We start from the raw sequence: 54778 nt of genomic DNA, 5'->3' as shown, positions 1-54778 counted from the left end.
TTATCTAGCACAAGAAGTAGCAAAAGAAAAGCTGATGAGAAAACAGCTTGAACATCAATGTGATCTTCTATCAAACGAACTAAAAGCGCTAAAAAATGAGATCCTTTTCATTAAAGGAGAGAGTACAACATGAATTATTGGGTAATGGCATTATATTTTCAATGGGTGACACCTGAGTTGGTCAAACAAGCAGTTGAACTAGGTGATTGTTCGATGGAAGATCTAAATGCAGGATACGAGCAAAGGATACTCACTTTAGAGCAGCTGCAAGAGATTGAATCAAATTTCAAGGCAAGGGAGTGAAAGTCGAATGGAAATAAAAGAACCAAAAGCTTTTGAAGTGAATGATAAAGCGCATGCAGATCTGTTTAATGACATGGTCAAAGTACTACTTGAAAATGATACTGGACTATTAGAGCAGCTCTTAAAACATACAAATGATGGGAGAGTACATGCGTCTGAAGAAGAAAAGAAAAAATGGAATGACTCACAAATCTATAAAATAACTGCAGATAACGGTATGCAGCTTATCAATGTTTCACCAGATTCAAAAATATTTGATGCAATTAAGGATAAAGGAACATGTACATTTTACGCAGCTTCTGGAGTCCAAGATTCTCCATCATCGTCAAATACTTCACTGAGAGGTATGCAAATAGTAGGTCAAAATAATATTGGGGCAGGCTTTGCGGTAGACATAGCAGGGAATGCTTACAGTTTTTACTACAATTCTGGTCATACAACTATTACTTGGACACCACTTCCGAGTAAAGAAGATTTAAATAAATGGAATGGCAGTCAGCTAATCAAAATTACAAATGATACGGGTGGAGTTCGTGTATCTGTAGGAGCTACAGAGAGTTTGTTCGATAAAATTACTCAAACTGGGAAAACATTTGGCACATTTTATTCTCCATCTGGGGTACAGGACAATCCTTCAGCTTTATCGGCACGTGGTTTTTATCACTTTACATCTGCCGATAGTAATAACAAAGGGACTTTTGGATGGGTGATTGCTGTAGATTATCGTAATAACGTCTTTACAAATTATCTAGATTTAAATTTAGGCTGGCAGGGCTGGCGAAGATTAATATCTGATGCTGATTTTGAAAATGTTCAGTGGCTAAATGTCACATTAGACAATGGTTCTTCTATTGGTGACAGACCGGTTCAATATGTTAAATGGGGAAACTTATTATTGTTGAGAGGTCATCTAGTAGCAAATAGAGAAGTTATCTGCGGGAAAATTCCAATTACTGGATTACCTGATAAAGGCATAGTAGTATCAGTACCAGTATCAGGTACAACGGGTCATAGTAAATTATATATATATAAGACAGGAGAGCTAAAATTAACCGGTTTACATGCAGTGAATAACAGTGCAGTAACTGGCTACTATTTAGACACAGTCGTCCCATTAAATTAAGGAAGTGATAGTATGATACAAGTTTATGAGTACAATCATCAAAATGAATTGGTCAGACCTATAGTAGTGTTTGAGAGGGATGATGAAGGAAATTATATCATTCCAGATCAATGCACAACAATTGCTCCACCCAATAATCCTTCTTTTTATAAAGCAGCTTTTGATGTGGAAAAACAACAATGGTATGAATCTGCGACACAGGAGTATATAGATAGCCTAAAACCAGCCCCTCGCCCGCCAAATGATATAGAACTATTAAAGAAACAAAATGCTTTATTATCAAAACAATTAACGCAGCTATTTGCTATCTTTAAAGGAGCTGAATCAAAATGATGTTTCCAACTGTAGCAGATATCAAACAATTTTGGGACTGGCAATGTTACGGCCCAGAGGACATTGCATTTTATGTAAGCATCGGCTGGATCTCGGCAGATGACTATCAAGACATAACAGGAGACAAATACGAAGCCTAATGGCTTTATTTTTTTGCCGGAAAGAAGGTGATTCCAATGGAAGTAGATGTTGTTCAAAACTTAATGACCCAAGGCCCATTTGCCGTTCTCTTTTGCTGGATTCTGTTCTATGTTCTCAACACAACAAAGGAAAGAGAAAACAAGCTCAATGAGCAAATCGAGGCGCAAAATGATGTGTTAGCAAAGTTTAGTGAGAAGTATGATGTCGTGATCGACAAGCTTGACAAAATTGAACGGAATTTAAAATAGGAGGTAAATATCATGAAAACATTCGACAAAGGCACTGTGATTCGCACAGTGCTTCTTTTTATTGCTCTGATCAATCAAACGCTTGTCATGTTTGGACAGACGGTGCTGCCGATTAGTGAGGAGCAAGTACAAACCGCAGGTGAGGCACTATATGTGGCAGGTTCTACAATTTTCACTATGGTCACAGCGGTAATAGCTTGGTTTAAAAACAATTATGTGACCTACAAAGGCAAATTACAAAAAGATGCTCTGAAACAAAGAGGGCTAACAAAATGATACTTGAAGGAGAAACGACATGGTAAAAATCATTCAAGCATTGATTCCAAAACAACATCGCAACAGACCCGGAAACACGATGAAGCCGCTCTATATTACAGTGCATAATACATCTAACAGTGCAAAAGGTGCTAATGCGGCCAGTCATGCAGCGTTTGTTGCACGTTCAAGTACCGGTGTCAGCTGGCATTACACCGTTGATGATCAGGTGATTTATCAGCATTTACCGTTAAACGAAAACGGCTGGCACGCAGGGGATGGCAGAGGCACCGGCAATATGAAATCAATTGGAATTGAAATTTGTGAAAATGCAGACGGCAATTTTGAACAAGCAGTTGAAAATGCCCAAAGGCTCATTCGAAAGCTGATGGGAGATTTCGGAATTCCTTTATCAAATGTAGTGCCTCATAAACATTGGAGCGGGAAAGAATGTCCAAGGAAACTTCTCGGACGGTGGGATCAGTTTAAAGCTGGAATAGCCACAACGCATACCGGCAGCAAAAGTACAAGAAAACCAGTTCAAGCAGAAAGTTTGAGCCACAAAACACCCGTTTCCAAACAGAAATCGTCAAATCTGCCATCAGGCATTTTAAAAGTCACCAAGCCCTTAACAAAAGGCCCTCAAGTCACTGCCGTGCAAAAAGCCTTATCATCCCTCTATTATTACCCAGACAAAGGGGCAAAAAACAACGGGATTGACGGCTATTATGGACCGAAAACGGCGAATGCGGTCAAGCGGTTCCAGCTCATGAACGGCTTAGCTGCAGACGGAATTTACGGACCGAAGACGAAGAACAAAATCGAACAACTACAGAAGAAGTGATGATCTATAAAAAAAGCTATCAGCAAGTGAGGAAATGCTTCCTTGCTGATAGCTAACTAAAATTGACTTCATTTGTGATATAATCGGCCAAATCCCTATCATGAGAGGAGAGAAAATGAAAAAAGAACTGTTCCAGATCATCATGCTGTCAATGCTGCTCATCTATTTCATTTATCACGGAATGACGAGCGGTTTCCCTGTGTCCTACATAATCATTCTCATCCTAACTTATCTTTCTGTGATCACATACCGCATCATAAAGTTATGAAGAAAAAACAAAAAACAAACAGAACTGTAACAGATATGTACATAAAAAAACCATCCTTGATTTTACAAGAATGGTTTTTCGTATGGAGCATAGCGGGATCGAACCGCTGACCTCTACGCTGCCAGCGTAGCGCTCTCCCAGCTGAGCTAATGCCCCAAGGTATGACGACATAATTTATTATAATCAATCCTCCTATGAAATTCAAGCTGTAAAACGTAAACACATCGTCTATTTTTCTTTCTGTTCAATCGGAATATAGTCAAAAATTTCACCAGAATGAACAGAGTGGGCTAATCGTCTCAGCCAGTCATAATAGGCTTTTGAGCTTTCAAGCTGCTCAATGAGCTGCTGCGCTTCTTCTTTTACATGTTCCTCCAGCTGATCATCACGCGACACCTCTTGAAGCCGCTCTTGCGCTTCTTCAATTGCCGCTAAATTGACCTCGACCTCACGTTCCCATTTTTGCGGAAAGAAGTTCGTGAAAAACTTAAAAAAGTCTTTTTCCGCAACAAAGCTGTGTTTTCTTCGGCCCCGGTGAAACGTCTTTTTGACAATATTCATGTCTTGCAGCTTTTTCACACCCGTGCTCATACTCGGCTTACTCATTTGCAGCTCTTCACGCATTTCATCCAGTGTCATTTCCTCATTTAAATACATCGTTCCATATAGAATACCTGCACTTCTTGTAATGCCGTAGAGATCCATCGTTTCAGCTATGGAATCAATGACTAGATCTTTAGCAGCTAAAATACGATCTTCTGCTTGCGTTTTTTCCTGCTTTTTCATTTTGTCCCTGCTTTCTATTAAGAAAATTCAATCCGTTCAAAAAAATCTTTATGGACTATATGTTAACGAAAGAATACAAAATGTCAAAATAAATGAAGCATATCTCCCTTTGACAGAAAAATTTGAACATGATAAGTTAATTATGTTCAAAACGTTAAATTTTTATTTAACAAACTTACCAAAGAGAATCAGAGGAGGTTCCTTCTATGAGTCAAACGCTATTTATAGACGGACAATGGGTTGGCGCTAAAAGTAGCGACACACGGGACATCATCAATCCGTTCAATCAAGAAGTGATCGCGACAGTCAGCGAAGGATCTAGAAATGACGCGCAGCTAGCCATTAAAGCAGCGAGAAAAGCCTTCGATCAAGGGGACTGGGCAAACCTGCCTGGACTTGAAAGAGGAAATATTGTGTTTAAGATAGCTGAATTGATTAGACGTGATCTTGATGAACTAGCCAAATTGGAATCGCTTGATACAGGCAAAACATTAGAGGAAAGCAAGGCAGATATGGACGATATTGCGAACGTGTTCCAATATTACGCAGGTCTGGCTGATAAAGATGGCGGGGAAATCATTGCATCGCCAATTCCAAACTCGAAAAGTGAATTAGTCAGAGAGCCTGTCGGTGTATGCGGACAAATCACTCCTTGGAACTATCCATTGCTTCAAGCAAGCTGGAAAATCGCTCCTGCACTTGCGGCGGGAAATACAATCGTTTTAAAGCCAAGTGAAATCACACCACTCACCACAATAAAAGTATTTAAACTCATGGAAGAAGCGGGCGTTCCAGCAGGCGTTGCAAACCTAGTGCTTGGACCTGGAGCAACCGTTGGAAATGAGCTTGCTGTAAATGATCAAGTAGATTTGATTTCATTTACAGGCGGTATTGAAACAGGGAAGAAAATTATGCAGGGAGCCAGCGGGAATGTGAAAAAAATAGCCCTTGAGCTTGGCGGAAAGAATCCGAATATTGTGTTTCAAGATGCTGATTTAGAGTTAGCGGTTGACCAGGCAATGAATGCTGTATTTTTCCATGCAGGGCAAGTGTGTTCAGCAGGTTCACGTTTGCTGGTGGAAGAATCTATTCATGATGAATTTTTAGAAGAACTGGTGAAGCGTACGAAAAAAATCAAGCTAGGCAACGGCTTTGATGAAGACACCCAGAGCGGGCCGCTCATCTCAGCTGAGCATCGAGAAAAAGTAGAAAAATACGTCAGCATCGGTTTAGAAGAAGGCGCTAAGTTAGAGACAGGCGGAAAAAGACCTGACGCAGAGGAGCTGCAAAATGGGTTCTTCTACTTGCCGACCATATTCTCAGGCTGCACGTCAGATATGCGGATTGTGCAGGAAGAAGTCTTTGGACCTGTCCTGACAGTCGAAACCTTCCGTACAGAGGAAGAAGTCATCAAGCTGGCAAATGATACGATTTATGGATTAGCAGGAGCTGTGTGGTCTTCTGATATCAGCAAGGCCGAAAGAGTGGCTCGACAATTAAGATTGGGCACGGTTTGGATCAATGACTTCCATCCTTATTTTGCTCAAGCACCTTGGGGTGGCTACAAGCAATCAGGCATTGGGCGCGAATTAGGACGCACGGGACTTGAAGAATATACCGAGCTGAAGCATTTATATCGAAATACAAAACCTGAAGCAGTTCATTGGTTTAAATAAAAATTACGCATTTGGAGGAGATTCTATATGACACTAAATATGAAAATTGAAAGCATGCAGAAATTCCATACATTTGAAATTCCGACTGTTATCAAACACGGCATTGGTGCAGTGAAACATGTTGGGGAAGAAGTAAAAGCATACGGCGTTTCAAAAGTATTGCTTGTAACAGACCCTGGTATTTATCAAGCCGGCGTGGTGGACCCAGTAATTGCTTCATTAAAAGAAGCACAAATCGATGTCGTTCTATTTGATAAAGTAGAGCCAAATCCGCCAGTCCGTCTAGTGAACGAAGGATCTGCTTTATATGAAAAAGAAAGCTGTAATGGATTAGTCGCAGTAGGCGGCGGCAGTTCAATGGATACAGCAAAGGCAATCGGAGTAGAGGCGACTCATGAAGGCTCAGTCCTTGATTACGAAGCGGCAGAGGGAAAAAAACCGCTAGAAAACAGAATCCCTCCTTTAACCACTATTCCGACAACAGCTGGTACGGGTTCAGAGGTAACGCAGTGGGCGGTCATTACTGATGAAGAAAGAGAATTCAAATTCAATACTGGTGGACCTCTCATTGCAGCTCATCTAACAGTAATTGATCCAGAGCTTCATGTGTCCATGCCGCCTCATGTGACAGCAATGACTGGAATTGACGCGCTTGCTCACGCGATTGAATGCTATACGATGAAATTTGCTCAGCCGATTACAGATGCGGTAGCGCTCATGGCAATTGAATATGCTGCTCATTATATTCGCCGTGCCTTTGCTGATGGCGAGGACTTAGAAGCCAGATATGGAATGGCACAAGCTGCGATGCTTGCCGGGCTTTCTTATGGAAGTGAATCAGCTGGAGCTGCACATGCGATGAGTCAAACACTCGGAGGCATTATTCCTGTAGCGCACGGTCAGTGTGTTGCAGCGATGATGGGACCAGTGATGGAGTATAACTGGAAAGGGTATCCGGAAAAATTCGCTCGAATTGCGCAAGCGTTTGGGATTGATACAAGCAGAATGACAACAGAGGAAGCAGCCAAAGCAGCTGTGAACTGGATGTATGATTTAGTGGAGGATTTAGAAGTTCCTTCATTAGAAGAACAAGGTGTATCAAAAGATATGATTGATCGTTTATCTAAAGAAGCGATGAAAGATCCGCAAACAGTTGGAAACCCAAGAGATTTAAACGAAAAAGCGTACAAATGGATTTATGCTCGCTGCTTTGAGTTAACACCTAAAACGGTGTAACAATGAAAAAAAAGGCTCCCAAAAGGGAGTCTTTTTTATGTCTATAGTTGTTCTTTAATTTCTTTGATTTGATGAATATGGCGTTTTTCGTGTGCGCCGATAAAATCAAGATATTGCTTAAGGGATAGCTCTTTAAACACAGGGTGTGCAATGACGCGTTTGAAATCTTCCTCAGTAAATGTTGATAAAATTTGATTGAGCTGCTCACGAGCTGTATCCAGCTCATCCTTTAAATGTGTAGGTGTCACATGCTTGCGGTCAGGCGCAACAATACTAGGCGCAGTGGCTTTTTTTGAACGGTCCTCTGCCATTTCCACCGGCTTTGGTTCATATTCTTTGATCGGTGCTTTTTTCCCCTCAGCAGCTAGATGTTTTGCTGCAACTAGGTCCATTTTCTTTAAATGATCTGCTACCTCTTGAATACTCCAAGTATCATCAGATAATTTTTGGTTCAATTGTTCTTCGTTCAAACCTTGCAGCTCGTGCCACAATTCTTGTCTTGCTTCATGTAATAAACTCATTTTCTTCATCACCTCAAGATCAAATTTTAACATAAGGGTACATGACAATCATTCTTGAGCTATCCGAAAATCCCTTTGAAGAATTGTGATGAAATATGAAACCTTTACAAAAGTGGTTCGTATTACCTGTTAGAAGGAATACATTGGAGGTGAGTGTGGTCTAAATGAAACAAAAGATGTTCATTTCATGAAGAAAGGATGAGGAAGATGGATGTGTTCGGGCTGCCTCTTCAGACGCTGTATTTATACATATTAATGATATCAGGAATCCTGACACTTGTTTTCGTCTTTTTCGGCGATGTATTTGATGGATTATTTGAAGCGATCCCTGTTCCATTCCTTCAACCAACATTGATCCTCGCATTTCTTACCTTTTTCTCGGCTGGAGGGTTTATCTCTGAAAAAACAGCAATTGTAGGAAGTGGACTTGGCGCAGTATTATCTGCCATCCTCGCAGTGATCCTTGTGACCTGTTTGAATGTATTTGTATTAGTCCCGCTTTCCTCTGCTGAAGAATCTCTCTCTTATACGGAGGCCGATTTAAAAGGAAGAACTGGGGAGATCATTGTATCTGTTCCAAAAGACGGATTTGGAGAAGTGCTGTTAATCAGTAATAGCGGGAAAATCTCAAAGCCAGCTGTCAGTTTCGACCAAGAGGAGATTCCATATGGAACCCGTGTGCTAGTTGTCGAAGTGAACAAAGGCGTCTTATCTGTTATACCAAATGAAGAAATCTAGGAGGGAATGCTATGCCAGGAACAACGATTTTAGTGATCATTGGAATTGTGCTTGTGATTCTTATTGCACTTATTGGTGTATTTGTTTCTAAATACCGGACAGCAGGTCCAGATGAAGCATTAATCGTCACAGGAAGTTACCTAGGAAGTAAAAATGTCCACGTGGATGAAGGTGGAAACAAGATTAAGATTGTGAGAGGCGGCGGTACCTTTGTACTTCCAGTCTTTCAACAAGCAGAGCCGCTCAGCTTACTATCTAGCAAGCTAGACGTTTCAACACCTGAAGTCTATACCGAACAAGGTGTACCGGTCATGGCGGATGGAACAGCCATCATTAAAATTGGCGGATCGATTGAAGAAATCGCGACTGCTGCAGAGCAATTTTTAGGGAAAACAAAAGAAGACCGCGAAAACGAAGCGAGAGAAGTATTAGAAGGCCACCTTCGTTCAATCTTAGGATCAATGACAGTTGAAGAGATTTATAAAAACAGAGAGAAATTTTCTCAAGAAGTACAACGTGTCGCTTCTCAAGATTTAGCGAAAATGGGTCTTGTCATTGTATCGTTTACGATTAAAGATGTTCGTGATAAAAATGGCTACTTAGAATCTCTAGGTAAACCAAGAATTGCCCAAGTAAAACGTGATGCAGATATTGCAACAGCTGAAGCAGATAAAGAAACACGTATCAAACGTGCCGAAGCTGATAAAGATGCGAAGAAATCTGAGCTTGAGCGTGCTACTGAAATCGCTGAAGCAGAAAAGATTAATGAGCTGAAAAGAGCAGAATTCAGACGTGAACAGGATACAGCGAAAGCAAGTGCTGACCAAGCGTACGATCTAGAAACAGCTCGTAACCGTCAGCACGTAACTGAACAAGAAATGCAAGTCAAAATCATTGAGCGTCAGAAACAAATTGAATTAGAAGAAAAAGAGATTCAGCGTCGTGAACGTCAATACGATTCTGAAGTGAAAAAGAAAGCAGATGCGGACCGTTATGCTGTTGAGCAGTCAGCTGCGGCGGAAAAAGCGAAACGCCTCGCTGAAGCAGATGCCAAGAAATACAGCATTGAAGCAATGGCCAAAGCAGAAGCTGAGAAAGTCCGTATTGACGGGCTTGCCAAAGCGGAAGCGGATCGTGCAAAAGGGGAAACAGAAGCGGAAGTCATTAGACTAAAAGGACTTGCAGAAGCCGAAGCGAAAGAGAAAATCGCTGAAGCATTCGAACAGTATGGTCAGGCAGCCATTCTTGATATGATTGTGAAAATGCTACCTGAATATGCGAAGCAAGTATCTGCACCACTTTCTAACATTGATAAAATTACTGTTGTGGATACGGGCGGTAACGGGGAAGGCAGCGGTGCTAATAAAGTCACTGGCTATGCCACAAACCTCATGTCCAGTCTGCAAGAAAGCCTGAAAGCATCCTCTGGAATAGATGTGAAAGAAATTATTGAGAACTTTTCTGGCAAAGGCAATGTGAAGCAAAGCATTCAAGAACTAACCAATGAAATCAAACAACCAAGAAAAAAAGAGATCGCTGATACTCAAATAGAAGAATAAAATCAATAGACACCTTCCAGCAGAAGGTGTCTATTTGGCATGCGCCCGATATGGATTCTTTTTTACATATGAAGAAAGATTCACGAGAATACCAGCCGATATCATCATAAACATTAAGGAGGAGCCGCCATAGCTAATAAAGGGAAGAGGTATGCCTGTAATGGGGAGAAGCCCGTAGACAGCTCCTAGATTAAAGGCTGCTTGGAGCATGATTTGAAACGTGAGCCCGATCGTTAACAGTTTTCCAAATGGGTCGTGTAAAGCTTGCACAATTCGCATGGCTCGATACATGATGAGGAGATATGCACCAATCACAAGCAAAATCCCCATGATTCCCAGTTCTTCACTGATGATGGCCATGATAAAATCCGTATGGGCTTCAGGAAGAAAGCCCAGTTTTTGAATGCTTCCGCCTAAGCCATTTCCCGTCAGCCCGCCTGAATTCATCGCGAAATACGAATGAATCAGCTGATATCCATCCCCATTTTCATACTGAAAAGGATTACGAAAAGAAGTCAGCCGTTTTAAACGGTAAGGAGCTGTCACAGCAAAAAAAGTGATTCCCGCTGCGGCAGTCCATCCCAGCAAAATAAGATGGCGCGTTTTCAATCCAGCGCATAATAAAATAATGCCGCAGCTTAATAAAATAGACACAGCTGTGCCTAAATCCGGCTGCTTTAAGATCAATAAAAAAACAATCCCTAAAAGAATGAGTGGCGGCATTACACCTTTTTTAAAAGATGTAATGTACGCTTGTTTTTTCGCATACACATAGGCAAAATAGATCACCATCACTAGTTTCACAGCTTCAGAAGGCTGGAGCATGAGAGAACCTAGATGAATCCACCGCTGTGAATTATTTTTGACAACACCAATTCCAGGAAGCAGGACAAGGATGAGACATAGCAATGACAGTAAGACAAGCCACTTCATCCATTTGCGATAAATCTGATAAGGGAGAAGAGCGGCAATGAAGAAAAAGAATCCCCCCATCACGAGCCATTGCCATTGTTTGATAAAGAAATAGCTGCCCTGTTCATACTTCACTTCTCCTAAAGGATAACTTGCACTGTAGACCATCAGTAAACCAAATAAGCAGAGAAACACAATCGTACCAACAAGAATGTGGTCGATTCTTTTGAGATGGGATAAAAGGAATGTCATCATCTTCAACCCCAATTGCGACCAAACATATAGGATGATGATCTAAGATTGACACTAAACACGAGACCAATGGCGATCATGTTGGTCAAAAGCGCACTGCCTCCATAGCTGATAAAGGGAAGTGCAAGCCCCGTCACAGGCATTAAACCGATTGTCATCCCTACGTTTTGGAAAACTTGAAACATGATCAGCCCAACGACACCTGCACATATGTATAATCCATAGAGTGTATTAGCGTGCATAGCCACGTGAATGATTCGGTAAATCATCATTAAGTACAGACACATCAAAAGAGAGGCGCCAATAAAACCAAACTCCTCACCAATGACGGCAAATATAAAATCCGTATGGGCTTCAGGGATATTGCCACCTTGTACTTGTTGCCCCTTTGTAAAACCGCTTCCTGATAATTGACCTGATCCAATGCCGAGTATCGATTGTTTCAGCTGATACCCGTATGTTGAATCAAATTCATCAGGAGAGAGCCACCCATAAATGCGATCAAGCTGATGAGGCTTAATGATTTTCGTAAAATGCTCAAAATGATGATTGTGCAGATAGATCAAAAAGGCAAGAAGTGCAAGAAAAGCAGCCATTAATGCAGCCGTCATCTTGCTCGAAATCCCTGATACAAGCATCAGTGTAAAGGCAATGGATAAGATCACGAGCGCTGTTCCTAAATCTGGCTGAATTAAGATGAGGAAAAAAGGGACGATAGTCCAGCAAATGACTTTAGTTGTAGGAATGATGCTTTCTTGAAAAGAAAATCGCTGATGCTTGTATTGGTTCAAGACAGCCGCAAGCAGCAGGATCACAAAAATTTTCATGAACTCTGATGGCTGAATTTTGATTGAACCGAAGCTGATCCACCTTTGGGAACCATTTTGACTCGTTCCGAAAAAATGCACAAGAATAATGAGAAAAATACCACCTGCAAATAACCGAAAAGATAAACGCTCAAGCAGCTCATAATCAAAGTAGGCAACTGCTGCCATGAGAGCGAAACCGACGATATACCAGAAAATTTGCCTTTTGACGAAATAAAGCATATCTTGCGTTTCATACTGTCCCGATCCGCTATAAACAGCTAGTAGGCTGATGACAAATAAACAAATAACAGTGAGTAAAAGTGCGAAGTCAATGCTGTACTGTTTTTTCATGGCTTCTTTTCCTGCTATGCCCTATTTGTCAGTTGGTTTAATATGACTTGCACCGCAGCAGCGTCATCAATATAGCCGATCGGAAAAATATAATCTGGTATTAAATCAACAGGCATAATGAAATAAAGGAGTGCGCCTCCCATCAGCATCAATTCTCGAGGAGTTCCTCGTCCATTTATGAATAAACTGTACATGTTTTTCAACTGCTCAAGAAATGGTCCGACGCCGCTTAGCGTCTTCATCTTTTTTTCAAACTTTGCCGTAATCGTTTCTTTTCCTTCAGCTGTTTGGCTGTAGACTTCGTATTCGTTTAACTTTTGTTCCAATTTGGTCTGACTAAACGTACCGTCGTAGACCTCTTGATCTTTTAGGGTTTTTTCAATTTCTTCTACCGCTTGAATGAACGTATCACCGTGCGCCTTTTCGTTTTTAATTGGATACCCTGAAGCAGTCAATAGTTGATCTAATGATATGTTCAGAGATTCTGAAAGCCGCTGCAGATGATTCAAAGTGGGTTTTCTTTTTCCATTCATGATTCTGGACAGTGTCGCTTTATCGATTCCTGTGTATGTGCTGAGCTCTCTTAAAGATAAAGAGCGTTGCTGCAATTTTCCCTTTAAAATTTGCCCAAGCTCTGTTGTCTTAATATCCATTTTCTACGCCATCCTTTTCATTATGTATCAACTCTTCTATAGAAGAAGTCGTACCCAATATAAAGGTGTGTTGACAAAATGTCAACGGATATCCTTTATTGATTGAATTTTAAAAAATAAGAATTTATCATAATATAAATAGGATAAAAACAGTGAGTAGGAGTGGCGCGGATGAAGGTGAGACATGCGGTACATCAAGATATTCCAAAAATCGCTGAGATTCATGTGAAAAGCTGGCAGACGACTTATCAGGGGATTATTTCGCATGAGTATTTAGATGGTTTAAACATTGAAGATCGGAAAGAGAGCTGGAGAAGAAGGTCACTTGAAGGGACGTTTGTCGCAGAAGATGCGGATGGCGTATTTGGTTTTGCTTCTTTCGGAAAACAACGTGACGAACGTTATTCTACATATGATGGAGAGCTATATGCCATCTATTTATTACAACAGAAACAGAAATCAGGTGCGGGTATTGCCTTAATTGCTAAAGGTGTCGATTATTTAATAGAAAAAGGGTATCAGAAGTTGATGCTATGGGTGTTTGAACAAAATTCGGCAAAACAATTTTATCAAAAACTTCAACCTAGTTTTGTCGTTACCAGCCAGTTCGAGCTGGCTGGCGAGAACCATAATGAAATAGGGTATGGATGGGAGCTGTCTATATTGAATAACCATGTACAGCGAATTAAATCGTCAGCTTCCAGTAATAATGAGAGAAAAAAGTGAAGAGCACAGCAAGCAACATGTAAGAAATAAACGGTGAAGCTTCTACTTTTCCTTTCACGCCTGCTATTTTTAAAGCTTCATAGAAGCCTGCCAAAAAATAAGCAAGACTGAGAATATAACAGCACAGCATAATGGAGTAAGGGCTCATTGTCGTACCTCCAGCATGAAATCTTCTACTATTAATAGATTCCATAGAGCAGCAAATTATGCATAAAAAAATAACCAGCTGAAATCAGCCGGTTATTTTTGACGAGGAAAAACCAAACGGGATGCACTTGGGATAAGTATACAAAGAACGATACTGCAAATAATAAATGAAGGAACCATATATGTGCTGTTATAAATTAAAGAGTAGACCCATCCTGGTGTTCCTTTCGGTGCATATTGAGAAAAGAAAACGACGCCAGAAATAAAGAACGTCAGCAGCCTGAAGAAACTAGCAATAAAAACAGCTAGGGTAATATAGAAGAATTGCTGTTTTCGCTTTTGATCCTGAATGGCTTTTTTGATCAGTCCAGAAAACAGGCCGCTTAAAGAAATGACAACAGATGCAACGAAGTAATCGAGGAATCCTTGAACAGGTGTAGCGATAATCGGGCTATTCATCAGCTGAAGACCTGCGATTAACACACCGATGATAAATCCGGTAGATATTCCCCATCTAATAGACATGAGAATGACGGGAATCATAATCAGCGCAAGAGAACCGCCATTGGGCATTCTTAAAAAGAGACCTGATAAGTAATCTAATACAAGTGCAAGTGAAGTCATAATTGCGATTTCCATCAGTCGTACCAATTGATTTGATTGCTGCATAAAAAAATCTCCTTTTTCATGAATTGAGCAAGGAGAGACCGTGTAAGGATGAGTATGTTATTCATAGAAAAACATATCGATTTGAATACACCGTATGTATTCAAGTGATTCCACATTCCTACTTCAGTATTAACTGACAGGTTCAAAGGGTCAGAACAACGAATGTTCACTCTCAGCACAAAGCTCCCCCTGCGGTTATTTAGTTTCAATCTATTATAAATATACTAAAGACCTGCAGGATCAACAATAGACAATTCCCGAGATAAGCAGCATTTGTATCAATATATAGGGAGAGATAAGGAAAAATAAATTATTTAGAAAAAATACTTGTTTCTTCTTTCAAAAGGTGTTATATTTGTATTCGCCGCTGAAACAGCGCGGTTGATAAATAACATTAAGAAAAAAGTTGTTGACTTTATCTTGATAGAATGTTATATTAATAAAGTCGCCTCTGAGAGACGGCGAAGATGATCTTTGAAAACTAAACAAGACAAAACGTACCTGTTAATTCGAGTTTTTATAAAAAATCCTATGATACTTCATAGGTAGTCAGTCAAACTGGCGAGGCAGGAAATGATCACTTGCTAAGTTCGCTACATCGTGTAGCAACGCATGTGTGATATACATCCTGCATACCTCGGAGAGTTTGATCCTGGCTCAGGACGAACGCTGGCGGCGTGCCTAATACATGCAAGTCGAGCGGACAGAAGGGAGCTTGCTCCCGGATGTTAGCGGCGGACGGGTGAGTAACACGTGGGTAACCTGCCTGTAAGACTGGGATAACTCCGGGAAACCGGAGCTAATACCGGATAGTTCCTTGAACCGCATGGTTCAAGGATGAAAGACGGTTTCGGCTGTCACTTACAGATGGACCCGCGGCGCATTAGCTAGTTGGTGGGGTAATGGCTCACCAAGGCGACGATGCGTAGCCGACCTGAGAGGGTGATCGGCCACACTGGGACTGAGACACGGCCCAGACTCCTACGGGAGGCAGCAGTAGGGAATCTTCCGCAATGGACGAAAGTCTGACGGAGCAACGCCGCGTGAGTGATGAAGGTTTTCGGATCGTAAAGCTCTGTTGTTAGGGAAGAACAAGTGCGAGAGTAACTGCTCGCACCTTGACGGTACCTAACCAGAAAGCCACGGCTAACTACGTGCCAGCAGCCGCGGTAATACGTAGGTGGCAAGCGTTGTCCGGAATTATTGGGCGTAAAGGGCTCGCAGGCGGTTTCTTAAGTCTGATGTGAAAGCCCCCGGCTCAACCGGGGAGGGTCATTGGAAACTGGGAAACTTGAGTGCAGAAGAGGAGAGTGGAATTCCACGTGTAGCGGTGAAATGCGTAGAGATGTGGAGGAACACCAGTGGCGAAGGCGACTCTCTGGTCTGTAACTGACGCTGAGGAGCGAAAGCGTGGGGAGCGAACAGGATTAGATACCCTGGTAGTCCACGCCGTAAACGATGAGTGCTAAGTGTTAGGGGGTTTCCGCCCCTTAGTGCTGCAGCTAACGCATTAAGCACTCCGCCTGGGGAGTACGGTCGCAAGACTGAAACTCAAAGGAATTGACGGGGGCCCGCACAAGCGGTGGAGCATGTGGTTTAATTCGAAGCAACGCGAAGAACCTTACCAGGTCTTGACATCCTCTGACAACCCTAGAGATAGGGCTTTCCCTTCGGGGACAGAGTGACAGGTGGTGCATGGTTGTCGTCAGCTCGTGTCGTGAGATGTTGGGTTAAGTCCCGCAACGAGCGCAACCCTTGATCTTAGTTGCCAGCATTCAGTTGGGCACTCTAAGGTGACTGCCGGTGACAAACCGGAGGAAGGTGGGGATGACGTCAAATCATCATGCCCCTTATGACCTGGGCTACACACGTGCTACAATGGACAGAACAAAGGGCTGCAAGACCGCAAGGTTTAGCCAATCCCATAAATCTGTTCTCAGTTCGGATCGCAGTCTGCAACTCGACTGCGTGAAGCTGGAATCGCTAGTAATCGCGGATCAGCATGCCGCGGTGAATACGTTCCCGGGCCTTGTACACACCGCCCGTCACACCACGAGAGTTTGCAACACCCGAAGTCGGTGAGGTAACCTTTATGGAGCCAGCCGCCGAAGGTGGGGCAGATGATTGGGGTGAAGTCGTAACAAGGTAGCCGTATCGGAAGGTGCGGCTGGATCACCTCCTTTCTAAGGATATATGGAGCAGCGTGCGTTTTCGTCTTGTTTAGTTTTGAAGGATCATTCCTTCAAAACATGTCTCTAGCGAGACAGGATTGTTCTTTGAAAACTAGATAACAATAAGTAATACATTCACATTGAATGCAATGCAAAGTTCATCACACATAGTGATTCTTTCTAAAGTAAGAAATGGTTAAGTTAGAAAGGGCGCACGGTGGATGCCTTGGCACTAGGAGCCGATGAAGGACGGGACGAACACCGATATGCTTCGGGGAGCTGTAAGCAAGCTTTGATCCGGAGATTTCCGAATGGGGAAACCCACTGCTCGTAATGGAGTAGTATCCATACTTGAATACATAGAGTATGAGAAGGCATACCCGGGGAACTGAAACATCTAAGTACCCGGAGGAAGAGAAAGCAAATGCGATTCCCTGAGTAGCGGCGAGCGAAACGGGAACAGCCCAAACCAAGAGGCTTGCCTCTTGGGGTTGTAGGACACTCTATACGGAGTTACAAAGGAATGATATAAGCGAAGAGGTCTGGAAAGGCCCGCCAAAGAAGGTAACAGCCCTGTAACTGAAATGTCATTCTCTCCAGAGTGGATCCTGAGTACGGCGGAACACGTGAAATTCCGTCGGAATCCGGGAGGACCATCTCCCAAGGCTAAATACTCCCTAGTGACCGATAGTGAACCAGTACCGTGAGGGAAAGGTGAAAAGCACCCCGGAAGGGGAGTGAAATAGATCCTGAAACCGTGTGCCTACAAGTAGTCAGAGCCCGTTAACGGGTGATGGCGTGCCTTTTGTAGAATGAACCGGCGAGTTACGATCCCGTGCAAGGTTAAGCAGAAGATGCGGAGCCGCAGCGAAAGCGAGTCTGAATAGGGCGCATGAGTACGTGGTCGTAGACCCGAAACCAGGTGATCTACCCATGTCCAGGGTGAAGTTCAGGTAACACTGAATGGAGGCCCGAACCCACGCACGTTGAAAAGTGCGGGGATGAGGTGTGGGTAGGGGTGAAATGCCAATCGAACCTGGAGATAGCTGGTTCTCTCCGAAATAGCTTTAGGGCTAGCCTCAAGGTAAGAGTCTCGGAGGTAGAGCACTGATTGGACTAGGGGCCCCTACCGGGTTACCGAATTCAGTCAAACTCCGAATGCCGATGACTTATCCTTGGGAGTCAGACTGCGAGTGATAAGATCCGTAGTCGAAAGGGAAACAGCCCAGACCGCCAGCTAAGGTCCCAAAGTATACGTTAAGTGGAAAAGGATGTGGAGTTGCTTAGACAACCAGGATGTTGGCTTAGAAGCAGCCACCATTTAAAGAGTGCGTAATAGCTCACTGGTCGAGTGACTCTGCGCCGAAAATGTACCGGGGCTAAACGTATCACCGAAGCTGCGGACTGTTCTTACGAACAGTGGTAGGAGAGCGTTCTAAGGGCTGTGAAGCCAGACCGGAAGGACTGGTGGAGCGCTTAGAAGTGAGAATGCCGGTATGAGTAGCGAAAGACGGGTGAGAATCCCGTCCACCGAATGCCTAAGGTTTCCTGAGGAAGGCTCGTCCGCTCAGGGTTAGTCGGGACCTAAGCCGAGGCCGAAAGGCGTAGGCGATGGACAACAGGTTGATATTCCTGTACCACCTCCTCACCATTTGAGCAATGGGGGGACGCAGGAGGATAGGGTAAGCGCGGTATTGGATATCCGCGTCCAAGCAGTTAGGCTGGGAAATAGGCAAATCCGTTTCCCGTGAAGGCTGAGCTGTGATGGCGAGCGAAATTTAGTAGCGAAGTTCCTGATTCCACACTGCCAAGAAAAGCCTCTAGCGAGGTGAGAGGTGCCCGTACCGCAAACCGACACAGGTAGGCGAGGAGAGAATCCTAAGGTGATCGAGAGAACTCTCGTTAAGGAACTCGGCAAAATGACCCCGTAACTTCGGGAGAAGGGGTGCTTCTTAGGGTGTTAAAGCCCCGAGAAGCCGCAGTGAATAGGCCCAGGCGACTGTTTAGCAAAAACACAGGTCTCTGCGAAGCCGTAAGGCGAAGTATAGGGGCTGACGCCTGCCCGGTGCTGGAAGGTTAAGAGGAGCGCTTAGCGTAAGCGAAGGTGCGAATTGAAGCCCCAGTAAACGGCGGCCGTAACTATAACGGTCCTAAGGTAGCGAAATTCCTTGTCGGGTAAGTTCCGACCCGCACGAAAGGCGCAACGATCTGGGCACTGTCTCAACGAGAGACTCGGTGAAATTATAGTACCTGTGAAGATGCAGGTTACCCGCGACAGGACGGAAAGACCCCGTGGAGCTTTACTGCAGCCTGATATTGAATGTTGGTACAGCTTGTACAGGATAGGTAGGAGCCTTGGAAACCGGAGCGCTAGCTTCGGTGGAGGCATCGGTGGGATACTACCCTGGCTGTATTGACCTTCTAACCCGCTGCCCTTATCGGGCAGGGAGACAGTGTCAGGTGGGCAGTTTGACTGGGGCGGTCGCCTCCTAAAATGTAACGGAGGCGCCCAAAGGTTCCCTCAGAATGGTTGGAAATCATTCGCAGAGTGTAAAGGCACAAGGGAGCTTGACTGCGAGACCTACAAGTCGAGCAGGGACGAAAGTCGGGCTTAGTGATCCGGTGGTTCCGCATGGAAGGGCCATCGCTCAACGGATAAAAGCTACCCCGGGGATAACAGGCTTATCTCCCCCAAGAGTCCACATCGACGGGGAGGTTTGGCACCTCGATGTCGGCTCATCGCATCCTGGGGCTGTAGTCGGTCCCAAGGGTTGGGCTGTTCGCCCATTAAAGCGGTACGCGAGCTGGGTTCAGAACGTCGTGAGACAGTTCGGTCCCTATCCGTCGCGGGCGCAGGAAATTTGAGAGGAGCTGTCCTTAGTACGAGAGGACCGGGATGGACGCACCGCTGGTGTACCAGTTGTTCTGCCAAGGGCATCGCTGGGTAGCTATGTGCGGACGGGATAAGTGCTGAAAGCATCTAAGCATGAAGCCCCCCTCAAGATGAGATTTCCCATTCCGCAAGGAAGTAAGATCCCTGAAAGATGATCAGGTTGATAGGTCTGAGGTGGAAGCGTGGTGACACGTGGAGCTGACAGATACTAATAGATCGAGGACTTAACCTATATTCTAATGTGAAGCATGAACATTGTTATCTAGTTTTGAGAGAACATTCTCTCCATCAGGTTTGGTGGCGATAGCGAAGAGGTCACACCCGTTCCCATACCGAACACGGAAGTTAAGCTCTTCAGCGCCGATGGTAGTTGGGGGTTTCCCCCTGTGAGAGTAGGACGCCGCCAAGCTTCTAGAAGGATCAGTTCCAGTCGGAACTGGTCTTTTTTGTGCAAGTTGAGGGTACATACATTCACTTGTTTGATAAAAGATCGTGGCTTCATTTTATGTCCACAAGCAGCGTGTAAAATACTTGGATATAAAGAGAAAATGAGCCTATCGCATAAAACATATCTATAAAAAACAATAGAGAGATAGAGTATCAGCTTATATAGGGAAATTAAAGAAGTGTAAGCCTATATGATTTTTATAAATGCTTACGGCTAAAGAGATTACATATATCATTAAAGTATAAAAATGAGGGACTGCTAATATTTCTGAAGGAATCGAACGTTTTAAAAGAGAATATAGAAGAGAGAAGTTGAGCTGCTGAACGTGGAACAGCAGCTGTTTGAATAGGTGAAATGACGATCATTTGTTAAAAGAAATACGCAATGAAAATTGAAATAAAATTTTTTTAATATAGCCTTTACAAATGATTAAAACCTGTATATAATAATCTTTGTCGGATCGAGAGATTCCTACATAGTGGAGGATTAGCTCAGCTGGGAGAGCATCTGCCTTACAAGCAGAGGGTCGGCGGTTCGAGCCCGTCATCCTCCACCATATTTATTCTTACATAATGTTAGGATAGATAAAGCCGGTGTAGCTCAACTGGTAGAGCAACTGACTTGTAATCAGTAGGTTGGGGGTTCAAGTCCTCTTGCCGGCACCACTTTCATATGGTAAGATAGACAAGTCGCTTTTAAAGCGAGCCATTAGCTCAGTTGGTAGAGCATCTGACTTTTAATCAGAGGGTCGAAGGTTCGAGTCCTTCATGGCTCACCATGTTTCATGCGGGTGTGGCGGAATTGGCAGACGCGCTAGACTTAGGATCTAGTGTCTTTATGACGTGGGGGTTCAAGTCCCTTCACCCGCATTGCCAAATAAAATAAAGAAATCCTGTAATGCGGAAGTAGTTCAGTGGTAGAACACCACCTTGCCAAGGTGGGGGTCGCGGGTTCGAATCCCGTCTTCCGCTTATACCATCCACGCCGGGGTGGTGGAATTGGCAGACACACAGGACTTAAAATCCTGCGGTAGGTGACTACCGTGCCGGTTCAAGTCCGGCCCTCGGCATTATAAATAAGCGCCCGTAGCTCAATTGGATAGAGCGTTTGACTACGGATCAAAAGGTTAGGGGTTCGACTCCTCTCGGGCGCGCCATTAAGATCGGGAAGTAGCTCAGCTTGGTAGAGCACTTGGTTTGGGACCAAGGGGTCGCAGGTTCGAATCCTGTCTTCCCGACCATCTTTTATGGGGCCTTAGCTCAGCTGGGAGAGCGCCTGCCTTGCACGCAGGAGGTCAGCGGTTCGATCCCGCTAGGCTCCACTTTTTAAAAGATTATTTTGATCATGGCGGTGTAGCTCAGCTGGCTAGAGCGTACGGTTCATACCCGTGAGGTCGGGGGTTCGATCCCCTCCGCCGCTATAAAGGACCTTTAGCTCAGTTGGTTAGAGCAGACGGCTCATAACCGTCCGGTCGTAGGTTCGAGTCCTACAAGGTCCACCATCTATACGGAGGAATACCCAAGTCCGGCTGAAGGGATCGGTCTTGAAAACCGACAGGGGTGTCAAAGCCCGCGGGGGTTCGAATCCCTCTTCCTCCGCCATATTTTTTAAAACCCATATCATCGCGGGGTGGAGCAGTTCGGTAGCTCGTCGGGCTCATAACCCGAAGGTCGCAGGTTCAAATCCTGCCCCCGCAACCAAAATGGTCCGGTAGTTCAGTTGGTTAGAATGCCTGCCTGTCACGCAGGAGGTCGCGGGTTCGAGTCCCGTCCGGACCGCCATTTTTCAAAAGAATACTTGGCTCGGTAGCTCAGTTGGTAGAGCAACGGACTGAAAATCCGTGTGTCGGCGGTTCGATTCCGTCCCGAGCCACTTTTATAAAAATATTCATAGTATGGCGGTTGTGGCGAAGTGGTTAACGCACCAGATTGTGGCTCTGGCACTCGTGGGTTCGATTCCCATCAATCGCCCCATACATATTTTTGCGGGTGTAGTTTAGTGGTAAAACCTCAGCCTTCCAAGCTGATGTCGTGGGTTCGATTCCCATCACCCGCTCCATTTGTATATCTGTTCATGGGCCTGTAGCTCAGCTGGTTAGAGCGCACGCCTGATAAGCGTGAGGTCGGTGGTTCGAGTCCACTCAGGCCCACCATGATCTTCCGCAGTAGCTCAGTGGTAGAGCTATCGGCTGTTAACCGATCGGTCGTAGGTTCGAATCCTACCTGCGGAGCCAAATGGAGAAGTACTCAAGTGGCTGAAGAGGCGCCCCTGCTAAGGGTGTAGGTCGCGTAAGCGGCGCGAGGGTTCAAATCCCTCCTTCTCCGCCATTGATCTGGCCCGTTGGTCAAGCGGTTAAGACACCGCCCTTTCACGGCGGTAACACGGGTTCGAATCCCGTACGGGTCATTTTTAAAAGAGATCTTGTCAAAGATCTCTTTTTTATTTTCTCCAAAACGAAAGACCGCATCATGGCGGTCTTTTTTTTACATATTCATGGAATAGATCGTATAAGACAAGTATGTGGCAAAGAAGCCCCATAAGACATAAGGAATCAGTAAAATTGGAACGACTTTGCTTAGTTTACGTGAGACGATGACAAGTGCAAGTGCTGTCAGTGCGACGAGAAGGCAGTCGATTGTAGCTACAAACAAATCCTTTTGTGTAAATTGAAAAAAGCTAAAGGCTTGATTGAAAACATAATTTAAAAGGAAAAGAATCCAAAATGGTAAAGTGATTTTTTGGAATCCATATTTTCCATAAATGATCGCTGCGGACAATGAGATGAGTGCAAATAAGACAGCCCACACAGCACCAATCACACCGCCACCAGGCGTCCATTCTGGTTTATTCAATGCGTCATACCATTCTCTGTCGATGGGGAACAAGAATCCGGCAATAGAGAATAGTGCGTATGTAATAAAGAAGACAACAATCGCCCAAATGATACTTTTTCTAGCCATCAAGAATCTCCTCCAATCAAATTCACTCTTAAAATGATTTCCCAATAATTACATGATATAAACATAAAGCCCCCAATATGAGGGGACTAATGATTTTCTTCTGTATAAGGTTCTTCCTCGTACGGTTTCAAGTCACCAAATACCGTCATGACACCTTCTTCGTCTAGTGCTTCTTCATAGGCCTCGTGTGCTTTGGTCGGATACACCTTGCTTGCTTTTCCTTCAATATCAGCAGCTGCGAATCCTTCGTAGTCCTCCACATAATCTTCATCTTCTGATTGTGTATATACATCATCGTATGTTAGAGGAGGGAATTCCATATCAGACGGGGTCTCAGAGTTTCCGTAGCGTTCTACGTCTTGGTAGGCATCCTCTCCATCGTACGCAGCACTTTCTTCATTTTCAAATTGTCCCGCGGGCGGACTTAATAAATCCTCTTCAATCGGACGGTTTTGTGAAACGGTCTGTTCTTTTGAATGCTCTGTGCATGTGACGGCAGTAGGCAAGGCTTCTAAGCGTTCCTTTGGAATAGGGGCTTTACAGACCTTGCACAGACCATAAGAGCCATCTGCAATGGCTTGGAGTGCTTCATTGATGTCTAACATATGTTCATGTTCCAAGCTGTTTAAAGCAATATCTTTCCCCCGCTCGAACAGCTCTGTCCCTTGATCACCCGGGTGGTTATCATAGGCAGACAATTCACCGATCGAATCGTAAGGAAAGGATACTTTCTGTTCATCGTCATGGCTTTTGGCTTCAAGTTCTTTCTTTTCATCAAGAAGGCGCTGCTTCAAATGATGTAATTCGTCTTTAGACAACAAAGCGATCATCCTTTCATATCAAACATATTGTTAGTATGAGCAATTTTGTATGTAAGACTAGTTCCAATTTGAAGCAATTCCTTATTAAAAAAACGCCTGCGGCTGCAGGCGTTCTTTGTTACGCGATATAGTATTGTATGATTAAAGCGATCGTCAGCAGAAAACCAAAAAATGTATTGGTTTGAGCTGTAGATTTCATGGCATTCATTAATTCAATCGGTTTTTCTTTTTGCTTAAACTCTTTAATGGCTGTATAGGCTTTTGGCACACTCAGTAAAACAAGAAGACTCCAAAGACCGACGATATCTGTGAAGATATAAACAAAAATGAGGACATATGATACCAAAAACATGGAAAGTAAAATGTTCACTGCAGCTTTGCGTCCAGCAAGAATGGCAAGTGTTCTTCGTCCATTTTCCTTATCCCCGTCTAAATCACGGATATTGTTCGATAGTAAGATGGCACCAACTAAAATAGAAATTGGTAGTGAGATGAGAACCGCTTTAGACGTCAGTGTGCCTGTTTGGATATAGAAACTAATCAGGATGATTCCTAATCCCATAAAAGCACCTGAAACAAGTTCTCCAAACGGTGTATATGCAATTGGTACAGGGCCGCCAGTATAGAAATAGCCTGCTGCCATACAAATAAGTCCTATTAGTGCAATCCACCAGCTAGACATCATGCAAATATATACCCCAAGTAATAAAGAAAGCGCAAATAGTGCATAAGCGAGGCTGAGGACTGTCTTTGGCTTCACACCGTTTCTTACAATGGCTCCGCCGATGCCGACAGATTTCTCGTTGTCAAGCCCGCGAACATAATCAAAGTACTCATTAAACATGTTTGTTGCGATTTGGATAAACATAGATGCAAACAGCATGGCTAAAAATAGCCCAACATGTATTTGACCACTTGGAAGTGCTAAAACAGTTCCTAAAGTAACGGGAATAAATGCCGCTGTTAGTGTATGCGGTCGTAGTAAATTCCACCAAATTCGCCAGTTTTTATCAGGCTTTATTGGTGAAAGCTGATCTGATATCGATTGATGCTGCATAAAATATACTCCTTTAAATAAAAAAATACGTACACGTCCAAATTCCAGTTTAGCAAAGTTCAAAAAGGTGTCAATATATTGATGCGATGAATCGGGAAAAAGATGTTTGCTAATCGTTGCCATATCGAAGAAAAGCTTGATTTTAGAACAGGTCCTGCCATTTTATCTTTGATGCTCTCGTTTCAATAAGCAGGAGCGAAAAAATCTTGAAAGCGTGATATAATAAGGATTCGAGGTTTTAAAAGCTGTTTTCTTTACTAAGTTCATCTGTTAAGGTTTATAATAGAAAAGCAGGTCATTCGACATATTCGAATGTTCATGTATTTTTTTGTTATGGTTTTATTTTTTATGTTATTTCATGGATTTTGGAGGAATGTATCATGGTGACAACAGTGCAAAGTACTTTCCGGCAGGAAGCGCTCGCGACATTAGAAGAAGCGAATAACGTCAACCATGCTGTTTTGATAAGCTACTCCAGAAGAGTTGACGATCTGGATCCTCTTGCCTTTTTCCAAAGCGGAGAAGCGGATTTTTTAGGCGAGCGGTTTTTTTGGTCTGATCCAGAAAGCCAAATGATATTTTCTGGACTTGGCAGAGCGGCCGTCATTAAATCATCTGAGCAAGGCAAGGAACGATTCGATATAGTCCATCAAGAATGGGAACAGCTAAAGCAGCACATGTTCCATTTTCATGATGAGAAGGAGTTAAAGCAAGCGGCTGTTGGTCCGCTTTTATTTGGAGGATTCTCGTTTGATCCGCACGAAGAGAAGGCGCGTCATTGGGAAGCATTTGGCGAGGCTCATTTTTTTGTGCCGTCGATCATGCTGACTGTCTCAAAAGAAGGCAGTTTTCTTACGATCAATGAGTGGAAGCAGGTGGACGGGAATGTTCATCAGCTTATTCAAGAATTAGAACAAAAAGCCTCCCGTTTCGAGGCATTGCCAGTACGGACTGGTGGACAAGCTGAACTTGTTCATATGGAAGAGCTGGATGTGAACGAGTGGATGAAGGCGATCCAAGCAGCGACAGACCACATTCGTGCAAACGAATATGAAAAGGTTGTTTTAGCAAGAGAAGTCTTGCTTCACTATAAAAATCAAATTGAACTTGCTCCACTATTAGCAGAATTATTAAAGCACCAAACAACGAGTTATGTATTTGCGGTTGAACAGGGAAGACAAGCATTTGTCGGAGCCACGCCGGAACGCTTAGTGAAAAAAAGCGGTGGAGAGGTCTTTTCATCCTGTTTAGCAGGTTCCATTGTTCGCGGAAAAGATGAAGCGGAGGATCACGCATTAGGCGAGGAACTGCTGCATGATGAGAAGAATTTGATTGAACATCAAATTGTCGTCAATATGATTGAGCAGGCATTTAAAGCGAATTGCCTTCATGTGCATAAACCAAATCAACCAAGTCTTTATAAAACGAAAAACATTCAGCATTTGTTTACACCGATTGTGGGAGAAATCAAAAGCAGCTGTTCCCTCTTTTCATTAATTGAGCAGCTTCATCCGACGCCGGCATTAGGCGGATATCCTAAGGAAAAGGCGGTTGAAGTGATTCGTGAAATCGAACCGCTTAAGCGCGGCTGGTATGCAGCGCCGGTAGGCTGGATTGATTCTCAGGATAATGGAGAGTTTGCTGTAGCCATTCGGTCAGGTCTTATTGAGGAAGATCGTGTTCGTTTGTTCGCTGGCTGCGGAATTGTAGAGGATTCCCTTGCAAAGCAGGAGTATGAGGAAACACAAGTGAAGTTAAGACCAATGCTGTCTGCTCTTGGAGGTCATCCTATTGAATAATCACATCATGACAACATATATAGGCAGATTGATGGATGAATTCGTCCAAGGTGGTGTGAAAGAGGCAGTTGTCTGTCCTGGTTCTCGTTCAACTCCGCTTGCGATGCTGGCCCTTGCTCATCAAGACATCCATGTCCATGTTTTAGTGGACGAACGGTCTGCTGCTTTTTATGCGCTTGGTCTTGCAAAAGCAAGTCAATCACCAGTGCTACTTATTTGTACATCAGGTACAGCAGCTGCTAACTTTTATCCAGCCATTGTAGAGGCGCATTATTCTCGTGTACCTCTTATTGTTTTAACTGCTGATCGGCCGCACGAATTGAGGGAAGTGGGGGCACCTCAAGCGATTGATCAGCAATTCTTATTCGGTAAGTTTGTTAAATGGTTCACAGACTTAGCATTGCCAGAGGAAAGTCAAACGATGCTGCGTTATGTTCAGACAGCAGCTGCGAGAGCAAATCACATGTCTATGCAGGAGCCAAAAGGGCCTGTTCAGATCAATGTACCTCTGAGAGAACCATTGCTTCCTGATCTGTCTATTGACCCTTTCGCGCGAGAAGAATCAGACACGAAAAAGGTATTAGCATCAGGTCATGCTTTCCCAAATGATCGAGTGATGTCTGAAATCGTAACCGTCATGAATCAATCAAAAAAGGGACTGATTGTGGCTGGTGAACTTCATACACAGGAAGAAAAAGAGGCAGTTTTACGCCTTTCGAAAGCTCTGCATTTACCTATTTTAGCTGACCCGCTTTCTCTTTTGCGCAACGGGCATGAGAATAAAGAGCTAATTATCGACGCTTATGATTCTTTATTGAAAGATGAAGCATTGCAGCAGCATCTATTACCGGATATGATCATTCGTTTTGGCCCGATGCCTGTGTCTAAGCCCTTATTCAAGTGGCTGGAAAAACATGCGGAAGTGAAGCAGATTGTTGTAGATGCAGCCGGAGGTTTTCGTGATCCTGGGTTAAGTGCTTCATACGTCATTGAAAGTACTGTCTCTGCTTTTGTAGAAGCAGCATTAAATCAAGCAGTACAACGTAAAGAGACAAGTTTCTTAAACTGCTGGCAGAATGCTAATTCTTCATTCAGAACGCATGCAGCCCGCTATTCAGATGAGGATTTGTCCTTTGAAGGGAATGTGTACCGTCAGCTTCAGCACCTCTTGCCAAAGGAGAGTGTCCTTTTTATCGGAAATAGTATGCCGATTCGTGATGTAGATACATTTTTTGAAACTCAGTCCAAGCCTTTTCGAATGATGGCGAATCGCGGAGCAAATGGCATTGACGGCGTTGTGTCCACAGCACTTGGCACGTATGCAGCCTTGAAGCAGCCAGTCACTTTAGTCATTGGAGATTTATCATTTTACCATGATATGAACGGTCTGCTTGCAGCTAAGCTGATGGACATTCCGCTGACAGTTGTTTTGATAAACAATGATGGGGGAGGTATCTTTTCTTTCCTTCCGCAGGCGTCTGATAAACCTTATTATGAAAAGCTCTTTGGTACGCCGACAGGACTGAATTTTGAGTATGCATCGAAGTTATATGGGGGAACCTATTCGAAACCGGCAACGAAACAAGAGTTACATGATGTGTACATGGCGCATATCGATGAACCTGGGCTTCATTTAATTGAAATTGAAACAGATCGTCATTCCCGTGTAGACAAGCACCGTCAAATGATGGATGACATATTGGAAGAAGTGAAAAAAGAATGCCTTCGCTCATCATAAGAATGCGTGATGGGGTAGCGTACGAAGTGGTGGACCAGAACCCTTCGGCAGCAAATGCCACATTATGCTTACACGGCTTCACTGGAAGTGCAGCGTCTTGGACGTTCTTGAATGCTTATTTGGAGAATACAAGACTGATTCAGGTCAGCTTGCTTGGACATGGACGTACGGACTCGCCAGAAAGTGTGAGAAGATATGCCATGTCTCAGCAGCTGGCAGATCTTGTAGAGATTTTAAACCAATTAAAGCTTCACAAAGTGAATATTCTCGGATATTCTATGGGAGGACGTATTGCTTTATCATTTGCCGTTCGTTATCCAGATCGTGTCAATAAATTGATTCTTGAGAGTACATCTCCTGGGCTTCGCACTTTTAAAGAGCGGATGGCAAGACTAAAGCATGATCATCAGCTTGCTCAAAAGATTAGACATGAAGGCTTAGTGAAGTTTGTGGATTTTTGGGAAAGCATTCCTTTGTTTGCGTCGCAGAAAACTTTATCAGCGGAAAGGCAGACTGAGCTCAGAGAGGGAAGACTAAAAGCCAATCCTCTTGGACTGGCTCGCAGCTTAGAAGGAATTGGAACAGGTTCACAGCCGTCTGTTTGGAAGGCGTTAAAGCATATTCATTTGCCAGCTTTGTTCATTTGCGGAACGCTTGATGAAAAGTTCTGCCATATCGGCAAACGTATGCAGCAGGAGCTGAAAGGAAGTCAATTTATTGTGGCTGAGCATGCTGGGCATACAGTTCATGTGGAACAACCACATTTTTTTGGTAAAATAGTAAGTGAGTTTATTTTAGCGCAAGATTAGAGGAGGAAATATTGATGGCTATTGAATGGCAAACTGAGCGTCAGTATGACGAAATTTTATATGAAACGTACAATGGGATCGCAAAGATTACGATTAATCGTCCGCACGTACATAACGCGTTTACCCCGAAGACTGTTAGTGAATTAATTGATGCATTTTCACGGGCTCGTGATAATTCAGAAGTTGGTGTGATCGTACTTGCAGGTGCTGGCGGAAAAGCATTCTGTTCTGGTGGAGACCAAAAAGTTCGCGGCCATGGCGGTTATGTAGGAGACGATCAAATTCCACGTCTAAATGTATTAGACTTGCAGCGTTTGATTCGTGTCATTCCAAAACCAGTTATCGCAATGGTAGCAGGTTACGCGATTGGCGGAGGCCACGTTCTTCACGTTGTGTGTGACCTGACGATTGCAGCAGATAATGCGATTTTTGGACAAACAGGTCCAAAAGTAGGCAGCTTTGATGCTGGTTATGGTTCAGGCTACCTTGCACGTATTGTTGGTCATAAGAAAGCAAGAGAAATCTGGTACTTATGCCGTCAATACAATGCACAAGAAGCGCTTGATATGGGACTTGTTAACACAGTTGTCCCATTAGATCAGCTTGAAGAGGAAACGGTGAAGTGGTGTGAGGAGATGCTAGAAAAGAGCCCGACTGCTTTACGATTCTTGAAGGCTGCATTTAACGCAGATACGGATGGATTAGCTGGAATTCAGCAATTTGCAGGAGATGCGACACTTCTTTATTACACAACAGATGAAGCAAAAGAAGGACGCGATTCCTTTAAGGAAAAACGCAAGCCGGACTTCGGCCAGTTCCCGCGTTTCCCTTGATTCAATGATATCAATGAACAACAGCTTAGTGCATCAGACTAAGCTGTTTTCTTTTACAAAAAGGAGGTGTCATGATGAAGCAACCTAATTGGCTGCTGCACCGTGCCTATTTAACGCCAGATCGAGTCGCACTCATTTATCAAGAGAAAGAGTGGACATTTCACGAATTAGCTCAAGAAGCGGAAGAGCTTTCAAATAGACTTGCTCAGGCATCATTGAAAAAAGGGGAAACGGTTGCGCTTTTGATGAACAATCATCCTCAAATGGTGATGCTTGTACATGCCTGTTTTTTATTAGGGTTAAAAATTGTGCTATTGAATAATAAGCTGACAAAAGCTGAAAGGCGCTATCAGCTAGAAGATGCAAAAGCCGCGGCGTTATTAACAGAATCTAGTTATGCAAGCGATCATGAGGGTGATTTACCCGTTTATACAATGGAAACTTTACCTGAACCAGGGCAAGGCCATGTCAACAAGATCGAGAGTGAATTTGATTTGAATGAAACAGCGACCATCATGTATACATCTGGGACAACAGGACGTCCAAAAGGGGTAGAGCAAACGTTTGGCAATCATTTTCATAGTGCTGTTTCCTCTGCACTGAATCTGGGTCTCAGAGAGGATGACCGCTGGCTCATTGCCCTGCCTCTTTTTCATATTAGCGGCTTATCTGCTTTATTTAAGTCTGTGATATATGGAATGACAGTCGTGCTTCATCAGAAGTTTGACGTCGATGAAGTAAAGGATTCTATTGAACGGCATCGTGTAACGATGATTTCTGTTGTGCAGACGATGTTATCTCGTTTGTTAAGCAGATTGGCAGAATGTCCGTCTTCTTTGCGCTGTCTTTTATTAGGCGGAGGACCTGCGCCTTATGCGATGCTTCAAGAAAGCAAAGAGAAGGGCTTTCCTGTCTTTCAATCGTACGGGATGACGGAAACCTGTTCACAAATTGTGACCCTTGCGCCCGAATTTAGTGTAGAGAAGCTTGGGTCAGCGGGAAAACCTCTTTTTGGGTGTGAGCTGAAAATTCAAGATGGTGATCGCATTTGCCGTCCTTTTGAGCATGGCGAAATTATGGTGAAAGGTGCAAATGTGATGAAAGGATACCTTTACCGTGAAGAAGCGACCGCGGCTGCCTTTGATGAGGGCTGGCTGAAAACGGGTGATATTGGCTATGTGGATGAGGAAGGGTTCTTATTTGTGCTTGACCGCCGTTCAGATTTAATTATTTCTGGCGGAGAAAATATTTATCCTGCGGAAATTGAAGCGGTTCTGCTAACACATCCGCATGTCATGGAAGCCGGAGTAACGGGTATGTATGATGATAGATGGGGAGAGGTACCTGCTGCTTTCCTTGTAACAGATGATAAGATACCGGAGAATGAGCTCTATGCTTTATGTGAGTCGCATTTAGCCAAATATAAATGGCCCGCCGCTTTTCACTTTGTGGACGAGCTGCCAAGAAATGCGTCGAATAAATTGCAAAGGCACAGACTCAGATCAAAGGGGTTTTTAAATGATTCAAATTGAACGAGTAATTTTATATCATGTCACGATGAAGCTTAAACAGCCATTTACAACAAGTCTTGGAACCACTTCAGAGCGTGAGTTTATTATTGTTGAAGTCAAAGATCAGACAGGATTGACTGGATGGGGAGAAGTCTCTGCTTTTTCTTCTCCGTGGTATACAGAAGAAACAATTGAGACTTGCTATCATATGCTGAGGGCTTTCTTTATCCCGAACGTGTTGACGCGCACCTTTACACATCCTTCAGAAATCCCTGACAGTCTGTATCATTTTAAAGGCAATAGGATGGCGAAAGCAGGCATTGAAGCGGCTGTTTGGGATATTTATGCGAAGCGTGAGAATAAGTCTTTACGCGATGTATTAGGCGGTACAAAAGATAAAATACCATCTGGCGTTGTGGCGGGGTTAGGCCCTATTGACGATATGCTTGAGCAAATTCAGCAATTTGTTGACCAAGGATATCAGCGGGTGAAGGTGAAAATTAAACCAGGACAAGATATTGGACTTCTTCAAAAGATCAGAGAGTCTTTTCCTGATCTGCCATTAATGGCAGATGCAAACTCTGCATATGAATTAAAAGATATCAGCAAGCTTAAGCAGCTGGACGATATTCGTTTATTAATGATTGAACAGCCTTTAGCAGCAGATGATATTGTGGACCACCGCCATTTGCAAAAGCATTTAAAAACGCCGATTTGTTTAGATGAAAGTATTTGTTCTTTAGATGATGCTAGAAAAGCTGTAGAGCTGGGCAGCTGTCAAATTATTAATGTGAAGCCTTCACGAGTTGGCGGATTGACAGAGGCTCTTAAAATTCATACGTTCAGTAAGGAGCATCAAATTCCGTTATGGTGCGGAGGGATGATTGAAACAGGTATTTCCCGAGCGCAGAACGTAGCACTTGCTTCGCTTCCTCAATTTACGATTCCCGGTGATATTTCAGCTTCGTCAAAATTTTGGGAGCAGGATATCATTTTTCCTGAAATTAAGGTTGAAAATGGGTTTATTGAGGTGCCTCGCTCCCCAGGAATGGGCGTGGAGGTTGATTACCAAGCGCTCCGTTCGTTTTCAGATAAAATCGACGTGTTTACAAAACATGATTTTGTGAGATAAAAACGAAGGAATCACCTTTTGCATCCCAAATAGAATCTAGATATAGTGAGAGAAAGTTTTTCCTTCCTGTCTGAACAAAAAAGAAAGAGCGGTGATCCGCTCTTTCTTACTCTTCAACCAGCTCGCTGTCATAAGCAAGCTGTCCGATATACTGATGAATTTCACTTGGCATGTTTGATGCATGTCCATATTCATAATCCCAAAGATTTAAAAAGGAGTGAGCGGCTTGGTGGAATGCGGCTTCATCCGCGTCATGAATTTCGTCAAAAAACGTTTGAAGCAGCCGATCGTTTTTCAAATTGAAGCGCCTCCTTTAATGAGACTTAAAGGTCTTGTGGTTTAAACGTTTTACAATCCGTTTCTTCACTTTTCTCAGCCGTATTTTCTGTGTGGCTGACGACATAGATTGCATCTGCACCACAGCGGTTTCCAGCATTCCAATAGGAACAGTTATTGACTTCACAAAGGATTTTTTGACCCATACAGATGACCTCCTTTTGGTATGTCTTTCATCTATAATGTAACCGAAATGGGGCTCGTCCATTCATGTTAATCTTCCTGACGAATATAGCGCTTATCCTTCATAAATAATTTCCAGAAGAAATAAAATCCGGGAAACAAGATGATAAACCCTACAATATAGGTGATAAATAATGCCCTAAATGTGACAGGGTCTGTAAATCCAGACATGATTGTAATATCTGGATAAGCCATGTAAGGCAAATGGGCACGCCCATACACATAGCTTGCTAAGAAATATTGAATGGTAATCGCAATGACGGCAAGGCGTGGTCTCCCTTTCCGATGCTTAAACCGGCTGTTTGGTAAAAATAGAGCCAGTCCTGCGAGCAGAAACATTAAGAGAGATACAAGAAGAATAGGAATGTTCTGCATCATTTTTGTGAACAGCCAATTGGCCTCGCTTCGTAATGTCAGCATGATAAAAAAGGCCATCATGAGTGAAAGTGGACCTGTAATGAGCGCCCCTCTTCTATAAATGCTGTAAGCTTCATCTTCATTAGCAACATTAGAGAAATCAGCTAAAAGCAAGGACGAAAGAAAAAGGGTGCTGAAGATGGCAAAGCCGACAAAAGAATAAACATTTGCACTTGTAAAGACCAGTCCTAGATCTAATGAGTAGACGTTGTTCTCCTGAAAGATAAATCCACCATGGGTGATTGGGAGAACCATGATCAGGATGGACGGAATGATAAAGCCGCTGATCCCTGAAATATACGTCACCGCTTTTCGATATTTCTTAGGCAGTGAATGAGAAAACACGAGAAACCCGCTTCGCAGTGCAAGAAGCAATAATATGATGCTGCCGGGTATTAATAAAACGGTACCAAGTACAAAGGTCGCACCTGGAAACAGGCTGAACAATGCGACAACGATGGCGACAATAAAGACATTTGTCACTTCCCATGTCGGAGAAAGGTACTTATTTGCGATATTAGCGGCCTTTGTTTGTTCTCTATTCATATAAATCATCGACCAAAATCCTGCGCCGAAATCCATTGATGCCATCACTGCATAGATAAAAACGAATCCCCATAAGATGGTGATTGCAATGAGCGCATCAGTTGTAACATCCATTTGCATCAAGATCGCTCCCTTTTTAAGATTCTGTTAACCGTAGGTCTTCTTCAATCGAATGTTTTCTAAAGTAGTACGTCAGCACAATAACGGTTGCTATGCCTAAGATGAGATAGACAATGGCAAAAAGGATAAAAAGTGTCCCGATCGAGCCTGATGATGTGACAACCTCTGAGGTTTTGAGCATTCGATAAATGACCCATGGCTGGCGGCCTGTACAAGCAAAGATCCAGCCAAATTCAATAGCCAAAAGACTAAGAGGCCCGCCGAATAAGTAAAGAAAAAGAAGCCACTTCGGAAATTTGTCCCGTTTTAAAATTTTACGGTAAAGCAGCGCTAATACCGCAAAAAGAATGAGCACCGATCCAATAATGACCATGCCGTTAAATAATGTGTGTATAAATAAAGGCGGCCACTCGTCACGAGGAAAATCATTTAAGCCTTTGACCACTGTATCGAAGCTATTTCCTGCCAGAAAACTGAGCGCCCAAGGAATTTCGATCGCACCTTTAATTTCCTGCGAATCAGCATCCGTAAAACCACCTATTGCAAGAGGCGCATGTGATTGCGTTTCAAATAAACCTTCAGCTCCAGCCAGCTTTTCAGGCTGATATTCATACAGAAGCTGAGCGGATTCGTGGCCATTTAAGGCTGTTAGAAAAGAGAAAAGTCCTCCTACAATGAGTCCAAGAAAAAGGGCTTTTCGATGAAATGTATAGAGCTTCTCATTTTTTCTCGTTTTGAGCATTTTAAAAGCTGCAACTGAAGCAATCACAAAAGCACCTGTTGTAAAAGCAGACAGCACAACATGTGTAGCAGTTACAGCAAAGCTTGGATTGAAAAAGGCCTTCCAAGGCTCGATATTTGTGATTTCTCCATTCACCATCTGAAAGCCGGCAGGTGTCCCTTCAAAAGCATGTACGTTTGTAATTAGAATCGCTGATGCAGCTGCACCAATGACGATAAAAATAACCGTAATGATGCGCATTGCATTTGATAGGCGATCCGCTGCGTACACATAAATAGACATAAATAATGCTTCTATAAAGAACGCATAGATTTCAATCTGGAATGGCAGTGACATGACCTTTCCGATGACCTCCATAAAACCTGGCCATAAAAGGGCAAGCTGCGTACCAGCAATAGTACCTGTTGGAATGGCGACCCCTAACAGAACAGCTTGTGCTTTTGTCCATCGCTTGGCCATGATGGCATAATGCGGGTCCTTCGTTTTTTGAAAGATGAGTTCAGCTAACAAAATCATTAGCGGGATGCCAACGCCAAGCGAGGCATAAATAATATGAAAGCCCATAGTTGTGCCGAACAGGCTTCTAGCTAAAACGAGATCAGTCAATTTTTTCTCCGCCTTTCTTATCGCTTCTCTTTTTCATGATGCTTATTATTCTCCACCATTTTTAGATTATTCTTCCTGACTAAGAAAGCTTGTTTTTTGACAAGTTGTAAAAGAGGGAGTAGAATATAAATATAAAACGTAACAATTACGTTTTATTAACGAAAGGAGTTTTGACATTGAAAAGAGATATTCATCCAACCTCACATGAAGTTGTATTTATGGACGTAAACAGCGGTTACCGCTTCTTGAGTAGATCAACAAAGACATCAAATGAGACAGTAGAGTGGGAAGATGGGAAAACGTATCCTGTCATTAAAGTAGAAACAAGCTCTGATACGCATCCTTTTTATACAGGACGTCAAAAATTCGGAGAAAAAGGCGGAAGAGCTGAGCAGTTTAAGAAAAAATATCAAATGTAATCAAAAAAGCACGCCTGATAACGGTGTGCTTTTTTTTACAGCAAAAAACCCCGGTTGATCACCCGGGGTTCAAAGCATTAATCATTTAATGCAGTTTTTAAGGTCTTTAAGTTTTGTTTCATTAAGCTGACGTAGCTTTCGCCATTTTTGACATCATCCTCAGTAATGGATTCTAGATTTTTAAGGGTCAAGCTTTTTGCCCCAATTTCACTGCGGATTGTATCTGATACTTTGCTGCTGACGTTGTTTTCAAAAATAACGTATTGAATGTGATGCTTTTCTGCTTTTTGTACAATGTTTTCGAGCTGTTTTTGTGATGGCTCCTCAGAAGCGGATAACCCTAAAACACTGATTTGCTCAATGCCATAGCGCTTTTCCCAATAACCATAAGCTGCGTGAGAAACAAGAATTTCTTTATGTTTCGCTTTAGATAACGTTGTTTTAAATTCTTGATCTAACGATTGCAAATCTTTTTTTAGATGTTCATAGTTTTTTGTGTATTCGTCTTTATGATCTGGATCTAAAGAGACGAGTGTGTCTTTAATGTTTTTCGCCATTTGCTGTGCATAAACCGGGTCTAACCATGCATGAGGGTCTTTATCTCCGTGATCGTGCCCGTCATGATCATGGTCTTCACCTTCATGGTCATGATCTTCGCCTTCTTCATGTGCATGTTCTTCATTTGTCGATAATAATTTGATGCCTTCGGCTGCTTTGACTGTTTTCACACCTTGGTCTTTTAAAGTGGCAGCTGTTTTGGCTGCGAATGCTTCAGCCCCTGTGCCGCTGTAGATAAAGGCATCACCTTCAGCCATTTCAACCATTGTTTTTGAACTTGGTTCAAAGGTGTGTGCATCTGCATTTGCAGGATACACGCTTTGAGCATGAACGTGAGAGCCGCCAATTTTTTCAGTGAAATCTTGGATTGGGAAGATCGTGGTGTAAATGATTAGTTTCCCGTCTGCCTTTCCTTTTGAAGCATTAGTGCCCGCACTGCTTGAGCAAGCGGCAAGACCGATCGCGAATAAAGCAGCTGTTAAAATAAAAAAGATTTTTTTCATGTAGAAAATGTCTCCTCTCAATCTAATAGATAGAAATGATTACGATTTAATGTCCTGAGTTATTGTATCGTAATAATTACGATTTGAAAAGAGGAAAATAAAAAATTTTCATCAGCAGATGTTTCCTCTAAAAAAATAAGCTGCAAAACGTGACGAAATTTCTTACATTGTGCTATATTTATTTTTAAAAAAAGATAAAGGAATGGACAAACGTATGAAACTTTTAGATGAAATCATCGAATATAATCAACAATTTATTGAAGAAAAGAAATACGAAGAATTTACAACAACAAAGTTTCCACAGAAAAAAGCTGTCATTCTATCGTGTATGGATACAAGACTTGTTGAACTGCTTCCGCGTGCCATGAACATGAAAAATGGTGATATAAAGATTGTCAAAAGTGCTGGGGCGCTTGTTTCTCATCCATTTGGAAGTATTATGCGAAGTATTTTAGTTGCTGTTTACGAATTAAATGCTGACGAGGTATATGTCATTGGGCACCATGATTGCGGGATGAGTAAAATAGACAGCCAGACACTTTTAAATAAAGCCGTTGAGCGCGGTATTCCAGAAAAACGTATTGAAGTACTGGAATACTCAGGAATTGATTTTAAACAGTGGCTCAAAAGCTTTAGTTCAGTTGAAGAGAGCGTGAAGGACAGTGTGTCTGTAGTAAAAAATCACCCGCTTCTTCCATCAGATGTACCTGTACACGGGCTTGTCATTGACCCTGGAACAGGGAAGCTTGACTTAGTTGTCAACGGATATGAAGAAAAGTAAGTTACTTTTCCTTTTTAGGCGGGACAGGATCGATGCCGCCAGAGTGAAGCGGATGACATTTCAAAATCCGTTTTATGGTGAGCCAGCCGCCCTTGATCGCTCCATGCGTTTTGATTGCCTCTAGTCCATAGTTTGAGCATGTTGGATAAAACCGGCAGCTTGGCGGTGTCAGAGGGGAAATACATTTTTGATAAAAGCGTATTATGCCGATAAAAATTTGTTTCATAGAGGTTCCTCCTTGTCTGTCTTCCACAGTATAAGAAAAAAGAACAAGGAAGGAAAGTTTTATAAACTAAACTGGTCGGAGAAATATGTTATAATATAGGAAATTGCAATTATAGGAGTGGTGATTATGCCTTCAGTCGAAAGCTTTGAACTTGATCATAATGCTGTAAAAGCGCCATATGTTCGTCATTGCGGCGTTCATAAAGTGGGATCAGATGGGGAAGTAAATAAATTCGATATTCGTTTTTGTCAGCCCAACAAGCAGGCGATGAAACCTGATACGATTCATACATTAGAGCATTTGCTTGCGTTTAATATTAGAACACACTCAGAGAAATATGATCATTTTGATATCATCGATATTTCTCCAATGGGCTGCCAGACAGGCTACTATTTAGTTGTCAGTGGTGCACCAACTCCAAAAGAGATCGTTGAACTTCTTGATGCAACATTCAAGGATGCGGTTGAAGTAACAGAAATTCCTGCTGCAAACGAAGAGCAATGCGGCCAAGCGAAGCTTCATGATCTTGAAGGGGCAAAACGTTTAATGCGTTTCTGGCTTTCTCAGGATCAAGAAGAGCTTTTAAAAGTATTTGGTTAATAGAATGATGAACCGGACATTGAGATGTCCGGTTTTTTATTTGAATTCGATCAGAGATGTCAAAATAGGGGATATTTGTTAAAATGGACATGTCAGTAAAAGAAGGGGGAAACGCAGGATGCGAAAAATGTTGGGAATGATTCTGATACTCACGTTATTGAGTGCATGTGGAAACTCTGCAGCAAATAGCGGCAAAGGGGAAGTGCCTGAGCTATTAGAAGTAAAGCTCACAGGACCTGAGCAAGTGGAGAAAAATGAAAGCGTTATAGTAAAAGCAGCTGTCACATACGGTGATACGCCTGTTGATGATGCAGATGATGTTCAATTTGAAGTGTGGAAAGATGGCGACAAGGATAACAGCAAGATGATTCAGCCAAAGAAAGAAAACAAAGGTGTATACGAATTGCACACAGCCTTCAAAAAAGATGGCCTTTATATCATACAAGTCCATGTGACAGCTAAACAGCAGCATAATATGCCGAAAACGAACATCCACGTAGGTGAGGTGAAAAAAGAGAGTTCAACTACTGCAGAAGAAGAAACCTCACATCATTAAAAGCGGATTTATTTTGGATTAGGACGTTGATTTGGTTCTGCATCCTGTGGTGAATCGACTTTATGCTTATATTCATAAGCCTTCGATGTCGTCCACAATGATAAAAAGACAACGATTGAGATAATGATAAAGCTGATAATCCCAAGTAACAGCATCTAACTCCCTCCTTATTTCCATATTAACATATATTTCATGCAGTCAAAATAGAAGAAATTGACGGCAGGTTTCAGTATAATAAGAAAAGGGTATTCTCATACTAAACGCAATTACATAAGGAGGAATAAATATGTCTGAACAATTATTAAACGTCGTTAATAAACAAGTAGCTGATTGGACTGTGCTTTACGTGAAATTACATAACTATCATTGGTATGTAAAGGGAAAAGATTTCTTTACACTCCATGAGAAATTTGAGGAACTATATACAGAAACAGCTACATATATTGATGATTTGGCTGAGCGTATGCTTGCTTTAAATGGACAGCCTGTTGCGACAATGAAAGAGTGCTTAGAAATTTCCAGCATTCAAGAAGCAGAAGGCAAAGAATCAGCGGAGCAAATGGTGAAAAATCTATATGATGATTTCTCCAATATCGCTGAGGAATTAAAGCAAGGAATGGAGCTGGCTGCAGAGGTTGGCGATGAAACTACAGGTGATATGCTGCTCGCGATTCATCAATCCATTGAAAAACACAACTGGATGCTTAAAGCATATTTAGGATAATACACGTATGTGAAAAGAATGTCGGTCATCAATAGACCGACATTCTTTTTTTATTGGAATCGGGACAGACAGCCCATTGAAATCATAGGGCTTTCAGCCGAAGAGAAAAGAGAAGGGAGGGAAGAAGATGTCTTCTATTGCAGGAATGATGAGTCAGCAAGTAGCGAGCATTCAAAAGACACTCAATATTAGTTTGTTGAATTCGCAGCTTGCTACGAATACAGCACAAGCTATGGTGATGCTGGATCAAGTGCAGCAGCAGCCTCAAGCTGTTCAGCCAAAGGATTCAGATGCTTCATTTATTGATGTCAGAGTCTAAAAAGAGAAGCCGCCTCATGGGGCGGCTTTTTTGGTCTCGTTCGTTTCCCTGAATACATAACAGCGCCTTTATTTTTTGTCGTCCAAGCTATTGCGAGAATTCGGCATATACTATTGAGGTAAGGAGTTCCACTTTGAAAGGATGTTGATGCCAAGTGAGCAAGGATTTAGGCATCTTTTCGTTGGTTACAGTGAGTTTGTCGGCGATGGGCTTTCTGTTTGGTGGAGCAGGATATTTACTGATGATTTTAGTGACGTTGATGGCTATTGAATTAATTTGTTCAAGCCTAAGAGAATCTTTGACTGGGCAGCTCACAATGAAGCGGTTTTTAACGCGGCTTGTTCGAAAGGTCGTGACAGTCTCCTTAATATCTATGGCACATTTCTTCGATGTCATGCTGAAGACAAATGGGACGATTAAGGATTTAGCGATCATCTTTTATATTATTTATGAATCTTACCAAATCGTCTCGACAGCCAGAGCCCTTGGAGTTCCCATTCCACAGTTGTTTATTGATGTATTGGACATGTTGAAAAATAAATTGCGCAAAAAGCCGTAATTTCCTCATATCTGGTCATACTAAAGGAAAAAGGATGATTCGGATGGCGAGACACACATACTATGTATCCGTACAAGATGGATCGATATCGCAGCATAGAGATGCAGCGGCTTGGCAATTTCAAATAGAAGCAGATGATGATCAAATTTTGCAGCTGAGAGACTACTTCGATGAACAGTATATGACAGATTGGAAAGGCTTCTTTCGGGCGCATGTTCCGTTTCTTGAATATCATTATGATAGTCCAAATGATGAAATGGATAGAAAAAGAAAAGAGATTTACACAATGATTTATGAGCTCGGCAATGAAGAAACAAGGAGCTTTATTGAGACAAATGGTTTGATGAATTGAAAAAGCATGTAGAGAATCTCTACATGCTTTATTTTCGCGGTTGTAAAATGCCTCCGATCAAATCACTGATCCCGCCGCCTCTATTTTCTTGCTGTGAATTGGTGAATTCATGAGAGGAGCTCTGGCTCTGAGGTTTGTAGCGATTATCATCTAACCCCACCCGTAAGCCAGATGTGCGCTCAGATGGCTGGATAATGACGATTTGATCTTGTTCCTGGAACTCAAATAAGTAGGATTCGCCAGATGTTTGTCCAATGAAAGTTTTCCAGTTCACATCTAGTTTGACCTTCGGTGCTTTGCCTGTCCAAGCAACAATTGCGTCAGGGTCTACACGGCAGGGGGCTTTTAAAATGAGCGGATTTCCATTCGTTTTAATGGCGACTTGCGCTCCGTGCCCTTGATAAGAGAGTTTTGATGTAAACAGTCCTTTCTGTGATAAAATACCAACGCCTACTGGTGTGACGCCGTAATGGCATTCCTCAGTAAAGGCAAGTAAATCTTCACTTTCTACACTTACATGCTGCCAAGGACCGCTTGGCTCAAGATTAATCACTGTTACATGCTCGCTTGCATCCGCCAAGTAGCAAGTACCTTGTCCACTCACTTCCATCATCTCAAGGTTTTCACCTGTGAACTTCCTGCTGATATGGTTAAATACTTGGCTGACCATATTTCCTTTATTCGTTCCAAGTAATCGCTTGCGGTATTGGAAACTTCCTTGATCAGCAATCATGGCGCCTTTTTTGGCAAAAAAGATTCCGCTGCCTTCTGCTTGTAAGGTAAGCTCTTCTATTGTGTTGAAATGAAATCCCATAGGTGCCGGCTCCTTTCCTGCGTCAAGATGTAAATCCGTAGATGCGGCATAAATCATTTAAATCTAGAGTAGTCCCTTGCCCGGTCGCCGTGATTTTCCATTCCTCCTGATCTCTTGTGAGTTCAGCGCATATAATGGATGTACAATACGAATAATCCTCTGTTAACTGAAAGGTACAAATCTCTTGCTGCGAGATTTGATCCGTAAGTCGCACGTAGGCATTGGTGACTTGTCCAAAATGATGCTGGCGTTCGTGTGCATCATGTATCGTGGCTGTGACGACAATTTTATGAATATCAGGTGAGACTCTACTTAATTGCATAATAATCATTTCATTGTCTCGATACCCTCCGCCAAATTGATGATCACCAAGATGACGAACAGCTCCATCTAAGCTTTGCTGCTGGTGATAATAAATCAGATGCTTAGGAGACAACAGCTTGTCCTCTTCATTTAAAAGAAAGACTTGCGTATCTAAATCAATTGGCTGACCAGCCAGGTCCCAGCCAAGCCCGATATGAATTTGGTCGACCGCTGGATTGTCTTTTGTTAAATCTAACTTTTGCCCTTTCACGAGGTGTTTCTTGATCACCTCATGGGGTGCGTCTTGTTTTGACCCATTTTTTATACTCATGCTGATTTCCTCCTCGTTGTCATAGGACAAACACTGATTCATTTACGTCATATAGGGATAAAAGGTTTCATGATTAAAATTGGGTGAAGTTGGAGATGATAAAAAGGTTTTAGCAACAATACCTCATTTTAGATACAGACGAGTTGGAACCACTCGTTTGTTTCACTTTTGATAAAAATTCTTCAGATAAATGTGATCTGTGGTATGATGTTTTACAAGAAGCAAGGACAGGATATGAGGGATTTCACATGCATGTATTTAAAGACTATTATCATAATACGGTCAAGCTCTCTTTTGAGGAGAAGCCTTTTTCAAGTCATCCTAAGCATGTTTGGGCCATCTGCCGCTACCAAGGGAAATGGCTGCTCACTGAACATGAGGATCGAGGCTATGAGTTTCCAGGAGGGAAAGTTGAGCGGGATGAAGAAGCAGACCAAGCCGCTATACGGGAGATTCAAGAAGAGACGGGTGCTGTTGTTCGTGAATTAACGTATATTGGTCAATATCAGGTGCTGGGCAGAGAAAAGGTCATTGTCAAGAATATTTATTTCGCTGATATTGAAAAGCTAGTGAAGCAAGACACGTATTTTGAAACGAAAGGACCCGTTCTTTTCGCAGACTTGCCAAGATCCATCGCCAAAAATAAGAATTTCAGTTTTATTATGAAAGATGATGTGTTAAGACAAAGTCTTGCTTATTTAGAAAAGAACGGTTTGATTCGTTAAAAAAAGCGCAGGGTGACAATGGGACTGACCCCATAAGATGAGACAAATAAAAAACACCTTCAAGTTTGAAAACGGATCGTTGTGATCCGAAATAAAACATGGAGGTGTTTTTTCTATGGGGACAAGAGTGAGTTATCCGGTTGAAGTCAAACAGAAGGCTGTAGAAATGAGATTGGCAGGCGTATCAATGAAAGAGATTTTGCGGGAATTGAATATCAAAAATAAAACGCAGGTTCAGACATGGGTGAGGTGGCATAAGGCTGGGGATACACACCGGTTCGAACAGCCTGTTGGAAAACAATATACCCATAGAAAGGGTCCCGAGTACTCTTCCGAATTAGAGAGACTGCAGGCAGAAAATCGCTATCTGAGTCAACAGAATGAAGTTTTAAAAAAGTACAACGAATTGGAAAGGAAGTTGATAAGGAAACGTCAATCAAACTGGTAGAAGAATTGTGCAAAACAATGACAGTACAGGACATCTGTGTCCATTTAGGCGTCTCACGCGCTTCGTACTATAGATGGAAAAAGAATCTGAATCAGAATCATTCTAAAAGACAACTAGAGAAACAAATCGGCACGTTGTGCCGAGAGCACAAGTATCGATATGGATACCGAAAAATCACAGCCTTACTAAAAGTGAGAATGCTTATTAACCATAAAACTGTTCAACGTATCATGCAGAAAAACCAGTGGCAGTGCCGGGTTAAAATGAAAAAGCGTAAGAAAAATGGGCAGCCCTATGCTGTGGCTGGTAATATACTGGATCGGAGCTTTCAGTCTGATCGCCCTCTTGAAAAACTAGTAACGGACATCACGTATTTGCCTTATGGACAGAAACAATTGTACCTTTCCAGTATATTGGATTTATATAATGGAGAAGTGATTGCGTTTACGATTGGTGATAAGCAGGACACAGACTTTATTTTAAACACACTTGATCAGCTCCCAGCACTGCCTGAAAACTGTGTGTTACATAGCGACCAAGGTTCTGTGTATACATCTTACGAGTATCAGAAAGCTGTTCATATAAAAGGCATTACCATGAGCATGTCCCGTAAAGGGACGCCCGCTGATAATGCCTCCATCGAATCGTTTCATTCCTCGCTAAAGTCTGAAACGTTCTATCTTAACAGCATTGATCGAACTACGACCACCATCGTAGAACGCACTGTCAAAGAATACATTTATTATTATAACAACATTCGTATTCAAACAAAACTAAACAACCAATCACCGATCAACTATCGGCAATTGGCTGTATAAAGGTGTTTTGATCCCTGTCTCAAAAACGGGGGTCAGTCCCCAATCCCTGTGCTTTTTTATTTTTGAAGAAAACGGCGTTCGAGCCATTCCACAAGCTGGTACATGATGGTCGCAAACACGGCAATAATGAAAAGACTTAAGAACACGAGTGTAAAGTTGAAGACTTGAAAGCCGTAAATGATCATGTAGCCGAGCCCTTTTGAGGAAACAAGAAATTCCCCTACAATAACCCCAACCCAAGAAAGGCCGACATTGACCTTGATGGCAGAAATCATCGTTGGAATACTAGCTGGCAAAATGACCTCGCGAAAGACGACGCTTTTTTTCGCACCAAAGGTTTTCATCACCTTTAAATAATTCTCATCGACCTCTTGAAAGGCTGTATATATGACGATCGTCGTAATGATTACACTAATGATTGCGCCCATGGCAACGATGCTGATCATGCCAGGCCCAAGGGCAACAATTAAAATCGGGGCGAGGGCAACTTTTGGCATGGCATTTAAAATGACTAAATAAGGATCAAGAACGTTTGCCAGGCGGGTGGACCACCATAAGGCGGCAGCGAGCAAAATGCCGCAAAAGGTACCAAGTAGAAATCCGAGCACCGTTTCAAATAATGTAATACTCATATGATTCATTAAAGATCCATCGGATATTTTTTGTACAAACAATTGGCAGACTGCTGATGGTGAACTAAATATCAGTGGATCGATAAGACGAAAATGACTGGCAAGCTCCCAAAGCGAAAAGAAGCTGGCGAAAATAATGAACTGATAGATTCGGGTCATGCGTTTTTCCATTCGGTATTTTTTGCGATAGGCTTCATGCAAAAGGTCACTGTGTTTCAACTGTTTTCAGCTCCTTCCAAATCGTTTGAAAGAGCTCTTGGAAACTCTGGGTCTGTCTTGCATCGAAAGGAGAAAGAGTCCTCAGTTCATCTGGAACGGTAAAAATTCTCTTGATTGAGCCAGGATGCTTAGAGAATAAGAAAATGCGGTCACTCATCGCAATGGCTTCGCCAATGTCATGTGTCACAAGGACCGCTGTTTTTTGATAGTTTTTGAGTGTATGAAAGACGAGATCCTCTAAAGTGAGTTTGGTTTGATAGTCTAGAGCTGAAAAGGGTTCATCTAGTAAAAGCAGACCGGGATTCACTGCAAGCGTTCGGGCGAGAGCCGCACGCTGCCTCATACCGCCTGACAGCTCCTTCGGGTATTTTTCCTCTACATCATGAAGGCCAAGCTTAGGCAGTAAGCCAAGAGCGGCGGAGGTGGCTTCATGTGAATCTTGCTTGGTAATTTTTAACCCGAGAATGATATTTTCCTTGATGGTTTTCCAAGGAAACAAATAATCTTGCTGGAGCATGTAGCCGATTTGATGCTCTTTTTGATTCGGTTCTTTTCCTTCGATTAAAATTCGGCCTTCAGAGGGCGGCGTTATTCCTGCAATGATAGACAGCAGGGTGGTTTTTCCGCAGCCGCTGGGACCAATAAATGAGATAAATTCTCCTTGGTCTATCTCCATATTGATGTGCTGTATGGCCGTTGTTTTTTCTTTTAAAGAGAAGTACGTGTGGGTCACATGGTCAATTTGAAGGAAAGACATGTGCTACCTCCTATTCTATTTGTGTTCTGTGACCTTCTTTGCAATGGATGAATTGACAAGTTGTTTGTACGGGATAAATTTCGGCAATTCATCGCTCTCCTTCATGATTTCCTGCAATTTGTTCCATTCCTCTTCGTTCAGAAGGGGATCTGTTGCGTAGGAGTCCTGCTGTTTGTAGCGTTTAATGGCAGTTGATAAAACATCAAGTTCTGTGTCAGGAAAATGAGATTGAATGGTTTTGGCAATCTCCTCCGGCTGCTTGGCTTCTACCCATTTCTGCGCTTTATAAATGGCGCGAGTGAAAGCTTCAGCTGTTTCTTTGTTTTCCTCTAAGTAACTCTTCTTTGCCATGAAGGTGGTATACGGCACCTTTCCGGAAGCCTCTCCAAAGGAGGCGGTAATGTACCCTTTGCCTTCTTTTTCAATTAAGGATGCTGTCGGTTCGAATAACTGCACAAAATCGCCAGTTCCAGAGGAGAAAGCACCTGAAATGTTGGCAAAATCAATATTTTGAATCATGCGGAGATCCTTTTTTACATCAATGCCTTCCTTTTTCAGGACATATTCACCGACCATTTGCGGCATGCCGCCTTTCCGCTGTCCAAGAAAGTCTTTTCCTTTTAATTGATCCCAAGAGAATTCGTTCACTTTCTCCCTTGAAACAAGAAATGTACCGTCTGTTTGTGTCAGCTGTGCAAAGTTGATGACAGAGTCTTTTGTGTCTTGAGCCTCTACATAGATAGAGGATTCAGATCCGGTCAGGGCGATATCTGCACCGCCGGATAAGAGAGCTGTCATCGTTTTATCACCGCCCCAAGTCGTTTTTAATTCAACCTCTAGCCCTTCTTCTTTGAAGAAATCCTCAGATAAGGCAACATATAGCGGAGCATAAAAAACCGAATGGGTCACCTCGGCTACTTGTACGGTCTGCTCTTGTTCTTTTTTACAGGCGACAAATGGAATAAAGAGCAGGACAACGACGATGAATGCCAGTCTGACTTTGATGGAACGATTCAAGAGTAATTCGCCTCCTTTGTTCTAGATCACTAATTAAAGTATGTCAAAAGGGATTTTTGGTGAGTGCCTAGATGAAAATAAGAAGCGCATTGTTTATTTATAGAACGTGTCTTTTTTTCTATACTAGGAGCATGAATACTTTCTTGAATTTGGAAGAAATAAAGGGGTGGTTTCGTGTATAGAGTGAGTTGGGTATTTCTTGGATGGTATTTAGTAGGACTCATATTAATGGTCTCTTTTGAAGTGCCAGCATGGCTTCAGTTTGCAAATGGCATTTTCCTTGTGCTGTATGCCTGCTGTGTGATAGAAATTGGGCGAAATATTTATGGTTCATGGGGGTTTGTGATCAAAAGGGCAGCTATTGTCGGGGTGCTGACATTTACGGTTGAATGGATAGGGATCATAACCGGTTTTCCTTTCGGGGGCTATGACTATTATCCGACGTTAGGTTTTCTAGTGGCAGGGGTGCCTTTAACCATTGCTTTTGCATGGGTTGGTGTGTTTTTAAACAGCCTTTTTTTAGCTAATCAGCAGTCGAAATGGAAACGAGCTGTCGAAACGGGGATATGGATTGTCTTGCTTGACCTCATATTAGACCCAGTAGCGGCTGAACGGAAATTTTGGGTGTGGTATGACGGCGGTGGTTTTTATGGTATTCCTTTTGAGAATTTTGTGAGCTGGGGTATGATTGGAGCAGGACTTTCCTTTCTCTTCCCGCTTGTTCAGATTGATCAAAAGGCTCTGAGCTGGACGAGCCGTATTTATCAGGCAATGGTGTTCTTTTTTGGTGTGCTGGCATTAAAGGGCGGGCTCGATGTCATTTTTTATTTAGCACTGATCATTGTTATTTTGTGTGAAGGAAGGGTTCAATTTGAAAGAAAGCGACAAAAGCCGATCGTTTAGACGTATATTTTCTCTTTATCTTGAGCGGTATTTACTTCATAAACATTTCCGCTCTGTGATGATGAAAGGCACTGTGGACCCAAACGAGAAGCTGCCTGTTCTTTATATCGCCAATCATAGCTCATGGTGGGATGGACTGATCATCTTTCTTTTAACAGAAAAAACGTCCGAACTCGATCATTATATGATGATGGAAGAGAAACAGCTGAAGCAATATGCCTTTTTCCGAAAGCTTGGTGCCTTTCCGGTTCAGAAAAAGAATCTGAAAAGTGTGAAGCAAGCATTAATGACGGCAAAAGAGAACATGCAGGCTGGCGGGGCTGTATGGCTTTTTCCACAGGGGAAAATCATGCATCAGGATATGCGGCCGCTTGAATTGGAGGGCGGGGCTTCATTTTTAGTGAGACAATTTGAGCAAGTTGTCGTGAAGCCTGTGACCTTGCATTATACATTTAATCAATTTCAAAAGCCGACAGTATCTGCTTTGTTTGGTGAAGATACCTTAGTATGTGGCGGAGAACTACGAAGCAAGGACGTGACGCATCTGCTTAGAGATCTGCTTGAAACGCAGCTAAACGCACATCAAGCACAGGTCATCGCAGATCCTGATTTTACAACTAATCAAGAATTTAGACAGATGACGAGGACAAGTCAGTCAACAAGTGATGCGTTTGATTCCTTTAAAAAGTGGGTGAAAACATGGCGGTCTTCTTAACCGTAATCAGTGTACTCTTGCTCTGTCAGTTTATTTTCACCATATGGAATATGAAGCAGCTTCCTGTTTTAAAGCCAGCATCCATTTCGCCTGATGAACTTATTTCATTATCAATTCTGATTCCAGCGAGAAATGAGGAAAAACGAATAGAAGCCTGTCTTCAGTCGATCGTTGATCAACGTCTTTACCCGAAAGAGCTCATCATCCTTGATGACCATTCGACAGATCAGACAAGAGCGATGGTGGAGCGGTTCGCAGAAAAATACCCGTGGATCCGAGTCCAGTCAGGTCAGCCATTAAAGCGGGGCTGGCTTGGTAAATCATATGCCTGCTCTCAGCTCGCTGAGGCAGCAGTTTCTGACTGGCTGCTATTTTTAGATGCGGATGTCCGGTTAAAAAGAGGGGCAGTTGAATCAGTATACAAGCAGTTATGTATGCAAAAAACGGGCATGCTGTCAGGTTTTCCAGAACAAAAAACAGGTACATTTTTTGAGCATCTTGTCGTTCCTATGATGATGTTTACCATTGGCTGTCATCTGCCAGTGAAATGGGTAAGAAAATCTAAGAACCCGGCTTTTGCCGCAGCACATGGCGGCTTTATTGCCATTGAAAAGAATTGTTATCACGACATTGGCGGGCATGAAGCGATCAAGGATTCACTCGTTGATGATATGGCCTTGGCTAGACGGGTGAAGGAAAAAGGCTTTCCGTTCACACTTGCAAGCATTCATCCATTTGTGTATATGAGAATGTATGAAAGTGGACAAGAGGTTTGGGAAGGTTACCGGAAAAATTTATTCCCAGGTGTGAATCGAAGCATTGCTTTGTTGAGCAGTGTCTTTTGTTTATACACCCTCCTTTATTTGGTTCCTGTCATTTGTTTCATGATCGCATTGTTTCAGCTGGATGTTTTGAGCATATGCTTAGCCATTCTTTGCTATGGGCTGGGTGTATCGATTAAAGCGGCAATTGATACTGAAAATGGGCGGACATCTGCGAAGGCTTTTTTATTGCCGGTCAGTATTTTAAGCCTGATCGCCATTGGCTTTGCTTCTATGAAAATCGGTCTGAAAAAAGAAGGGTATGAATGGAAAGGGAGAAGGTACGAATGAAAAAAGTGATCATCATCGGCGGTGGACTTGGCGGATTATCAGCCGCGATCCGTCTACAGTCACGCGGGGTTCAGGTCACCATTTTAGAAAAAGAAGCGGCTTTAGGGGGGAAATTGCAGCGCCATCACGAGGCAGGCTACTCTTTTGATTTAGGACCGAGCACCATTACAATGAAGGCCTATTTTGAAGAAGTGTTTACATCCTGTCATAGACGGATGGAGGATTATGTGACCTTTTATCCGATTTCTCCGCTGACCAAAAATATTTTTCCAGATGGACATACGGTCGAGTTTACGCCGAATATTGAGCAAATGGAATCACAAATTGCTGCATTCAGTCCTGAAGATGCGAAGCAATACCGCGCATTTTTACAGGAATCAAAGACGCTTTTTCAAAAGGCAGAGGAGCAGTTTTTAAATCGTTTGTTATTGAGCTGGAAGGATAAGGCGGATGTAAAGCTGATGAAAGCACTTCTTGCTGTCAAACCATTCACATCGGTTCAGCGCCTGCTGCGTCAATATTTCCGTCATCCCCATACATTGGCGATGTTTGGACGGTATGCCACTTATATTGGCTCTTCTCCCTACGAGGCGCCGGCTATTTTTAATATGATGGCGTATTTAGAAGGAGAGAAAGGGATTTATGGAATACAGGGCGGTACATATCGTTTAGTTGAGGCATTTGAGACGCTGGCAAAAGAATTAGGCGTTCAGATTTACCTCAATGAACAAGTGAACAAGATTCATGTGAAGGATCGGCGCATCAAAGGAGTAGAGACGGATCAGCAGATGTATGAGGCAGATCAAGTCATTGCAGGAGCAGATGCGCTGACTGTATACCGTCATCTCATAGATGAAAAAGACCGTCCTCGTTTTATAAATCAAAAACTGTCTGGCATTGAACCGTCGTTGTCGGGCTTTGCTCTCTTATTAGGGGTACCTAAAGTCTATGAACAGCTGGTCCATCACAATGTGTTTTTCCCTGAGGATTATGAGCAGGAATTCAAGGATATTTTTCAGAAAAAACAACTGCCTCAAGACCCGACACTTTACATATGCTATTCAGGCCATTCAGAACCAGCTTTAAGCGGAGGACCGGGAAGAAGCAATCTGTTTGTACTGGCCAATGCACCTTATGTGACAAAAGAGCAAGATTGGGACATGCTAAAGGAGACATATCGTCAGCATGTAAAAAACAAATTAATGGAAAAAGGTCTTTTTGATTTGGATGAGCTTATTGAATATGAAGCGGTTCAAACCCCGCTTGATCTGCAGCAGAAAACGGGGGCATATCGTGGAGCCATTTATGGCATGTCTTCAAACTCGTTCAAACAGGCGTTTTTTCGCATCAATAATCAGTCAAAAGATATTGAAGGACTTTGGTTTGTTGGAGGAACAAGTCATCCAGGCGGCGGCACGCCGATGGTGACAAAATCAGGCCAGCTTGTCGCAGAAGCGATGCTGAAGCAATGGACGTAATCAAAGATGAAAAGGAGAGAAATCGAGTGATTGTGGAAAAAAGAAGGTTTCCGTCGCCCCATCCGCATATTCACTTATATACAGTGACCTATGAGGCAGATGGACTTCGGATGAAAGGGCTGCTCGCTGAACCGGCCGGAGAAGGTTTCTACGACGGCTTTTTGTATTTACGTGGCGGCATTAAAAATGTGGGGATGGTCAGACCTGGCCGGATTGTGCAATTTGCCGCGCAGGGCTTTGTCGTCTTTGCTCCCTTTTACCGAGGAAACCAAGGAGGCGAAGGGAACGAAGATTTTGCCGGAGAAGATCGAAAAGATGCGTTCGCTGCCTTTCAGCTGTTAAAACAGCACAAAAAAGTGAAGAAGGACCGCATTCATATCTTTGGTTTTTCGCGAGGCGGTATTATGGGCATTTGGACCGCTGTTGAAATGAAACAGGAGGCGGCTTCCTTTGTCACATGGGGAGGCGTCAGTGACATGAAACTGACTTATGAAGAGCGTGTGGATATGAGACGGATGATGAAGCGTGTGATTGGCGGACCGCCGCATAAGGTGCCAGAGGCATATGAGAACAGAACCCCTTTAAATGAGGTAGACAAAATTGAAGCACCTGTCCTTATCATCCACGGAGAAGAAGATCAAAATGTATCGATTGAGCATGCGTATTTGTTAGAAGATGCGCTGCGCCAGCACGGAAAGTCTGTGGAGACATGGTATTTCCACGGATACAACCACTATTTCCCGCCGCAGCATAATCGAGAAATTGTGAGAAGGCTGACCACATGGATGCACAGCCGAAAAAGCGGAAATGTGGTAAAATAATCAGTATAACGAAATATAGAAAGTAGGGGGATTTTCATTATGGGAATGCCTGTTGAATTTAATACAATGATTGTCACAAAGGGAAAAGAGACAAGAATTGAAGAAAATGTATTTGAACTCATGAAGGATGGATACCGCATTTATCCATTAAATATTCCACTTGAGGTGCGCAAAACGAAAGACGGAGAAAAAACTGGGACAGCACATGTTGAAAAGCTGGAGCTGACAGACAATGTCACGAAGGTGACGTACCGTCTTGTGTCATTGCATTCAACCAACTAAAAAAGCTGAGGGATTGAATTTCCTCAGCTTTTTTCATTTGGTTATACGAGTGGTCCGCCTTTGGCTTCAATGTCACTTGCCGCGTGGCTGAATTTTTGGAAGTTCTTTTTAAATTCATTGGCAAGGAAGTGTGCTTTTTCTTGATAAGCCTCTTGGTCATCCCATGTTTTAGCAGGTTGAAGCACTTCATCTGGTACACCAGGAATATGAAGCGGGATGTGTAAGCCAAAGATGTCATCAGTAATCATCTCGGCATTGTCAAGGTCACCTTCGATTGCTGCCTGCACCATTGCTCTTGTATGAGCGAGATTCATTCGTTTGCCTGTACCATAGCCACCGCCAGTCCAGCCTGTATTCACAAGGAATACTTTAGCACCGTGCTCATCAATCTTTTTGCCAAGCATTTCAGCATAGACGTGAGCTGGAAGCGGAAGGAATGGTGAACCGAAGCAAGTAGAGAATGTCGTTTCTGGTGATGTGACACCGCGCTCAGTTCCAGCTAATTTACTTGTGTACCCGCTCAAGAAATGGTACATTGCCTGCTCTTTTGTTAAACGGCTGATTGGAGGTAAGACGCCAAACGCATCAGCTGTTAAAAAGACAATAGCAGATGGATGTCCTGCGATACTTGGTTTCACGATGTTATCAATCATTTCGATTGGGTAAGCAGCGCGTGTATTTTCAGTAAAGAAGGTATCATCGTAATCCGCTTCACGTGTTTCTTCATCAAGCACAACGTTCTCAAGAACTGATCCGAAGCTGATCGCTTTGTAGATCTGCGGTTCTTTTTCTTCACTTAAGTTCACACATTTCGCATAGCATCCGCCCTCGATATTGAAGACCCCTGTGCCAGACCAGCCGTGTTCATCGTCTCCGATCAGCTTGCGGCTTGCGCTTGCAGAAAGCGTCGTTTTCCCCGTACCTGAAAGTCCGAAGAATAGGGCCACATCGCCTTCTTGACCTACGTTTGCTGAGCAGTGCATGGATAAAATGTCTTGCTCAGGAAGCAGGTAGTTCATCACAGAGAAAATGGACTTTTTCATTTCTCCTGCATATTCTGTTCCACCGATAAGAATCGTGCGTTTTTCAAAAGAAACGATGATAAACGTTTCAGAGTTTGTGCCATCTGTTGCAGGATCTGCTTTAAAGTGCGGTGCAGATAAGATGGTGAAAGGTTTTTCGTTTGAAGAAGGTGTTGACCCGTCAGGTCTGATAAATAGCTGCTTGGCAAAAAGATTGTGCCATGCGAATTCGTTTACAACTGTAATCGGCATACGATATCTTTCATCAGCGCCTGCAAACCCTTCAAAGACGAATAGTTCATCACGTTCTTTTAAGTATGACACAACCTTTGTATATAAACGGTCAAATGCTTCTTTGGAGATCGGCTGGTTTACTTGACCCCAATCGATTTTATGTTCAGAGCTTTCTTCTTTGACGATAAATTTATCTTTAGGCGAACGTCCTGTATAGGCTCCAGTTGTGGCGCGGACAGCTCCAGTTGATGTTAAAACGCCTTCATTACGTGCCAAAATCTTTTCAACAAGTTTCGGAACAGATAAATTTTGGTGCGTATTTTCTAATGAGAGCAATGACTGCAAATCTTCTTTTAAATCCACTGAGTTCATAAAAAAACCCTTCCTTTACCGTTGAATTTGTTTGTTTCGATTAGTATAACACATTAATAATAATAGTCTATACTATTTAAAAATTTTTGTGTGTGTTTTTTCATTTCTGCTATGAAAATATGCTTTTTGGTGATGCTAATGGTGAGGAGAAAAAAGAGGGAGATAATTCTTATGAAGCATTGACATGACGCAAGGGTTTAAGATAAGATATCTTATTGAACGGATACTCTTATCCCGAGTTGGTGGAGGGACAGGCCCGATGAAGCCCAGCAACCGGTTTCTTATGAAAAAGGCATGAAAATGCTGAGAAACCAAGGTGCTAACCTGATGCAAGGTACAAGAACACCTTGAGCGATAAGAGTGAAAGGCATGCGATCTCAGACCCTTTCCTCGCAATGAAGGAAATGGTTTTTTTATTTTTGGGATATCATATGAACAAATTGCCAATAACATCTCTAATATAAACGTTTTCAAATATAAGAGGGAACGAGTTCCGTATCATATTG

General features: G+C 42.8%; 58 protein-coding genes, 22 tRNA genes, 3 rRNA genes and 2 riboswitches (1 of these 85 only partly in view). Of the genes, 60 read left to right on the top strand and 23 right to left on the bottom strand.

Annotation, left to right across the window (positions count from 1 at the left end; translation table 11 throughout):
• From MHH61_RS04080 to MHH61_RS04040, 9 genes are all read left to right on the top strand, one after another.
• Nucleotides 1-133, top strand: the 3' portion of a protein-coding gene (locus MHH61_RS04080; RefSeq protein WP_125586222.1) for an XkdW family protein. The gene continues 197 nt to the left of window position 1, outside the view; the window shows 133 of its 330 coding nt (coding positions 198-330); the start codon falls outside the window, past its left edge; the stop codon is at nt 131-133.
• Entirely contained in the window at nt 130-303 is a 174-nt protein-coding gene (locus MHH61_RS04075) for an XkdX family protein (protein WP_125586224.1), read from the top strand. The genes MHH61_RS04080 and MHH61_RS04075 overlap by 4 nt, the downstream gene beginning before the upstream one ends.
• Before the next feature lie 7 nt (nt 304-310).
• Nucleotides 311-1426: a hypothetical protein gene (locus MHH61_RS04070; RefSeq protein ID WP_125586226.1), complete on the top strand. Its 1116-nt coding sequence runs from the start codon at nt 311-313 to the stop codon at nt 1424-1426.
• A 12-nt stretch (nt 1427-1438) separates the two neighbouring features.
• A complete protein-coding gene (locus tag MHH61_RS04065; RefSeq protein WP_024425888.1) occupies nt 1439-1759 on the top strand; it encodes a hypothetical protein in 321 nt (106 codons plus the stop codon).
• Entirely contained in the window at nt 1756-1899 is a 144-nt protein-coding gene (locus tag MHH61_RS04060; protein WP_034624530.1) for an XkdX family protein, read from the top strand. Before MHH61_RS04065 ends, MHH61_RS04060 begins: the two co-directional genes overlap by 4 nt.
• A 36-nt stretch (nt 1900-1935) precedes the next feature.
• A complete protein-coding gene (locus MHH61_RS04055; protein WP_017367922.1) occupies nt 1936-2148 on the top strand; it encodes a BhlA/UviB family holin-like peptide in 213 nt (70 codons plus the stop codon).
• 12 nt (nt 2149-2160) lie between these two features.
• Nucleotides 2161-2424 (top strand): phage holin, encoded by a 264-nt coding sequence (locus tag MHH61_RS04050; RefSeq protein WP_024423242.1) that lies wholly within the window; start codon nt 2161-2163, stop codon nt 2422-2424.
• 19 nt (nt 2425-2443) lie between these two features.
• Nucleotides 2444-3247, top strand: a complete 804-nt coding sequence (locus tag MHH61_RS04045; RefSeq protein WP_125586228.1) for an N-acetylmuramoyl-L-alanine amidase — start codon at nt 2444-2446, stop codon at nt 3245-3247.
• 115 nt (nt 3248-3362) lie between these two features.
• Entirely contained in the window at nt 3363-3515 is a 153-nt protein-coding gene (locus MHH61_RS04040; RefSeq protein WP_164512158.1) for a hypothetical protein, read from the top strand.
• Between the two features lie 83 nt (nt 3516-3598).
• On the opposite strand, the gene MHH61_RS04035 is transcribed toward MHH61_RS04040, so the two are convergent.
• Nucleotides 3599-3671: transfer RNA gene (locus MHH61_RS04035), tRNA-Ala, on the bottom strand.
• Between the two features lie 72 nt (nt 3672-3743).
• Nucleotides 3744-4301 carry a GbsR/MarR family transcriptional regulator gene (locus MHH61_RS04030; protein ID WP_125586230.1) on the bottom strand — a complete coding sequence of 186 codons (558 nt, stop codon included), beginning with the start codon at nt 4299-4301 and terminating at the stop codon, nt 3744-3746.
• Nucleotides 4302-4507: 206 nt separating this feature from the next.
• On the opposite strand from MHH61_RS04030, the gene betB reads away from it, so the two are divergent.
• Entirely contained in the window at nt 4508-5977 is a 1470-nt protein-coding gene (betB, locus tag MHH61_RS04025) for a betaine-aldehyde dehydrogenase (RefSeq protein ID WP_125586232.1), read from the top strand.
• A gap of 27 nt (nt 5978-6004) precedes the next feature.
• Nucleotides 6005-7213: an iron-containing alcohol dehydrogenase gene (locus MHH61_RS04020; protein WP_044332570.1), complete on the top strand. Its 1209-nt coding sequence runs from the start codon at nt 6005-6007 to the stop codon at nt 7211-7213.
• A gap of 41 nt (nt 7214-7254) precedes the next feature.
• Here MHH61_RS04020 and MHH61_RS04015 read toward each other — a convergent pair whose 3' ends face one another.
• A complete protein-coding gene (locus tag MHH61_RS04015) occupies nt 7255-7734 on the bottom strand; it encodes a DinB family protein (protein WP_034624515.1) in 480 nt (159 codons plus the stop codon).
• A 207-nt stretch (nt 7735-7941) separates the two neighbouring features.
• On the opposite strand from MHH61_RS04015, the gene MHH61_RS04010 reads away from it, so the two are divergent.
• A complete protein-coding gene (locus MHH61_RS04010; RefSeq protein WP_034284306.1) occupies nt 7942-8472 on the top strand; it encodes a hypothetical protein in 531 nt (176 codons plus the stop codon).
• Nucleotides 8473-8483: 11 nt separating this feature from the next.
• Nucleotides 8484-10031 (top strand): flotillin family protein, encoded by a 1548-nt coding sequence (locus MHH61_RS04005; protein ID WP_034284308.1) that lies wholly within the window; start codon nt 8484-8486, stop codon nt 10029-10031.
• Between the two features lie 30 nt (nt 10032-10061).
• Here MHH61_RS04005 and ftsW read toward each other — a convergent pair whose 3' ends face one another.
• From ftsW to MHH61_RS03990, 3 genes are read right to left on the bottom strand one after another with little or no spacing between them, the layout of a single operon-like run.
• On the bottom strand, nt 10062-11204 hold the full coding sequence (gene ftsW / locus MHH61_RS04000; protein WP_169510660.1) for a putative lipid II flippase FtsW: 1143 nt from the start codon (nt 11202-11204) through the stop codon (nt 10062-10064).
• Nucleotides 11201-12355 carry a rod shape-determining protein RodA gene (gene rodA / locus MHH61_RS03995; RefSeq protein ID WP_125586236.1) on the bottom strand — a complete coding sequence of 385 codons (1155 nt, stop codon included), beginning with the start codon at nt 12353-12355 and terminating at the stop codon, nt 11201-11203. Before rodA ends, ftsW begins: the two co-directional genes overlap by 4 nt.
• 14 nt (nt 12356-12369) lie before the next feature.
• Nucleotides 12370-13008 (bottom strand): DUF1232 domain-containing protein, encoded by a 639-nt coding sequence (locus MHH61_RS03990; RefSeq protein WP_125586238.1) that lies wholly within the window; start codon nt 13006-13008, stop codon nt 12370-12372.
• Between the two features lie 171 nt (nt 13009-13179).
• Here MHH61_RS03990 and MHH61_RS03985 point away from each other — a divergent pair, with 171 nt between their 5' ends.
• The gene (locus tag MHH61_RS03985; protein ID WP_125586240.1) at nt 13180-13734 is read left to right on the top strand and encodes a GNAT family N-acetyltransferase; all 555 of its coding nucleotides are present in this window, start codon (nt 13180-13182) and stop codon (nt 13732-13734) included.
• 240 nt (nt 13735-13974) lie between these two features.
• Here MHH61_RS03985 and thiT read toward each other — a convergent pair whose 3' ends face one another.
• Nucleotides 13975-14550 (bottom strand): energy-coupled thiamine transporter ThiT, encoded by a 576-nt coding sequence (gene thiT, locus MHH61_RS03980; RefSeq protein ID WP_025094237.1) that lies wholly within the window; start codon nt 14548-14550, stop codon nt 13975-13977.
• Nucleotides 14551-14648: 98 nt separating this feature from the next.
• Nucleotides 14649-14750, bottom strand: a riboswitch (TPP riboswitch).
• Between the two features lie 434 nt (nt 14751-15184).
• Between thiT and MHH61_RS03975 the strand changes: the two genes are divergently transcribed.
• The 24 genes from MHH61_RS03975 to MHH61_RS03860 all read left to right on the top strand — a co-directional run bounded on the left by MHH61_RS03975 (nt 15185) and on the right by MHH61_RS03860 (nt 22468).
• Nucleotides 15185-16733: ribosomal RNA gene (locus MHH61_RS03975) — 16S ribosomal RNA — on the top strand.
• A gap of 182 nt (nt 16734-16915) precedes the next feature.
• Nucleotides 16916-19846, top strand: a 23S ribosomal RNA gene (locus MHH61_RS03970).
• A gap of 61 nt (nt 19847-19907) precedes the next feature.
• Nucleotides 19908-20023 (top strand): 5S ribosomal RNA (rrf, locus tag MHH61_RS03965).
• The 16S, 23S and 5S rRNA genes sit together here, the layout of an rRNA operon.
• A gap of 519 nt (nt 20024-20542) precedes the next feature.
• Nucleotides 20543-20618 (top strand) — tRNA-Val (locus MHH61_RS03960).
• Nucleotides 20619-20651: 33 nt separating this feature from the next.
• Nucleotides 20652-20727: transfer RNA gene (locus MHH61_RS03955), tRNA-Thr, on the top strand.
• A 37-nt stretch (nt 20728-20764) separates the two neighbouring features.
• A tRNA-Lys gene (locus MHH61_RS03950) sits at nt 20765-20840 on the top strand.
• An 8-nt stretch (nt 20841-20848) separates the two neighbouring features.
• Nucleotides 20849-20931 (top strand) — tRNA-Leu (locus MHH61_RS03945).
• 30 nt (nt 20932-20961) lie between these two features.
• Nucleotides 20962-21033 (top strand) — tRNA-Gly (locus MHH61_RS03940).
• Nucleotides 21034-21045: 12 nt separating this feature from the next.
• A tRNA-Leu gene (locus tag MHH61_RS03935) sits at nt 21046-21131 on the top strand.
• A 10-nt stretch (nt 21132-21141) separates the two neighbouring features.
• Nucleotides 21142-21218, top strand: a tRNA-Arg gene (locus tag MHH61_RS03930).
• Between the two features lie 7 nt (nt 21219-21225).
• Nucleotides 21226-21302 (top strand) — tRNA-Pro (locus tag MHH61_RS03925).
• 8 nt (nt 21303-21310) lie between these two features.
• A tRNA-Ala gene (locus tag MHH61_RS03920) sits at nt 21311-21383 on the top strand.
• Nucleotides 21384-21408: 25 nt separating this feature from the next.
• Nucleotides 21409-21482: transfer RNA gene (locus tag MHH61_RS03915), tRNA-Met, on the top strand.
• A gap of 4 nt (nt 21483-21486) precedes the next feature.
• Nucleotides 21487-21563 (top strand) — tRNA-Ile (locus MHH61_RS03910).
• Nucleotides 21564-21570: 7 nt separating this feature from the next.
• Nucleotides 21571-21663 (top strand) — tRNA-Ser (locus MHH61_RS03905).
• Between the two features lie 22 nt (nt 21664-21685).
• A tRNA-Met gene (locus MHH61_RS03900) sits at nt 21686-21762 on the top strand.
• A 4-nt stretch (nt 21763-21766) separates the two neighbouring features.
• Nucleotides 21767-21843 (top strand) — tRNA-Asp (locus MHH61_RS03895).
• A gap of 18 nt (nt 21844-21861) precedes the next feature.
• A tRNA-Phe gene (locus MHH61_RS03890) sits at nt 21862-21934 on the top strand.
• 25 nt (nt 21935-21959) lie between these two features.
• Nucleotides 21960-22035 (top strand) — tRNA-His (locus tag MHH61_RS03885).
• An 11-nt stretch (nt 22036-22046) separates the two neighbouring features.
• Nucleotides 22047-22120: transfer RNA gene (locus MHH61_RS03880), tRNA-Gly, on the top strand.
• Nucleotides 22121-22137: 17 nt separating this feature from the next.
• Nucleotides 22138-22214: transfer RNA gene (locus tag MHH61_RS03875), tRNA-Ile, on the top strand.
• A 6-nt stretch (nt 22215-22220) separates the two neighbouring features.
• Nucleotides 22221-22295: transfer RNA gene (locus tag MHH61_RS03870), tRNA-Asn, on the top strand.
• Between the two features lie 3 nt (nt 22296-22298).
• A tRNA-Ser gene (locus MHH61_RS03865) sits at nt 22299-22389 on the top strand.
• 7 nt (nt 22390-22396) lie between these two features.
• Nucleotides 22397-22468 (top strand) — tRNA-Glu (locus MHH61_RS03860).
• A 77-nt stretch (nt 22469-22545) separates the two neighbouring features.
• Here MHH61_RS03860 and MHH61_RS03855 read toward each other — a convergent pair.
• The 3 genes from MHH61_RS03855 to MHH61_RS03845 form a co-directional block, all read right to left on the bottom strand.
• On the bottom strand, nt 22546-23022 hold the full coding sequence (locus MHH61_RS03855) for a TspO/MBR family protein (RefSeq protein WP_024424942.1): 477 nt from the start codon (nt 23020-23022) through the stop codon (nt 22546-22548).
• An 86-nt stretch (nt 23023-23108) separates the two neighbouring features.
• Complete coding sequence (locus tag MHH61_RS03850; protein WP_024425775.1) at nt 23109-23843, bottom strand: TraR/DksA C4-type zinc finger protein; 735 nt, start codon at nt 23841-23843, stop codon at nt 23109-23111.
• 118 nt (nt 23844-23961) lie between these two features.
• Complete coding sequence (locus tag MHH61_RS03845; protein ID WP_025093657.1) at nt 23962-24900, bottom strand: 1,4-dihydroxy-2-naphthoate polyprenyltransferase; 939 nt, start codon at nt 24898-24900, stop codon at nt 23962-23964.
• A 380-nt stretch (nt 24901-25280) separates the two neighbouring features.
• Here MHH61_RS03845 and MHH61_RS03840 point away from each other — a divergent pair, with 380 nt between their 5' ends.
• The 6 genes from MHH61_RS03840 (at nt 25281) to menC (ending at nt 32722) form a co-directional block, all read left to right on the top strand.
• Nucleotides 25281-26699: an isochorismate synthase MenF gene (locus MHH61_RS03840; RefSeq protein WP_024425777.1), complete on the top strand. Its 1419-nt coding sequence runs from the start codon at nt 25281-25283 to the stop codon at nt 26697-26699.
• On the top strand, nt 26692-28437 hold the full coding sequence (gene menD, locus MHH61_RS03835; RefSeq protein ID WP_125587609.1) for a 2-succinyl-5-enolpyruvyl-6-hydroxy-3-cyclohexene-1-carboxylic-acid synthase: 1746 nt from the start codon (nt 26692-26694) through the stop codon (nt 28435-28437). The genes MHH61_RS03840 and menD overlap by 8 nt, the downstream gene beginning before the upstream one ends.
• Complete coding sequence (gene menH / locus MHH61_RS03830) at nt 28419-29246, top strand: 2-succinyl-6-hydroxy-2,4-cyclohexadiene-1-carboxylate synthase (protein WP_125587608.1); 828 nt, start codon at nt 28419-28421, stop codon at nt 29244-29246. The genes menD and menH overlap by 19 nt, the downstream gene beginning before the upstream one ends.
• A 14-nt stretch (nt 29247-29260) precedes the next feature.
• Nucleotides 29261-30079, top strand: a complete 819-nt coding sequence (gene menB / locus MHH61_RS03825; protein WP_024424937.1) for a 1,4-dihydroxy-2-naphthoyl-CoA synthase — start codon at nt 29261-29263, stop codon at nt 30077-30079.
• Nucleotides 30080-30150: 71 nt separating this feature from the next.
• Complete coding sequence (locus MHH61_RS03820; RefSeq protein ID WP_251215251.1) at nt 30151-31611, top strand: o-succinylbenzoate--CoA ligase; 1461 nt, start codon at nt 30151-30153, stop codon at nt 31609-31611.
• Nucleotides 31598-32722: an o-succinylbenzoate synthase gene (gene menC / locus MHH61_RS03815; protein WP_368004465.1), complete on the top strand. Its 1125-nt coding sequence runs from the start codon at nt 31598-31600 to the stop codon at nt 32720-32722. Before MHH61_RS03820 ends, menC begins: the two co-directional genes overlap by 14 nt.
• 106 nt (nt 32723-32828) lie before the next feature.
• Here the strand turns inward: menC and MHH61_RS03810 are convergent, their stop codons facing one another.
• From MHH61_RS03810 to MHH61_RS03795, 4 genes are all read right to left on the bottom strand, one after another.
• On the bottom strand, nt 32829-33020 hold the full coding sequence (locus MHH61_RS03810) for a hypothetical protein (protein ID WP_103132319.1): 192 nt from the start codon (nt 33018-33020) through the stop codon (nt 32829-32831).
• 25 nt (nt 33021-33045) lie between these two features.
• The gene (locus MHH61_RS03805) at nt 33046-33204 is read right to left on the bottom strand and encodes a DUF1540 domain-containing protein (RefSeq protein ID WP_368004464.1); all 159 of its coding nucleotides are present in this window, start codon (nt 33202-33204) and stop codon (nt 33046-33048) included.
• A 67-nt stretch (nt 33205-33271) separates the two neighbouring features.
• Nucleotides 33272-34318, bottom strand: a complete 1047-nt coding sequence (locus tag MHH61_RS03800; RefSeq protein WP_169510868.1) for a cytochrome d ubiquinol oxidase subunit II — start codon at nt 34316-34318, stop codon at nt 33272-33274.
• A 22-nt stretch (nt 34319-34340) separates the two neighbouring features.
• On the bottom strand, nt 34341-35672 hold the full coding sequence (locus MHH61_RS03795) for a cytochrome ubiquinol oxidase subunit I (RefSeq protein ID WP_024425783.1): 1332 nt from the start codon (nt 35670-35672) through the stop codon (nt 34341-34343).
• Between the two features lie 176 nt (nt 35673-35848).
• Between MHH61_RS03795 and MHH61_RS03790 the strand changes: the two genes are divergently transcribed.
• Complete coding sequence (locus MHH61_RS03790; protein ID WP_024424931.1) at nt 35849-36091, top strand: type B 50S ribosomal protein L31; 243 nt, start codon at nt 35849-35851, stop codon at nt 36089-36091.
• Nucleotides 36092-36168: 77 nt separating this feature from the next.
• Here MHH61_RS03790 and MHH61_RS03785 read toward each other — a convergent pair whose 3' ends face one another.
• A complete protein-coding gene (locus MHH61_RS03785) occupies nt 36169-37152 on the bottom strand; it encodes a metal ABC transporter solute-binding protein, Zn/Mn family (RefSeq protein ID WP_125587606.1) in 984 nt (327 codons plus the stop codon).
• Between the two features lie 214 nt (nt 37153-37366).
• On the opposite strand from MHH61_RS03785, the gene MHH61_RS03780 reads away from it, so the two are divergent.
• A complete protein-coding gene (locus tag MHH61_RS03780; protein ID WP_024424929.1) occupies nt 37367-37933 on the top strand; it encodes a carbonic anhydrase in 567 nt (188 codons plus the stop codon).
• A 1-nt stretch (nt 37934) separates the two neighbouring features.
• On the opposite strand, the gene yidD is transcribed toward MHH61_RS03780, so the two are convergent.
• The gene (gene yidD, locus MHH61_RS03775) at nt 37935-38159 is read right to left on the bottom strand and encodes a membrane protein insertion efficiency factor YidD (RefSeq protein WP_125587605.1); all 225 of its coding nucleotides are present in this window, start codon (nt 38157-38159) and stop codon (nt 37935-37937) included.
• Between the two features lie 126 nt (nt 38160-38285).
• Here yidD and MHH61_RS03770 point away from each other — a divergent pair, with 126 nt between their 5' ends.
• On the top strand, nt 38286-38759 hold the full coding sequence (locus MHH61_RS03770; protein WP_003217624.1) for an S-ribosylhomocysteine lyase: 474 nt from the start codon (nt 38286-38288) through the stop codon (nt 38757-38759).
• Nucleotides 38760-38877: 118 nt separating this feature from the next.
• On the top strand, nt 38878-39315 hold the full coding sequence (locus tag MHH61_RS03765) for a FixH family protein (protein WP_024425786.1): 438 nt from the start codon (nt 38878-38880) through the stop codon (nt 39313-39315).
• Nucleotides 39316-39323: 8 nt separating this feature from the next.
• On the opposite strand, the gene ytzI is transcribed toward MHH61_RS03765, so the two are convergent.
• Entirely contained in the window at nt 39324-39470 is a 147-nt protein-coding gene (gene ytzI / locus MHH61_RS03760) for a YtzI protein (protein WP_003217544.1), read from the bottom strand.
• Between the two features lie 131 nt (nt 39471-39601).
• Here ytzI and MHH61_RS03755 point away from each other — a divergent pair, with 131 nt between their 5' ends.
• The 4 genes from MHH61_RS03755 (at nt 39602) to MHH61_RS03740 (ending at nt 41269) form a co-directional block, all read left to right on the top strand.
• Nucleotides 39602-40039, top strand: a complete 438-nt coding sequence (locus tag MHH61_RS03755) for a Dps family protein (protein ID WP_024424926.1) — start codon at nt 39602-39604, stop codon at nt 40037-40039.
• 127 nt (nt 40040-40166) lie between these two features.
• Nucleotides 40167-40358, top strand: coding sequence for a hypothetical protein (locus MHH61_RS03750; protein ID WP_024424925.1), 192 nt, complete (start codon nt 40167-40169; stop codon nt 40356-40358).
• 154 nt (nt 40359-40512) lie between these two features.
• A complete protein-coding gene (locus tag MHH61_RS03745) occupies nt 40513-40917 on the top strand; it encodes a phage holin family protein (RefSeq protein ID WP_024424924.1) in 405 nt (134 codons plus the stop codon).
• Nucleotides 40918-40960: 43 nt separating this feature from the next.
• Nucleotides 40961-41269, top strand: a complete 309-nt coding sequence (locus MHH61_RS03740) for a hypothetical protein (protein WP_024425787.1) — start codon at nt 40961-40963, stop codon at nt 41267-41269.
• Nucleotides 41270-41297: 28 nt separating this feature from the next.
• On the opposite strand, the gene MHH61_RS03735 is transcribed toward MHH61_RS03740, so the two are convergent.
• Both MHH61_RS03735 and MHH61_RS03730 read right to left on the bottom strand, forming a co-directional pair.
• Nucleotides 41298-42083 carry an AIM24 family protein gene (locus tag MHH61_RS03735; protein ID WP_024424922.1) on the bottom strand — a complete coding sequence of 262 codons (786 nt, stop codon included), beginning with the start codon at nt 42081-42083 and terminating at the stop codon, nt 41298-41300.
• A 22-nt stretch (nt 42084-42105) separates the two neighbouring features.
• Nucleotides 42106-42717, bottom strand: coding sequence for a TerD family protein (locus MHH61_RS03730; RefSeq protein WP_056766999.1), 612 nt, complete (start codon nt 42715-42717; stop codon nt 42106-42108).
• Nucleotides 42718-42965: 248 nt separating this feature from the next.
• Here MHH61_RS03730 and ytkD point away from each other — a divergent pair, with 248 nt between their 5' ends.
• Both ytkD and MHH61_RS03720 read left to right on the top strand, forming a co-directional pair.
• Nucleotides 42966-43442, top strand: coding sequence for an RNA deprotection pyrophosphohydrolase (ytkD, locus tag MHH61_RS03725; RefSeq protein WP_125587604.1), 477 nt, complete (start codon nt 42966-42968; stop codon nt 43440-43442).
• A 115-nt stretch (nt 43443-43557) separates the two neighbouring features.
• A protein-coding gene (locus MHH61_RS03720; protein ID WP_327831716.1) for an IS3 family transposase occupies nt 43558-44708 on the top strand; the annotation gives its coding sequence in 2 pieces (ribosomal slippage) (nt 43558-43831 and nt 43831-44708; 1152 coding nt in all).
• Between the two features lie 56 nt (nt 44709-44764).
• On the opposite strand, the gene MHH61_RS03715 is transcribed toward MHH61_RS03720, so the two are convergent.
• The 3 genes from MHH61_RS03715 to MHH61_RS03705 are packed head-to-tail and all read right to left on the bottom strand — an operon-like array spanning nt 44765 to nt 47333.
• Nucleotides 44765-45559, bottom strand: a complete 795-nt coding sequence (locus MHH61_RS03715; protein WP_024424919.1) for an ABC transporter permease — start codon at nt 45557-45559, stop codon at nt 44765-44767.
• Nucleotides 45546-46316 carry an ABC transporter ATP-binding protein gene (locus MHH61_RS03710; RefSeq protein ID WP_024426225.1) on the bottom strand — a complete coding sequence of 257 codons (771 nt, stop codon included), beginning with the start codon at nt 46314-46316 and terminating at the stop codon, nt 45546-45548. Before MHH61_RS03710 ends, MHH61_RS03715 begins: the two co-directional genes overlap by 14 nt.
• A gap of 15 nt (nt 46317-46331) precedes the next feature.
• Entirely contained in the window at nt 46332-47333 is a 1002-nt protein-coding gene (locus MHH61_RS03705; protein ID WP_125587191.1) for an ABC transporter substrate-binding protein, read from the bottom strand.
• Between the two features lie 174 nt (nt 47334-47507).
• Between MHH61_RS03705 and MHH61_RS03700 the strand changes: the two genes are divergently transcribed.
• From MHH61_RS03700 to MHH61_RS03675, 6 genes are read left to right on the top strand one after another with little or no spacing between them, the layout of a single operon-like run.
• Nucleotides 47508-48236, top strand: coding sequence for a carotenoid biosynthesis protein (locus tag MHH61_RS03700; protein ID WP_125587190.1), 729 nt, complete (start codon nt 47508-47510; stop codon nt 48234-48236).
• Complete coding sequence (locus MHH61_RS03695; protein WP_125587189.1) at nt 48205-48951, top strand: lysophospholipid acyltransferase family protein; 747 nt, start codon at nt 48205-48207, stop codon at nt 48949-48951. The genes MHH61_RS03700 and MHH61_RS03695 overlap by 32 nt, the downstream gene beginning before the upstream one ends.
• Entirely contained in the window at nt 48936-50063 is a 1128-nt protein-coding gene (locus tag MHH61_RS03690) for a glycosyltransferase family 2 protein (protein WP_125587188.1), read from the top strand. Before MHH61_RS03695 ends, MHH61_RS03690 begins: the two co-directional genes overlap by 16 nt.
• On the top strand, nt 50060-51541 hold the full coding sequence (locus tag MHH61_RS03685; RefSeq protein ID WP_125587187.1) for an NAD(P)/FAD-dependent oxidoreductase: 1482 nt from the start codon (nt 50060-50062) through the stop codon (nt 51539-51541). The genes MHH61_RS03690 and MHH61_RS03685 overlap by 4 nt, the downstream gene beginning before the upstream one ends.
• A 26-nt stretch (nt 51542-51567) precedes the next feature.
• A complete protein-coding gene (locus MHH61_RS03680; protein ID WP_125587186.1) occupies nt 51568-52362 on the top strand; it encodes a S9 family peptidase in 795 nt (264 codons plus the stop codon).
• A gap of 39 nt (nt 52363-52401) precedes the next feature.
• Nucleotides 52402-52644 carry a DUF2584 domain-containing protein gene (locus MHH61_RS03675; RefSeq protein ID WP_025092385.1) on the top strand — a complete coding sequence of 81 codons (243 nt, stop codon included), beginning with the start codon at nt 52402-52404 and terminating at the stop codon, nt 52642-52644.
• A 41-nt stretch (nt 52645-52685) separates the two neighbouring features.
• Here the strand turns inward: MHH61_RS03675 and pckA are convergent, their stop codons facing one another.
• Nucleotides 52686-54272 carry a phosphoenolpyruvate carboxykinase (ATP) gene (gene pckA, locus MHH61_RS03670; protein WP_024424910.1) on the bottom strand — a complete coding sequence of 529 codons (1587 nt, stop codon included), beginning with the start codon at nt 54270-54272 and terminating at the stop codon, nt 52686-52688.
• 226 nt (nt 54273-54498) lie between these two features.
• A riboswitch (SAM riboswitch) is annotated at nt 54499-54633 on the top strand.
• Nucleotides 54634-54778: the final 145 nt, after the last annotated feature.

Origin of the sequence: Bacillus sp. FSL K6-3154, from assembly GCF_040869395.1 — a bacterium.
GTDB lineage: Bacteria > Bacillota > Bacilli > Bacillales > Bacillaceae > Bacillus > Bacillus safensis.
Note: the sequence above shows the minus strand (reverse complement) of the source record. Positions and strands in the feature narration are given on the sequence as shown.

Bases quoted from the DNA above. Each gene is read 5' to 3' on its own strand.
- MHH61_RS04075 (WP_125586224.1), top strand. From the start codon at position 130: ATGAATTATTGGGTAATGGCATTATATTTTCAATGGGTGACACCTGAG.
- MHH61_RS04070 (WP_125586226.1), top strand. From the start codon at position 311: ATGGAAATAAAAGAACCAAAAGCTTTTGAAGTGAATGATAAAGCGCAT.
- MHH61_RS04065 (WP_024425888.1), top strand. From the start codon at position 1,439: ATGATACAAGTTTATGAGTACAATCATCAAAATGAATTGGTCAGACCT.
- MHH61_RS04060 (WP_034624530.1), top strand. From the start codon at position 1,756: ATGATGTTTCCAACTGTAGCAGATATCAAACAATTTTGGGACTGGCAA.
- MHH61_RS04055 (WP_017367922.1), top strand. From the start codon at position 1,936: ATGGAAGTAGATGTTGTTCAAAACTTAATGACCCAAGGCCCATTTGCC.
- MHH61_RS04050 (WP_024423242.1), top strand. From the start codon at position 2,161: ATGAAAACATTCGACAAAGGCACTGTGATTCGCACAGTGCTTCTTTTT.
- MHH61_RS04045 (WP_125586228.1), top strand. From the start codon at position 2,444: ATGGTAAAAATCATTCAAGCATTGATTCCAAAACAACATCGCAACAGA.
- MHH61_RS04040 (WP_164512158.1), top strand. From the start codon at position 3,363: ATGAAAAAAGAACTGTTCCAGATCATCATGCTGTCAATGCTGCTCATC.
- MHH61_RS04030 (WP_125586230.1), bottom strand. From the start codon at position 4,301: ATGAAAAAGCAGGAAAAAACGCAAGCAGAAGATCGTATTTTAGCTGCT.
- betB (WP_125586232.1), top strand. From the start codon at position 4,508: ATGAGTCAAACGCTATTTATAGACGGACAATGGGTTGGCGCTAAAAGT.
- MHH61_RS04020 (WP_044332570.1), top strand. From the start codon at position 6,005: ATGACACTAAATATGAAAATTGAAAGCATGCAGAAATTCCATACATTT.
- MHH61_RS04015 (WP_034624515.1), bottom strand. From the start codon at position 7,734: ATGAGTTTATTACATGAAGCAAGACAAGAATTGTGGCACGAGCTGCAA.
- MHH61_RS04010 (WP_034284306.1), top strand. From the start codon at position 7,942: ATGGATGTGTTCGGGCTGCCTCTTCAGACGCTGTATTTATACATATTA.
- MHH61_RS04005 (WP_034284308.1), top strand. From the start codon at position 8,484: ATGCCAGGAACAACGATTTTAGTGATCATTGGAATTGTGCTTGTGATT.
- rodA (WP_125586236.1), bottom strand. From the start codon at position 12,355: ATGAAAAAACAGTACAGCATTGACTTCGCACTTTTACTCACTGTTATT.
- MHH61_RS03990 (WP_125586238.1), bottom strand. From the start codon at position 13,008: ATGGATATTAAGACAACAGAGCTTGGGCAAATTTTAAAGGGAAAATTG.
- MHH61_RS03985 (WP_125586240.1), top strand. From the start codon at position 13,180: ATGAAGGTGAGACATGCGGTACATCAAGATATTCCAAAAATCGCTGAG.
- thiT (WP_025094237.1), bottom strand. From the start codon at position 14,550: ATGCAGCAATCAAATCAATTGGTACGACTGATGGAAATCGCAATTATG.
- MHH61_RS03855 (WP_024424942.1), bottom strand. From the start codon at position 23,022: ATGGCTAGAAAAAGTATCATTTGGGCGATTGTTGTCTTCTTTATTACA.
- MHH61_RS03845 (WP_025093657.1), bottom strand. From the start codon at position 24,900: ATGCAGCATCAATCGATATCAGATCAGCTTTCACCAATAAAGCCTGAT.
- MHH61_RS03840 (WP_024425777.1), top strand. From the start codon at position 25,281: ATGGTGACAACAGTGCAAAGTACTTTCCGGCAGGAAGCGCTCGCGACA.
- menH (WP_125587608.1), top strand. From the start codon at position 28,419: ATGCCTTCGCTCATCATAAGAATGCGTGATGGGGTAGCGTACGAAGTG.
- menB (WP_024424937.1), top strand. From the start codon at position 29,261: ATGGCTATTGAATGGCAAACTGAGCGTCAGTATGACGAAATTTTATAT.
- MHH61_RS03820 (WP_251215251.1), top strand. From the start codon at position 30,151: ATGATGAAGCAACCTAATTGGCTGCTGCACCGTGCCTATTTAACGCCA.
- menC (WP_368004465.1), top strand. From the start codon at position 31,598: ATGATTCAAATTGAACGAGTAATTTTATATCATGTCACGATGAAGCTT.
- MHH61_RS03805 (WP_368004464.1), bottom strand. From the start codon at position 33,204: ATGGGTCAAAAAATCCTTTGTGAAGTCAATAACTGTTCCTATTGGAAT.
- MHH61_RS03800 (WP_169510868.1), bottom strand. From the start codon at position 34,318: ATGGATGTTACAACTGATGCGCTCATTGCAATCACCATCTTATGGGGA.
- MHH61_RS03785 (WP_125587606.1), bottom strand. From the start codon at position 37,152: ATGAAAAAAATCTTTTTTATTTTAACAGCTGCTTTATTCGCGATCGGT.
- MHH61_RS03780 (WP_024424929.1), top strand. From the start codon at position 37,367: ATGAAACTTTTAGATGAAATCATCGAATATAATCAACAATTTATTGAA.
- yidD (WP_125587605.1), bottom strand. From the start codon at position 38,159: ATGAAACAAATTTTTATCGGCATAATACGCTTTTATCAAAAATGTATT.
- MHH61_RS03770 (WP_003217624.1), top strand. From the start codon at position 38,286: ATGCCTTCAGTCGAAAGCTTTGAACTTGATCATAATGCTGTAAAAGCG.
- MHH61_RS03765 (WP_024425786.1), top strand. From the start codon at position 38,878: ATGCGAAAAATGTTGGGAATGATTCTGATACTCACGTTATTGAGTGCA.
- ytzI (WP_003217544.1), bottom strand. From the start codon at position 39,470: ATGCTGTTACTTGGGATTATCAGCTTTATCATTATCTCAATCGTTGTC.
- MHH61_RS03755 (WP_024424926.1), top strand. From the start codon at position 39,602: ATGTCTGAACAATTATTAAACGTCGTTAATAAACAAGTAGCTGATTGG.
- MHH61_RS03750 (WP_024424925.1), top strand. From the start codon at position 40,167: ATGTCTTCTATTGCAGGAATGATGAGTCAGCAAGTAGCGAGCATTCAA.
- MHH61_RS03740 (WP_024425787.1), top strand. From the start codon at position 40,961: ATGGCGAGACACACATACTATGTATCCGTACAAGATGGATCGATATCG.
- MHH61_RS03735 (WP_024424922.1), bottom strand. From the start codon at position 42,083: ATGGGATTTCATTTCAACACAATAGAAGAGCTTACCTTACAAGCAGAA.
- MHH61_RS03730 (WP_056766999.1), bottom strand. From the start codon at position 42,717: ATGAGTATAAAAAATGGGTCAAAACAAGACGCACCCCATGAGGTGATC.
- ytkD (WP_125587604.1), top strand. From the start codon at position 42,966: ATGCATGTATTTAAAGACTATTATCATAATACGGTCAAGCTCTCTTTT.
- MHH61_RS03710 (WP_024426225.1), bottom strand. From the start codon at position 46,316: ATGTCTTTCCTTCAAATTGACCATGTGACCCACACGTACTTCTCTTTA.
- MHH61_RS03690 (WP_125587188.1), top strand. From the start codon at position 48,936: ATGGCGGTCTTCTTAACCGTAATCAGTGTACTCTTGCTCTGTCAGTTT.
- MHH61_RS03685 (WP_125587187.1), top strand. From the start codon at position 50,060: ATGAAAAAAGTGATCATCATCGGCGGTGGACTTGGCGGATTATCAGCC.
- MHH61_RS03675 (WP_025092385.1), top strand. From the start codon at position 52,402: ATGGGAATGCCTGTTGAATTTAATACAATGATTGTCACAAAGGGAAAA.
- pckA (WP_024424910.1), bottom strand. From the start codon at position 54,272: ATGAACTCAGTGGATTTAAAAGAAGATTTGCAGTCATTGCTCTCATTA.